This window comes from Pseudarthrobacter sp. 902506025, from assembly GCF_040702325.1.
Classification (GTDB): Bacteria; Actinomycetota; Actinomycetes; order Actinomycetales; family Micrococcaceae; genus Arthrobacter.
On sequence record NZ_JBFBKW010000009.1, the window covers coordinates 112826 to 168296 of the forward strand.

A 55471-nucleotide genomic window follows, 5' to 3' on the forward strand; every position below is an offset into this window, starting at 1 on the left:
TACCTGGGGGACGGTGAGCAAACCAGCGGCAAAGAGCCGGAGGCCATAAGGGTCGACGGCGGATTGGTGGCCGGGGGAGCGGTGCTGGGTTACGGGACGCCCGGCGGCGGCCGGATGAAGGAGAACACCGGCCACGCCTCCGACGGCGGGGGAACCGGGGGAGGGAACGTTCCGCGGGCGCCGGCGGAGTACGTGCAGGACACCCGGGCCGGCGGCGCAGGGGACGCGCTGTCGGTCATCGACGAAGGCCGGCTGCGGACCATTGCCTCCCAGCTGGGCGTGCCCTACGTCCACCGTGCTGCCGGCGATCCGATGGCGGCCATGATGGAACAGGCGCACCCCGGCAGGGCCGAACGTTCAGACCAGGACGGTTCGCTGGCCGCGGCCACTGAGCTTTACTGGATCTTCGCCGCCGGAGCTTTCCTGCTGGCCTTGCCGGAAGCGGTGGGCATCCTGCGGCAGCTTCGCGGGCTTCGGCCTTCTCCCGGCGAAAGGGGGGTACGGTGAACGCCACGGTCCGCAGGCGCCGGCTGCTGCTGTGGTCCGTGCTGCCGGTGCTCCTCATACTGTGCTTCGCCGCCAAGCTGCTCAGCCTGGGTATCCTCGCCCGTCAGGCCACCGCCGGTTTCGAGGCCGGAAGCGCGTCCACTGTGGGCACGGCGGCCAGCGCCCTGGGAATAGCCAACCTGGTGGAGCCGCACAAGGCGCCGTTCGCCGCGGGGGACGCTGCCGTGCTGGCCGGTGATGACGGGACTGCCAGAGCGCTGTTTGAACAGTCACTGCAGATGGTCCCGGCAGGCTCGGGCGACGAATGCCTGGTTCGGGTGAACCTGGTCCTGGTGATTGAACGGCTTGGTAACAAGCGCCTCCAGGCCGGCGACCCGGCGTCGGCCGTTCCCCTCTTCAAGCAGGCGCTGGACATTGCCGGGCAGGCGCCGGAAAGCTGCCGGTCCAACGACGCGGAGGACGGAGCGGGCAGCCGGTTGTCGGACGCTGAGGGGCGGCTGGAAGACAAACTGGGGGCTGCCGGACAAAAAGCGGCGCAGGACCCTGCGCAAGCCGGGGAGCCGTCTCCGGATCCATCCGGTGACACGCGGCAGAGCCAACTGGGCCAGCTTCAGGACAGTGCACGGCAGGCCGAGCGCGAGCGGAACAGCGGGCGCGAACGGGAGGAGTACCTGGACAGCAACGGCGGGACCGCGCCGGAGCGGCCCTGGTAGGAACGGTTGTGGGCGAAGAAAATTCTGTTGGCGGAAGAAACAACCTGTAAAACTGCGTCTTAATTCGGTGCCGACTTGTCCCCGGACCGCCTGCCCCCTAGAGTCGTAGACAAGTTACCGCGGTAACGTGTCAGCGATCCTCCGCTCCGGAGGGTGTGGGTGCCCCCATGTGGGCCTGACATTTGCTCACGGACTACTTCATTCCAGGCGTGCAGTCGCGGCTGCGTCCTCGTGGAGTCCCTCCGTGTTCCCAAACTCAAATTCATTGCCGGTTGTCCGCCCCCTTCAGGCAGGCATCCCCAATGGCCCAAAAGCCAAGGACGCAAATGTCACCACCAAGCCTTATTGACGCACATCCCCAGTTGCCCGAGACCGCCCCGGTGGCGCTCTCCTATGAACTGTTCCCGCCGCGTTCGCCCGCGGCGGCGGAAACCCTCTGGACCACGATCCGCGAGTTGGAGACCACCGAGCCCGACTACGTCTCCGTGACGTACGGCGCCAGCGGATCAAACCGGGACACCGCCCTCGAGCTCATCAACCGGCTCCTGGTCGAAACCACCCTGCGGCCCCTGGCCCACCTGACCTGTGTGGGCAACACCCCCCAGGAACTTGCGGCGATCATCGGCGACCTGCTGGACATCGGGGTGCGCGGCATTCTCGCCTTGCGCGGCGACCTCCCCCAGGACAGTGCCCAGCCGGCGGCCGGGTCCCTGCGGTACGCCCAGCACCTGATCGACCTCATCCGCCGCGTGGAGCAGCGCCGTTCGGCCCTGCTCTGTGCCGGAAAGATCGCTGTTGGCGTGGCCGCCTATCCCACCCGCCACCCGGAGTCACCCAGCGAGGACCACGACGTCGAAGTGCTTCTCGCCAAGCAGCGTTCCGGCGCCGATTTCGCCATCACCCAGGTGTTTTTCGAAGCCGCGCAGTATGAGGACCTGCTCACGCGGGCCCGCCGTGCCGGCGTGACCATTCCCATCATCCCCGGCGTCATGCCGTTCACCAGCCTCCGCCGCCTCAAGCGGCTGGGGGAGTTGGCAGGAGTGGAACCGGCGCCCAGGCTGATGGAACGCCTCGCGGCTGCGGACAACGACATTGATAGGCTCCACATCGGCGTAGACGCCACCGTCGACCTCGCCAACGCCGCCCTCGATGCCGGCGCCCCCGGAATCCACCTCTACACCTTCAACGAGCACCAGAGTGCCCTGGAAGTGCTGGACAAGCTGGCCCTGCCGCGCCACCACCGCAGCAGCCACGCCCGGGCTGCCGTTGCCCGGCCCCAGCTGGCCAGCTGAACGCCGTCCCGGCACCGCTCCATCGAGGCCGCCCGTTCCCGCATGGAGGTTGTCCACGACCTTGAGGCCACGCGGCTTTGGCCGCGGCGTCTACGACATCCACTCCCCGCGCGTTCCCGGCGAGCAGGAAGTCACTGAGCTGATCAGCACCGCCGTCCGGCATGTACCGTCCCGCCAGCTCTGGGTCAACCCTGACTGCGGCCTGAAGACCCGCGGCCACGCCGAAACTGAGGAATCCCTGCGGAACCTGGTCAAGGCCACGCAAGCCGTCCGGGCAGGACTGCTGGAAACGGCACGCTGACCGAGACGGGCCGCACGCCGGCAGGTCACCCCATGTGGCCTGCCGGCGCCGCCTCTTTCATCCTCAGGGCGCTCACCAGCAGCCACACGGTCCATGCGAGGATCGCCACGATGCCCACCAAGGTGGGCAGCGTGTTTGCCGCCGAAAATCCTGATACCCCGATGATCCAGCCCTGGGCCAGGTATGCCAGCCCGGACAGTGCCATGAGGTAGCCGATCATGCGGGAAACGTCGCGGGCCGCTGCGACAACAACACCCAGAAGCACCAGCGCGGTGCCCAGCAGGAAGTTCTGGTAGCTGCGCATTCCCCATTCCAGCCACCGGATGCCCTCTGCCGTGGCGAACCGTGCCGGTTTCTCCGGCTCGGGCGCGGCGGCCCAGGCATCCACCGCCTGCTTCAGTGCCACGCCGTCCACCGCCTGCAGGGCTGCATAGAGCGCCAGGGCGGCAGCTGCGGAGAGGACACCGAAGCGGGCAGTCCAGGACACGGCGTGCCGCTGGATGTCGACGGCGGGCCAGAGGGCAACCAGGCCGGCGCACACCAAGGCCATGCCTATGAACTGGCCCAGATGGACAGCGGTCCACACGCCGCTTTCGGCGTAGGCGGTGAATGAGGCAACGTGGTCGTTCGCGTCGTGGGATTCGGCGTGGAACACGCCGGCAAGAATCGAGGCCGCCACGCCGGCGAGAAGGAGGGACGCAGCCAGCCGCCAGGTCCTGCGCCTGCCCTGGATCCCATCCATGGACGCCCACCATCCTCTGCGCGGGGGGTTTCGTGGAGCCCTGTTTCAGGACTCCCAGACGATTTCGTCGTCCACCACGCCGTCCTGGTCCGCGGACGCCACCAGCACCTCATCGGTGAAGTGCTCCCCGAGGGTGAAATCAAGAACGAAGTAGCGCTCCGGCTGGCCGGGGTAAATGGCCACGTGCCCCAGTTTCAGGGCCTTGAGGAATACCTCGTTGGTGAGCTGGCTCCGGTCCTGGACGCCGAAGACCTTGTGCAGCTGTTCTTCCTTGAGCGCGTTGCAGTGGAAGTGCAGGTACTCCTGCGGGCTGGTGCCCTCCTGCTCCAGTTCCTCCGCAATCATTTCCCGGACCTCGTCCACCAGTTCGGGCAGGAACCGCAGCCGGTACTCGACTTTGCGCAGCGCGGCTTCATCGAAGTGGTCGTGGGCGTTGATGTTCAGGTCGAGTTCCAGCGGATGGCCGCGCAGCTCATGTTTGGCGGCGAAGAGGTGATCCATGCCGTGGTTGAGCTCAATCTCCCCAAAGTGCTGGCTCGCTACCTTGTTCATATTCTCAACATAGACCCGAAGGGCAGACCATTCCAGCGTTCCGGGCTAATTCACCGCGGTGCGCATCCCCGCGAGCGTTTCGGCCAGCAGGTCAACGAAAAGCTGCACCCGGGCCGTTTTCCGGTCATTGATCAGCAGCGCAAAGACGTTCCGTGCCAGCCGGATTTCGGGGACGTCCAGCACCACCACGCCTGCGGGCTTGTTCCGCAGCGCCAGTTCCGGAACCAGGGCAGCGCCCAGGCCGGCAGCCGCCATCTCCAGGCTGGCATGGAAGTCATCGCTGTGCGCCACCACCCGCGGGTGCAGGTTGCAGCCGGCGAAGAGGCGCTCAATGACCATGGCGTCACTGGTGCCGGGATGGTGCATGATCCAGGGCATCTCGGAGAGGTGGTCGGCCGCGACCTTCGCATCGGCCCGGAAGCCCCAGCCGGCGGGAAGCACCACCCGGAAATCATCGTCGCCGATCCACTGCCGGTTGATCGTGTTGGGCCACGCGAAGCCGGTCTGGCCCACCTGGAACACCACGGCCAGGTCCAGGTCGCCTCCGGTGCGCAGCCCCTGGATGGTCTGGCCCGGTTCTGCGACGGATACCCGCAGGTCGATTCCCAGCTTCTTCCACGCGGGATTCTTGAGGATCCGCGGCAGGACGTACGTTGCCAGGCTGGGAAAGATCCCCAGCCGCAGTTCCTGGCTGCCGGTGTCCTGCGTCCGTGAGGCGGCGGCCATCAGTGCTTCGATGTCCGTGAGCACTTTGGCGGCGTGCCGGGTCATGACGACGGCGGCTTCCGTAGGGATCACGGCGCGCGCCGACCGCTGGAAGAGGGTGACTCCCGTTTCCCGCTCCAATGCTGACATCTGCTGCGAGACTGCGGAGGCCGTGTAGCCGAGTGTTGCGGCTGCCGCAGCGAACGATCCCAGCCGCGTGACCTCCAGTAAGGTCTTCAGGTTTACGGGGTTTACCACCATTTCACAGTACTGCACCCATCCGCCGCCGCGACCGCGCCGAATAGCCGTCTGTATAACCAGCACAGCGGCAATGTTCAGCAGAGGAGCCTGAAGTGTCACTTGACCCAGCAGTAAGTGCAGGCGGCCGGCGGCGCGTAGCCGTGATCGGCAGCGGGGTGGCCGGATTGACCGCCGCCTACGTACTGAACAGGCAGGACGACGTCACCCTGTTTGAGGCCGATTCGCGGCTGGGCGGCCATGCCCACACCCACGACATGCCCCAGGCCGACGGAAGCGTCATCGGCGTGGACACCGGGTTCATCGTGCACAACGAACGGACCTATCCCACCCTGCTCCGGCTCTTCGCGGAACTTGGCGTCGAAACCCAGGACTCCGAGATGAGCATGTCCATCCGCTGCGACGGCTGCGGACTGGAATACGCCGGCGCCCGCGACGGCGCGCGCGGAATCATCGCCAAGCCCTCCAGCCTGCTGCGCGGCCGTTACCTGCTGATGCTGCTGGAGGTCACCCGCTTTTACCGGAAGGCGAGGGCACTGCTCAGGACGGCGCCGCCGTCGGCCGTCAGCGACGAAGTCGACGTGCCCGAACTGACGCTGGGGGAATTCCTGGCGCGGGAAAAGTTCAGCAGCTACTTCATTTCCCACTTCATGACCCCGGTGGTCAGCGCCGTCTGGTCCTGCGATCCCACCACCGCCCTGGCCTATCCGGCGCGGTACCTCTTCACGTTCCTTGGCCACCACGGCATGCTGGGAGTCAAGGGCTCGCCTCAGTGGCGCACCGTGACCGGCGGCTCGGCACGGTACGTCGAAAAGCTTGCCGCCACGCTCCCCGACGTGCGCCTCAACACTCCCGTGACCGCCATCCGGCGCCTGCCCGAGGGCGTGGAGCTGGCAACGGCCGGCGGGCTGGAAGGCTTTGACGCCGTCGTGATCGCCACCCATCCCGCCCAGGCACTCGGCTTCCTGGCCGACGCCACGCCGGAGGAAAAGGAGGCGCTCGCCGGCATGCCCTATTCCGTGAACCACACCGTGTTCCACCAGGACCCGGCGGTCCTGCCCGCGGCGGACAACGCCAAGGCGTCCTGGAACTACCGGCTCCCGGCCTGCGACGCCCGGCCGGACAAGGTGCTGGTGAGCTACGACCTCACCCGGCTGCAGCGGCTTGAGCCCGCGGACGGCCGCCCCTACCTGGTGAGCCTGGGCGAGTCGGAGCTGATCTCCGACGACGCCGTGCTGGAACGGATGGTGTACGAACACCCGCAGTACACTCCGGAATCCCTGAAAGCCCAGCAGGCCATCGCGGCGCTGGGCGACGGCAGGATCGCTTACGCCGGGGCGTACCTTGGCTGGGGCTTCCACGAGGACGGAGCCCTCTCCGGGGTACGCGCCGCGGAGAAGCTGGGCCGCACCTGGCCGGTGGCCCGGGCCGACGATTCCACGGACTCCACCGGCGAGGGGGAGCGGGAACTGCTGTCCGCAGAACCTGTATGACCATGGAGGCCTCGATCTACCGCACGTCCATTTCCCATGTGCGGCGCACCCCGTTGCAGAATGCTTTCACCTACCGGAGCTACAGCTGGTTCGTGGACGTCGACAACCTTCCCCGCCTGCCCGGGCTGCTCCGGCCACTCGCGGTGTTCCGCGCCGGAGACCACCTGGGCGATCCGGACGCGGACATCCGCTCCAACGTGGAGCGGTACCTGCGCACCCAGGGAATAGAGCCCGACGGCGGCGCTATCCACATGCTGACCAGTGCCAGGGTTTTTGGCTACGTCTTCAATCCGCTCACGCTGTTCTGGTGCTACCGCTCCACCGGGGAACTGCAGTGCGTGGTGGCCGAGGTCCACAACACCTATGGCGAGCGGCATTGCTACCTGCTGCACACCGATCCCGGCGGCCGTGCCTCGGTGCCGAAAGCGTTCTACGTTTCACCTTTCAACGACGTCGACGGGCAGTACCGGATGAAACTCCCTGCCCCCGGGGACAGGCTTGCGGTGTCCATCGTCCTTGAGCGCGAAGGGCACCGCCCCTTCGTGGCCACCATGGACGGCCGCCGCAGGCCAGCCACCATTTCCAACATCCTCGCGGCGGCTTTGACGGTGCCTGCCGCGCCGCTGCTGGTATCCGCCCTGATCCGGGTCCAGGGCATTAAACTCTGGGCAAGACGCCTGCCCGTCGTTGCCAGACCACATCACCCCTCACAGGAGGCAGTTCAATGACAATGACTGACGACAACGGAACTGCTTCAGCTTCCGTCCACAACAAGACCCACGGGCCGGCCGCCACCCACCCGCCCGCAGCCTGGACCGCCGGCGGGGTCCCGGCTGCGCCCGCCACCATCGATCCCGCCCTGTGGCCCGGTGTTGCCCAGCCGCCGTCGGGCCTCAAGGCCGATGTTGCAGGGAAGGCCGCGGGCCTGATGTTCAGGGGTGCAGTCAAGCGGCTTCCGCTGCGCGTTGAATACCCTGACGGTTCGGTCCTGGGGATGGGCGGACCGGACGCCCCCGTGATGACCATGCTGCGGCCCGCAGCATTCGAGGCGCGGATCGGCGACAACGGGCTGATCGGGCTGGGCGAATCCTTCATGGCCGGTGATTGGGAGGCATCCGACCTGGCCGCGGTGCTCGAAGTCTTCGCGGCCTCGGTGGACACGCTGATCCCCATGCCGCTGCAGAAGCTGCGCTCGCTGTACCTGCCGCGGACGCCGCGCCAGGAACGCAACGCCGAACAAAACACCCGCAGCAACATTTCGCGGCACTACGACCTGTCCAACGACCTGTTCTCCAACTTCCTGGACACCACCATGAGCTACTCGTCGGCGCTGTTTCCCGGCGGGGCCGGGCCGCTGTCCTCGGTGGCGTGGGATTCCCTGGCGGAGGCCCAGCAGGCCAAGATCGACCGGCTGCTGGACAAGGCCGGCGTAGGCGAGGGTACCCGCTTGCTGGAAATCGGCACCGGCTGGGGTGAGCTTGCCCTGCGTGCCGCTGCCCGCGGCGCCACCGTCTACAGCGTCACGCTGTCCAGTGAGCAGCAGGCGCTGGCGCAGGAACGCATTTCGGAGGCTGGCTTCGCGGACCGCGTGACGGTGGCCCTGCAGGACTACCGCGCCGTGGAAGGGGAGTACGACGCCGTGGTGTCCGTCGAGATGATCGAGGCCGTGGGGTATGAGTACTGGCCCATTTATTTCCAGACGATCGACCGCGTCCTGGCCCCGGGTGGAAAGGTGGCCATCCAGGCGATCACCATGCCGCACGGGCGCATGCTGGCCACCCGCAACGCCTACACCTGGGTGCACAAGTACATCTTCCCCGGCGGCTTCCTGCCGTCCGTCCGGGCCATCGAGGGCGTGACGCAGCAGCACACCACCCTGCGGGTTCGGGAGCGGATGGGCATGGGCGACCACTACGCTGCCACCCTGCGGCTGTGGGAGGAACGGTTCCTTGCCCGTTCCCGCGAGGTAGGGGACCTGGGCTTCGACGCCGTGTTCCAGCGGATGTGGCTGTTCTACCTCTGCTACTCGCGCGCCGGGTTCCAGTCCGGGTACCTTGACGTGCAGCAGATTGTGCTGGACCGCCGGGAGGCACAGCTGTAGGTTTCACCGTGTACCCAGCGGGGACAGGAGGACGCATGAAACTGAAGACGCTCGCGTGGACCACCGCGGCAACGGTGGCCACCGCCGCCGCGGGCGGTGTTGCGACGGACCCCCGGAGCAGTTGGTACCTTAAGCTGCGCAAGCCGGACTGGCAGCCGCCCGCGATTGCCTTTCCCGTGGTGTGGACGGCCCTGTATGCGGACCTTGCCGTGACGTCCGCCGCCGCACTCGACAACGCGGTGGAGCTGGACAGGGCTGCCGACACTCCGGGTCCGGTCAGGAAGGACCACAGCCGGGAACTGCGCGCCTACAGGGGTGCACTGGCCGCCAACCTGGTACTCAACGCTTCGTGGAGCTGGTTCTTCTGGCGCTCCCGCCGGCCGTGGCTGGCCGCTGCCGAGGCGGCGGTACTGGCGGCCAGCAGCGCAGACCTGGTGCGCAGGACGTACCGGCTGAACCGGGTTGCCGGAGCATCGCTGGCTCCGTATGCGGCATGGTGCGGCTTCGCCACTGTGTTGTCCACCGCCATCGCCCGGCTCAATCCAGCCAGGCCTTAGGCGGAAGGGCTGCCGGTTCAGCGTCCTCCGGGGGTGCTGCAGGTCCCAAGGGTCCCTGACCACTACATGTAGTGGTCAGGGACCCTTTTCCTTGTGGCCGGACGGCCGGGCGACACGCCGGGAATCACGACACGCGGACTGTGCATATGTGTTCAACCCCATCCACAGGGTGTGGACCCAGACCGCAAAAATCCCGGGATCCCGGGCATTTTTCCAGTCCCTGCCTGTGGATTAACGGTGCATTAAATGACATACTTGTAATACATCATCTTGGGGTTCCAAAGAGGCGTCTGCACTACATGTAGTATCTACATACAGCTGGACGGGGACACCGACCCAGCAGAAGAGTTCAACTAAGGGGACAGGGACAATGACCGTAACGGTTTACACGAAGCCTGCTTGTGTTCAGTGCAACGCCACTTACCGCGCGCTCGACAAGAAGGGCATCACCTACCAGAGCGTTGACATCTCCCAGGACGCCGAGGCACTCGAGCGCCTGAAGGCACTGGGCTACATGCAGGCTCCCGTTGTGGTCACCGACCAGGACCACTGGTCCGGCTTCCGCCCGGACAAGATCGAGGAACTCGCGCTGTCAGCCGTTTCCTCCGTGGCCTAGGAGCCACAGCTTTTCCTGCCGGCAACCATCAACCAGCTGAGGTGACTCCCATGGCAGCACCAACAGCACAGCGAAGCGCTTCGCAACACCACGCGGCTCAGCGCGTGGAGGTGTCCCCGCCGGCCACTTCGCACCACCAACCGGAGCAGGTCGTCACGGACAGCCCGCTCATCTACTTTTCCTCGGCATCCGAGAACACCAGCCGCTTCGTCGCGAAGCTTGGCCGGAAGGTGGCCCGGATCCCGTTGTATGCAAAGGACGCACCCCTCCTCGCCACCCGGCCCTTCGTGCTGGTTGTGCCAACCTACGGCGGCACCGGGGGAGAGGGGTCCGTTCCCAAGCAGGTCATCCGGTTCCTGAACAACCCGCAGAACAGGCAACTGATCCGCGGCGTCATCGGCGCCGGCAACACAAACTTCGGGGAAAACTACTGCATGGCCGCGGACATCATTGCCGCCAAATGCCAGGTACCCCACCTTTATCGATTCGAACTTATGGGAACGCCGGAAGACGTCACCCGGGTCAACCAAGGATTGGACACGTTTTGGACACGACTGTCGCAGACACAGAAGTAACCAGGGCCCAGAAGCCTGAGATGCCCGCCGCCTACAAGGGCTTGGGTTATCACGAGCTGAACGCCATGCTGAACCTCTACGGCCCGAACGGCGAAATCCAGTTCGACGCCGACCGCGAGGCCGCCCACCAGTACTTCCTGCAGCACGTGAACAACAACACCGTGTTCTTCCACGACCTGGAGGAGAAGCTCGACTACCTGGTGAAGAACCAGTACTACGAGCGCGAGACGCTGGACCAGTACACGATGAACTTCATCCGTGACCTGTTCAACCGTGCCTACAAGAAGAAGTTCCGCTTCGAGACCTTCCTGGGCGCCTTCAAGTTCTACACCTCGTACACGCTGAAGACGTTCGACGGCAAGCGCTTCCTGGAGCGCTACGAAGACCGCGTCTGCATGGTGGCCCTGCACCTGGCGCGCGGCAACGAGCAGCTCGCCCTGCAGATGGTGGATGAGATCATCGACGGCCGCTTCCAGCCGGCCACCCCCACCTTCCTCAACGCAGGCAAGAAGCAGCGCGGCGAGCTGGTCTCCTGCTTCCTGCTCCGCATCGAAGACAACATGGAGTCGATCGGCCGCTCCATCAATTCCGCACTGCAGCTGTCCAAGCGCGGTGGCGGCGTGGCGTTCGCACTGACCAACATCCGCGAGGTGGGTGCGCCCATCAAGCAGATCGAGAACCAGTCCTCCGGCGTCATCCCCGTGATGAAGCTCCTCGAAGACAGCTTCTCCTACGCCAACCAGCTCGGTGCCCGCCAGGGTGCCGGCGCCGTGTACCTGCACGCGCACCACCCGGACATCTACCGCTTCCTGGACACCAAGCGCGAGAACGCGGACGAGAAGATCCGCATCAAGACCCTCTCGCTGGGCGTCGTCATCCCGGACATCACGTTCGAGCTGGCCAAGAAGGACGAGGACATGTACCTGTTCTCGCCCTACGACGTGGAGCGCGTCTACGGCATGCCCTTCTCCGACGTCTCGGTCACCGAGAAGTACTACGAGATGGTGGACGATTCCCGGATCAAGAAGACCAAGATCAAGGCGCGGGAGTTCTTCCAGACCCTCGCCGAGATCCAGTTCGAATCCGGCTACCCGTACATCATGTTCGAGGACACCGTGAACCGGGCCAACCCGATCGACGGCAAGATCATCATGTCCAATCTGTGCTCGGAAATCCTCCAGGTTTCCCAGCCCACCACGTACAACGATGACCTGTCCTACGATGACACCGGCAAGGACATTTCCTGCAACCTCGGTTCGCTGAACATTGCCAAGACCATGGACTCGCCGGACTTCGGCCTGACCATCGAGACGGCCATCCGGTCCCTGTCCGCAGTGTCCGACATGTCCAACATCACCTCGGTTCCGTCCATCGCCAAGGGCAACGACCAGAGCCACGCCATTGGCCTGGGCCAGATGAACCTGCACGGCTACCTGGCCCGTGAGCGGGTCCACTACGGTTCCGAAGAGGGCCTGGACTTCACCAACATCTACTTCTACTCGGTGGTGTACCACGCCGTCCGCGCCTCCAACCTGCTGGCCGTCGAAACCGGCCAGACGTTCGGCGGCTTCGAGAAGTCCAAGTACGCCTCCGGCGAGTTCTTCGACAAGTACACGGAGCAGGAGTGGGTGCCGCAGACCGAGAAGGTCCGCGACCTCTTCAAGAACGTGCACATTCCCACGCAGGATGACTGGCGTGCGCTGAAGGCTTCCGTCATGGAGCACGGCATCTACAACCAGAACCTGCAGGCTGTGCCGCCGACAGGGTCGATCTCTTACATCAACAACTCCACCTCATCGATCCACCCGGTGGCGTCCAAGATCGAGATCCGCAAGGAAGGCAAGCTGGGCCGCGTGTACTACCCGGCGCCGTACCTGACGAACGACAACCTGGAGTACTACCAGGATGCGTACGAGATCGGCTATGAGAAGGTCATCGACACCTACGCTGCCGCCACCCAGCACGTGGACCAGGGCCTGTCGCTGACGCTGTTCTTCAAGGACACGGCCACCACCCGCGACATCAACAAGGCCCAGATCTACGCCTGGAAGAAGGGCATCAAGACCATCTACTACATCCGTCTCCGCCAGCTTGCGCTGGAAGGGACCGAGGTCGAGGGCTGCGTCTCCTGCATGCTGTAGCCCCGCTGGTCGAGCCTGGCGAGACCAAAGGTTGAGTACGACGGCGGGTGCCCGCCCGCCGTCGTACGCTTTAACTTAGAGAAACCCACCCAACGCTTAGGGGATGACATGACCGAGAAGGTCAAGCTGCTTAGCCACGTCGAGGCCATCAACTGGAACCGGATCCAGGACGACAAGGACGTGGATGTCTGGAACCGTCTGGTGAACAACTTCTGGCTGCCGGAGAAAGTGCCGCTGTCCAACGACGTCCAGTCGTGGAACACGCTGACCCCGGTCGAGCAGCAGCTCACCATGCGCGTGTTCACCGGCCTCACCCTGCTGGACACCATCCAGGGCACCGTGGGCGCCGTTTCCCTGATCCCGGATGCGCTGACCCCGCACGAAGAGGCCGTCTACACGAACATCGCGTTCATGGAGTCCGTGCACGCCAAGAGCTACTCCTCGATCTTTTCCACGCTGGCCTCCACCAAGGAGATCGACGAGGCGTTCCGCTGGTCCACCGAGAACGAGAACCTTCAGAAGAAGGCGCAGATCGTCATGGATTACTACCAGGGCGACGACCCCCTGAAACGGAAGGTGGCCTCCACCCTGCTGGAGAGCTTCCTGTTCTACTCGGGCTTCTACCTGCCCATGTACTGGTCCTCGCGCGCCAAACTCACGAACACGGCCGACCTCATCCGCCTGATCATCCGTGACGAGGCCGTGCACGGCTACTACATCGGCTACAAGTTCCAGCGCGCGCTGGAGACCGTGTCCGAGGAGCGCCGCCAGGAAATCAAGGACTACACGTTCGAGCTGCTCTTCGAGCTGTACGAGAACGAGGTCCAGTACACCCACGACCTGTACGACGGTGTGGGCTTGGCCGAGGACGTCAAGAAGTTCCTGCACTACAACGCCAACAAGGCCCTGATGAACCTGGGCTACGAAGCGATGTTCCCGGCGTCCGTTACGGACGTGAACCCGGCCATCCTTTCGGCCCTGTCCCCGAACGCCGACGAGAACCACGACTTCTTCTCCGGCTCCGGGTCTTCCTACGTGATCGGCAAGGCCGTGAACACCGAAGACGAGGACTGGGACTTCTAACTGGTTGTGAGAGGTAGACCTAAGTAGAAGAACCAGTTCCTATTTGGAAGTTTGGGGGCGCGTAGTTGGAAGTCTTCCAACTACGTTGGTGTGAGATCGGAACCTAGTTGGCGATTCCGCGACTAGTTGGCGATTTCGTCCTATGTACCTGGCGAAAAACTGGCCTAGTTGGCGATTAGCCTAACGATTCAAACGCAGGTATCTTCCTTCTCCACTGCTGGCCAGATGGTTATGTGTCCCTTGGCCAGCAGTGGATCAGGTGGGGGTAGTGCGCCGGGCGCCTGCGGTGACCCTCCAGTTCTGGGCGCAAACGGACTGCCATGCTTCCTCCCCAATTTCTGACGCATTTTTCTTGTATTGCCGTTTCGACGCGCCTGGAGCGGAAGTGCGAGTCTCCGACCTGCCTGAGCAACTTCGCTGTATTTCAGCAAAAACAGCCTCGTATCTGAGCATATTCAGTTCCTGCCTAAGTAGACGTACGAGTAGCCGTAGGTTAGTTGGCGCTTGTCACCCTATTCGGCGGATCGGCTCAAAGTTGATGCTGGCGGGTCAGTATTTATGAAAACCGGGCGCTTGGGCCTAGTTGCTGTACTCGGACAAAGGGCGGCCGGCCTTTGGCTCCGATCGCTGCTGGGCCATATCTGTTCACTTCTCGCTCGAACTGCCGTTGATCGGATGAAGCTACGTCCTACTCGAAACGGCCCATCAACTCATTCACTACTGCTTACGAGGAGTCTTAGCATGGCTCGCCTGTTCTCCTATTTCATCGGATTGATAGTTTCGACAATCTGGATGTTAAATTCCGACCCGGACAAAGCATTCTTTGCCGTTCCAAGCGGCCTCGCGATCGGCTTCGTAATACCGTTGCTGGACACCACCATTACTAATTTACGATTCCTGAAGGTCGCTTGCTACGCGCTCCGTACCTGGAAAGACCGTGTCCGTATTTCCGCGTCCTACCTCTATCGGATCAACGTTGATGGCGACTACCTACTCGTAAAGGGACATAGGTTCGATCAGTATCAACCCGTCGGGGGCGTCTACAAGACCCATCCGTCTTCGTCAGGCAAACTACGGGACCTGAGCGTCCTGAACGACAAATTGTTGGTCCCAGACGCCGTCAGTGAGGGCGACCTGCGGGTACGCGTCCCGGGCAAACATCTAGTTTCATTCGTACGGTGGTTCGAAGGAGAACGCGGACGTGAGACCGACTGCTGGCGCGAGTTCCATGAGGAACTCGTTGCTACTGGAATTCTCCCTCAAGAGCTATTTCGGCTCATCAAATACGACCGAGTCGAACGTCTCTATCGCCCTATGAAGTACAGCCCGTGGGCAAATAGCCAGGAACTGCTGATCGCCGACGTTGTCGAGCTTCTCCCAACGCCTGACCAGCTGGCTGCACTGCGTCAGCTCAAGACCACTTCCGACTCTAGGATTCTTTGGGCCAAAGAAGACCAGATCCGCCGCAGGGGAGCAGCAGACGGCGCAGCCAGTCAAATCACCCAAATAGCGCAGACGGCAGAGTGGACAGTAGATGCCACGGTCTGAAATCACCGTGCGGCGCTTTGCGGTTAGCCCTCTGAATTTCTGAAGAAAGATAAAATATGAGTCAGTCCAGTGATTTCAAGGCGTTTCTCAGGGACAAGGTCAATTTAAACCAAAGCAGGTTGAACTTGCTTTCTAAACGCGTGGCCGCTATTGAGAACTTCCTGTCGCACGATGAGGTCTTTGGCGAGTATGTAACCGAAGTGATCCCGCAAGGTTCATACGGGCACGGAACCATCATCAAACCTGTCGGTAACAGAGACTTTGACGCAGACGTATTAGTGCCGATGGATGCGGTTGAAGGGTGGAATCCGAGCGACTACGTGCAGAAGTTGTACGAGGCATTTGGGCGCAGTGCGTTTTACAAGTCGATGCGTTCGCGCAAAAAGCGCTGCGTGACAATTGACTACGTGGGCGACTTTCATGTCGACGTGGTCCCGTTTGTGAACCGATACGGCACTGAATACGTCGCCAATAGGAACACCGACCAGTTCGAACCGGCTGCTCCGGACGAATTCACCGAGTGGTTAGAGGGAAAGAACAGAATTACGAACGGAAACCTTGTCAAGGTCGTCCGGCTCCTTAAGTACCTACGCGACCACAAAACCCGCTTTGCGATCCCGTCGGTCACGCTAACCGCCGCGCTTGCTCACCAAGTCAGTGAGACTGCCAGAATCATTGACCCGGATGCGTACAGGGACGTGCCTAATACGCTTCGTACACTTTCAGCGGCTTTGTCTGCCCAACTCGCCGGGTACCCCAACGCCGCCCCTCGTATCATCGACCCCGGCACTGGTCGGAACTTGGCTGACCGTTGGCAAAGCCATAATTACCAGACCTTCCGCGCTCGATTTGATTCATATGCTAGAAAAGTCGCCCAAGCCTGCGATGATCCAGATTACGGCAAGGCAGTGAAAATCTGGCAAGACTTGTTTGGGCCAAACTTCGGCGTTGTCGATCGGTCCACCAGCCTTACGGCGGCCGCCCCGACTAAGTCGCTAGTGCCGCCCTCTGAACATTTTCTGGACCGAGATTTCAACATCCCTGAAGCCCTCGACCCGGGCTATCACTTCGAAACCGTCGGCTATATTGTCCCCGGCAAGGGCTTCCGGGACGGCCCCTTGCCACGGCGAGGTGACAGGGTCGGCAAGCACCGGTCCTTAAGGTTCAGGATTGAAAAATCGAACATACCTGAGCCATATGACCTGTACTGGAAGGTTCGCAACTACGGAGAGGAAGCAGAAAGGGCCGATTCTTTGAGAGGTGAGATCCGGAAGGACGGCGGTGCGCGTAGTTGGTCCGAGACGACTTCCTACACGGGGTACCACTATGTCGAGGCAATGATTGTCAAGGACGGCACTTGCGTAGCAAGAAGTCGCCAGAATGTCATTGTCTCCTAAGCGTGCGCTGCCAGTCCTGGCAGCACCAAGATCTTGTGCTGTGAAAAATGACGCAGGCTTTAGGCGTGCTGCGCGTTTAGCGGTTGCCGTGGCACCGTCTCCTGGCTCTCGCGACCAAGGGGCAAGCCAAGCTGCCGCTCTCCGCCTCCCATGGGCCCTCGTCTTCGGTGTGGCTCCGTTGGTCCTGCACCGGCAACTCTTCTGCTGCCACATATAGCGTCGTGATGTTGATGGTCTTGTCTCTATTGCTTTATCTGCCTTACTTCAACCTTGCCTGTCACATAGTTCGGAGTAGGCGGTTGTCCAGAGTGGCGCAAAATTAACAATTCTGGGAATACATTTTCCAGACCTTAACAATTGTTAGTTTGTGCACTGTGGGCCGCGAAGACCTCAGGCCTCCGGCTTTGGAGAAGTATGCGGCGCTCTCGAAGATCTTGGGTAGGGCTTCCGGTTGGTACTCGACACCGCGGGAAGACCGACACTTGAAGGGGAGGCGCCCTAAGCCTCGCCCTTCAGATCTCACCAACCCCAGGGCTTCGAGACGTTCGGGAGTGTATCGGTTAGGGCACCCCTGATTCTGTTGATCGAAGCAACACCCAATCCAGGGAGTTCCTTCGATGTATCAACAGTTCGATTCGCCCACCGGCGTCAGGTTTCTTGCTCTCATCAAGGAGGGCAAGAGTTTCAGAGAATCATTACGGGCGCCAGGTCATCTCGTAACCAAGGGTGTGGTCAGCGATTCGGCCAGTAGGCTTCGAGCCTTCCTGGTCTCCGTTCAAGCAGCTCTGGAAGGCTTCAAGCAGCACATGCATCTATCACGCCAGAAGCGTAGGCTTCAAAATCATTCGTGGGACGGTTGTGCAGGAAGCACCTTCTTAAAGGGGGACGCATGGGTGCCATACTTTTCGGTTTCATACTGCTGATAGCTGGCATAGTCGGCGTACTGACGGCACGCAGATCGCTAGAAAAGGGCACCGAAAGAATCAACTCGCTCGCACCCAATTCGGATCATCGAACAGCCCTGCGAGTTGGATCCACAATTCGATGGATCTTCGTTGTCATCTGCTTAATGGTCGGAATCGGAATGATCTTGGCCGGTGCCCTAGGTGCTCTGAAGTGAGGCACGATGCGAAATGACCTATAACGACTTTTCGTCCATAGTGCTTGCCCTGGTCGGGGTTGCATTGATCGTTTTCAGACGTCCTCTGTCCCGGCTCCAGCTCACGGCACTGGTGACCTTTGAGCGATTTAGGAAGAACCCTCACGCAATTTGGGTCAACGAGTGGACCTGGTGAATTGTCTGTGACAGAGCATGGGGGATCCCTCAACGGACACCATCCAGTCCTGCCTTTGCCGCCCTAACCGCAACGCTCCGGATTGTCTCGTAAGGCTTAGGAAACGAGACGTCTCGCCAATGGGGCGTGGGCTCTATCTATCCGAGGCGCAGCCGGGTGGAGGCCAAGCGGCCGGTTGGAGAGTGGGTGCAGTCCGGAAGAGGTCAATCGGTGCGGTTATTGCGGCCGCCCGGCGTCGGCTTCGCGGCGGATGATGGAGAGCCCTTCCCGGTAGGGGGTCACCGTGAATTCAGGGAAGCGTGTGGCGAACTTTGTGGAGTCGAAGCGGTTGTCGTACTTATAGCGCGGCAGCAGCTCCCTGAGCTCGCGCACCTGCCTGGAGAAGAATCCGGCGGCATTCAGGACCCACCATGGCACGACGGTGTAGCCGGAGCCCCGGCCGAAAGCGTCGCCGGCCATGGCAGTAAATTCGCGATAGTTCGGCCAGTCCCCTGGGACAGGAAGGTGCCACGTCTGCCCGAAGGCGTCCGGGGTGTTGCCTAAAAGCGCCAGCGCCCGGCTCGCGTCAGGTGTCCAGATCAGCGACCGCATCCGGTCATCCCGCACCGGAACAAGGGGTTTCCTGCCGGTCTTGAGGCGGTCGATGATCAGGGCGTTCGTAAAGCTCTGGGTCCGGGCCGGCCCGTAGAACTCGGGGGCCCGGGCGATGATTGCGGGGATGTCTCCGGGGGGGTGATCTCATCAAGCACCAGTGACGCCATCGCCGCACGGACCCTGCCCTTCCGCCCTGCGGGGGCGAACGGGGTCTCTTCTGTCTGGACGCGGTCGTCCTGGGGGTACATGTACGTGTTGTCGAAGTACACGAAACTGGCACCAACCGACCGTGAAGCCCCCAGCGCGTTTCTGAGCATCGTAGGGAACTGCGCCTCCCACAGTTCCGTGTTTGCCGGAAGCCCTGCGGTGAAGTAGACGGTGTCACTGCCTTCAACCGCGGCAGCCGTTTGGCCAGCATCGAGCAGGTCGGCCCGTACCAAGGCATCGGTCTCGTTGACCTTGCGCGGATTGCGGCTCACAAGTCGCAGATTGGTGGTGTACTTGCGGTTCAACTCACGGGCGAGTTCCACGGCAATTTGGCCGTTCGCACCCAGTATCGTCTGCATTTTCAACCTCGGCTTCCTGCCCGCACGACTTCATCCCGCGGCTCCAACTATTGGGTGACATGCGTTCCCCCATGCGGTATGTTTGCACTGCTTACATAGCGTAGGAGGCAAAGTTAGCAGTGTCAACATCGGAAAAGAGCTACCACCACCACGACCTTCGTGCAGCCTTGCTTACCGCTGCGATCGAGAGCCTTGAGGCCGGCGAGTCATTCTCCTTGCGGGCTGTCGCGCGTCGCGCAGGGGTGTCTCCTACCGCGCCCTACCGGCATTTCGCGGATCGGGACGCGCTCGACAGCGCGGTCGCGGTCGAGGGATTCAAGGATCTCCGCGCGGACCTCCGGGCCGCGCTGGGCGACGTCGCGGAGCCTGCTGGGGCGGAGGAGGCGGTCAGCGCGCTGGGAGTGGCATATGTCGCGTTCGCACTGCGACGACCGGCGGTGTTTCGGCTGATGTTCGGCAACCAATGCGATGAGGCGAACAGCGAACGCGTCCAAGCCTCGGAGCAACTCCATGACGTGCTGAACCGGGCAATTGAGTCCCTTTTCCCGGGTGCGAACATTTCGAGCCTGTCGACCGCGCTGTGGAGCATGGCCCATGGCCTGGCCTTCCTGCATCTCGACGGCAAGTTGCGGCCCACGCCCGCCGACGAAGTTGCAGCCCGCGTCCAGTCGGCGGTTGCGGCGGTCTTCGCCCTGCACGGCACGTCCTCTGACACCTCCCTCCCTTAGGGAGCCCCGATCCGTCCACCACACTCAGGAGAACGACCCATGACCAGACGCATCCTCCACGTCGTCAGCAACGTCGGCCACTACGACGACCCGTCCCACCCCACCGGCCTCTGGCTTTCCGAACTCGCTCACGCATGGGATGTGTTCGGGGCGCACGGCTTCGAACAAACCATAGTCAGCCCCCAAGGCGGCCCTTCCCCCTTGGAGCCTCGATCGCTGAAATTCCCAAGCTACGACAAGGCAGCCAAGTCCTGGCACGCCGACCCAGCGCGGATGGCCCTTCTTCGAAACACCGCCAGCCCGGAAGGGATCAACTCGGCCGACTTCGACGCCATCTACTTCACCGGCGGCCACGCCGTCATGTACGACTTCCCCGACAGCGAAGGCCTGCAAAAGATCACCCGCGAAATCTGGGAGCGGGGTGGCGTCGTCTCCTCCGTCTGCCACGGATACTGCGGGCTGCTCAACACCAGGCTCTCCGACGGAAGCCTCCTCGTGGACGGGCGCAAGGTCACCGGCTTCGCGTGGCAGGAAGAGGTCCTTGCCCGGGTCGACAAGCTCGTGCCGTACAACGCCGAAGAGGAAATGAAGAGCCGCGGCGCACTCTACGAGAAAGCCCGGCTGCCGTATATCTCCTATGCGATCGCTGACTTCAATCTCGTCACCGGGCAGAACCCCGGATCCGCCAAGGCAACCGCACGGAAGGTCGCCGCCCTCCTCGAGCAATCCTCCGGGCAGTAACCGGCCACAGTCGTACAACCCCAGGAAACGAGACGTAGCATCGGACGAGCATTGATTGACGTTGATTCTTTGGAACTGGGACCTTTTGGCGGGCACAGCACGGCTAGGGATCAGCGGTCGATCGAGGCCATGTTCGCGTCGTCGTGCCGGGCCCCTGCTGCGGGTTGGAGTGAGTTCAGGCGTTCGAGCTGGTTCGTAGTGAGCTCGATGGAATCAGATGTTGTGTTTTCCTCCACACGGGAGACGCGGCGGGTGCCTGGGATCGGGGCGATGTCTTCGCCCCGGGTCAGGAGCCACGCCAACGCGGTCTGGGCTGGGGTGGCGCCAATTTCCGCGCCGATGCTCTGGACTTCGTCGACGATGCGCAGGTTCCGGACGAAGTTTTCGCCCGTAAAGCGCGGGTTGGTTTTGCGCCAGTCATCATCGGCGAAATCCTCCACCTTCCTGATCTGCCCGGTGAGCAGACCATGCCCGAGGGGTGAGTAGGGGACGAATCCGATGCCCAGTTCACGCAGCAGCGGCAGAATTTCGTCTTCGACGTCCCGGGTCCACAGGGAGTACTCGGTCTGCAGGGCCGTGACGGGCTGCACGGCATGTGCCCGGCGGATGGTGCCCGGGGAGGCTTCGGATAGGCCGAAGTGCAGCACCTTGCCTTCTGTGATCAGGTCCGTGACGGCCCCGGCGGTCTCTTCGATTGGGGTATTCGGGTCGACCCGGTGCTGGTAGTAGAGGTCGATATAGTCGGTGCCCAGACGCTTCAAGGATCCCTCGACAGCCGTACGGATGTTCGCGGCGCTGCTGTCCGTGACACCTGCGCCGGCACCGGAATGGGAGACCAGGCCGAACTTGGTGGCGATCTTCACTTCGTCACGGCGTCCCTTGATCGCCTGGCCGACAATTTCTTCGCTCAGGAACGGCCCGTAGATCTCCGCTGTGTCGATGTGGGTGACTCCGAGTTCGAGCGCACGGTGGATCGTGCGGATCGATTCGGTGTTATCCAGGGCGCCTTCGCTTGTGTAGGTGCCGGCCATGGTCATGGCGCCGAGGCCGATGCGGGAGACTTCCAAGTCTCCGAGGCGTGCGTTTTTCATACTGTTCTCTTTCGGTAGGGTTCTCAGGCTTGGGAGCTGGGCATCGCCCACAGTTCGGCGATAGAGGATCGGCGGTGGCGGGTCACCATGTACGCGATGCTCTCGGCGATGTCCTCCGGCTGCAGCTTCTCGGGGATGTTCTTCGCGTCGGAGACGGCGAGATCGCTCTTGATGGTGTCATTGTTGTGTGAGATCAGTTCTGTTTCGACCGCGCCGGGTTCGAGTACCCCGACCCGGACGTGCTTCTTCGTGATCTCCTGGCGGAGGGCTTCGGTGAAGCCGTTCACGCCGAACTTCGTCATGTTGTACGCGGCGAAGTTGCCCACGCCTGCCGGCCGGCGAGGAGGAGATGTTGATGATGTCCGCGACGACGCGCAGTTCGTCTTCCGCTGCAGCCAGAAGGTGTGGGAGTGCCGCCTTCGTTATGTAGAGCAGGCCGTTCTGGTTGACCGCGATCATCCGTTCCCATTCGTCGATGTCCTGATCGACGACCGGTCCGAGGAGCATGAGTCCGGCGTTGTTGATGAGGATGTCGAGGCGGCCGAAGTGGTTTACAACCTCTGCTACGGCTTGTTCAGCCTGGGTTCGGTGGTGATGTCGGCAGGAACGGCGTAGGCGGTGCCGCCGGCAGCCCCGATCTCGGCCACGAGTGTGTCGAGGCGGTCCTCGCGTCGGGCGACGACGGCGACGGACGCACCCTGCTCGGCGAGGGCACGGGCGGTGGCGTCACCGATCCCGCTGCTGGCCCCGGTTACCAGGGCAACAGATCCGATGAGTTTTTGTGTCATTGGTTGTTCTCTTTCATAGGGTTTGGCTGAATTTGGGCAGCCGTCAGCAACGTCCGTTCAACGGAGACTGTTAGCGGCTTGCCCGAATGGCTCGTTAAGTGGTTGCTACTGCGGTGAAGGCGAGGTCTTGTCAGTTACGTCGTTGTTCTGTCTTCCCCGGGCGTGGTTGGAGGGGCTGCGCCTGGGAACGGGCAGTTATGGCCGTTTCGTCTTCTGCGTCCTTGGTGGTGGAAGGCGCCGCCGCCCAGCTGGCGAGGAACGCCAGCGCGGTTGCGGAGGCCGAGCAGGGCTCGGCGGTGAAGGTGAACAGGGTCTGGCCTTCGTCGCCGGGCAGGTGCAGGGTCTCGAACTGCAGCGACAGGTCTCCGGCCACCGGGTGATGGAATCGCTTGGTTCCCGTGGTGTGGATCCGGACGTCGTGCCCGGCCCAGAGCGCGGCGAACTGTCCGCTGCGGGTGGTGAGCTCCCCGATCAGTTCGTTCAGTGCCCGGTCGTGCGGGTTCCGGCCAGCTTCCAGGCGCAACATGGCTACCGTGGTGGCGGCCACCGCGTTCCAGTCCGGGTACAGGTCCCCGGCGCCCGGGTCTAGAAAAAGGTAGCGTGCCTGGTTCGGCAGCCTGCCCGAAAGGTCCGGGCCGAAGGACGAAGTTGAGTTGAAAACGTCCGCATACAGTGCCCGGCCCAGCAGGTTGGCTGCGAGCACGTCCGAGCGGCCGTTCTGCACCAGGGCTGCCACCCCTGTCATCCCGTCCAGCAACCGCAGGACCCCGGGGCGGACCCGCCGCTGGGATGGCTTCCTGGGCGTTCGGCGTGCCGGTGTGTTGGCGGTCCGGGCCAGGTCCATCAAATGGGCCCGCTCGGCCTCATCCAGCTGGAGGGCCGAAGCCACTGCTTTAAGGACCGAGTCGGAGACACCGCGAAGGCTGCCGCGTTCCAGCCGGGTGTAATAATCGGTGCTCACGCCGGCCAGTTGTGCCACCTCCTCACGCCGCAGGCCCGGCACCCGGCGCAGTTCCCCGTAGCTGGGGATACCGGCCCGCTCCGGACTGATCTTCGCCCGGCGCGAGATCAGGAACTCACGGATGTCATCTCTTCTGTCCACATCCCTCACGCTACGCACCATGACCTGGCAGTGGCAGTGTCTGTTGGACACCCCCAGTGGCCTCAGGGCCTCCGACATGGGGCACCGCCAAACTGTTTCTGCTTCTCGGTTCAACGGATCGCGTATGCCCACCGCTTTTGGCCGCTATTGAGAAGCCGCGAGCGGTCCTGAAAGTTGATGAAAGGCGGCAGTCTCGTAACCCATTGTTTTCTGAGACAGAAGTGCGTTGGTTTCTTGATACCGGTTCTCGTCAGCTGGCTTCTGCCCTAACGGTGTTGGTGATGCTGCCGACTCCTTCGACGGCCACGGTGATGGCGTCGCCGTCCTTGAGGAATATTTGGGGGTCCCGGCGGTATCCGACTCCGGCTGGTGTACCGGTGAGGATGACGTCCCCTGGTTCCAGGGTGGTGAATTCGGAGATGGTGGCGATGAGTGTGGGGATGCTGAAGATCAGGTGGGAGAGGTCGGATTTCTGTACCACTTCCCCGTTCAGGGTGGTGCTGATGCCAGCTTTGCTGACGTCGGTGTCTGCCGGCGCGACGATGTGCGGGCCGAGCGGGGTGGTGTTGTCCCAGATCTTGCCCTGCAGCCATTGGTGGGACTTGTTCTGGAAGTCGCGCATGGTGACGTCATTGGAGACGCAGTAGCCAAGGATGTGCTCCATTGCGTTGTGTTCGGCGATGCGGCGGCCTGTCTTGCCGATGATGACGGCGAGTTCGCCCTCGAAGTCGACCTGGGTGGATTCCGGGGGAAGGATGATGTCGTCGGCCGGTCCTATGAGGGTGGACGTGTACTTGGGGAAAAGGACGGGAAAGGTGGCCGTGCTGGTGTCATCGGCATGGTCTTTGTAGTTCAGGCCCACGCAGAGGATCTTGCCAGCCCTCGGTGACGCCGCGCGCAGGGTGACTTCGGATAGGGGAACCCGGGATTCGGTCAGACGGGCGGCACTGGCAAGGAGATCGGCGGAGGTTTCCGGTCCGATGTCGGTGAGCCCGGCTAGCGGGATGAGGTAATCGCCGTGAACTTCGCCGAGGTAGTTGTGACCCTTATACCGGTAGTTTGCGTAAGCCATTCGTTCTCTCTTGATGGTTGTGTTTGCTGATGAGGCTGCTGGGGTCGGACGTGCGAAGGGCATGGTTGTTCGCCTTGGCCGCCTCATGCAGGCGTCCGCGTCGGGAGCGGGCGTTAGTGTGCCGGGTGCACGCCAAAGGCGACGGCGAGTTTCATGATCTTCTCAGCGCGGCCCAGGCGGGGCAGGTCGGAGCCGTCACGGATGACGCGGCCGTCGGCTTCGAAATCGTTCATGAAGTCGGTGGCCCACGCGACATCGGACGGCGTGGGGCTGATGACCTCATTGATCACGGGGGTCTGGTCGATGGCCAGGCACAGCTTGCCGGTCATGCCCATCATCACCGTGATGCCGGTCTGCTCGCGCAGGATGGGGTGGCTGGTGCCGACCGTGGGGCCATCAATGGGGCCCGGCAGGTTGCCCACCCGGCTGGCAACCACCAGCTTGGCCCGCGGGTAGGCCATAGCTTCCGGAGTGGCGGCCATGCCCGTATCGCGGCGGAAATCACCGGAGCCGAAGGCCAGCCGGAACGCGCCCTGCGCCTTGGCGATATGGTTGGCTTCCTCGATGCCGAGTGCGGATTCCACCAACGGAATCACGGGGGTCTTGCCGTCCATGCGGTGGAAGCTCTCGGTGACCTGGTCCGCGGATTCGGTCTTGGCCAGCATCACGCCCAGCAGCCCCGGCGTGCCGCGCAGCCCGGCGAGGTCATCGGCCCAGAACGGGCTGGTGGCGTCGTTGATCCGGACCCAGGCCTTGCCGCCGGCGGTCAGCCAGTCGATGACGTTGTTCCGGGCCTGGTCCTTCTGCGAGGGGTCCACGGCATCTTCAATATCCAGGATGATCGAATCGGCGCGGGACACGGCCGACTGGTCAAACAGTTCCGTTTTCATGGCATTGACCAGCAGCCAGGAACGGGCGATCTCTGCGGGGATATTGCGTTCAAGGACGACGCCCGGGAGCACGTTCCTTAGGACCGGGCTGGAGTAGGAGGTGTCTTCGGTGCTTTGGGGCATGTAGGTGGGCTGCGTCATGGGTCTCCGTGCTAGATCAGTTCTGTGATGGTGCTGTCGATGTCGTCCCGTAGCAGATCCCGTGTTCGGCCTCTTCCGGGTGGGCCCACACTTCGATCCCGTGTGCGGCCTCGTACATGGTGCGTGGTTGGGCGGCGTCGCCTGCGATCCAGAGCGCTGTGGAGTCTGCCATGGCGTCATCCACGGTTCCGGTGCGGATTATCTGGCCGTGCTGGCGGATCTGGACGTTCTCTCCTATGAGCCGGCGCCAGTGGAGGTGCTGGCGGAGCATGATCCGCTCTCCGACGGCGGGTGTGCGCCCGTTGCTGCGGCCAGTCGAGGGGGTCATGATGTCGTCAGGGCCGATGCCACGGCTTCGCCCAGTTGCTCTGTGGTGGCATTGCCGCCCATGTCCGGTGTGAGTGCTTGCTGTCCGTTGGCGAGCACGGTTTCCATGGCGGTGGTGATGGCGGCGGCGGCTTTGGGTTCTCCCAGGTGGTCCAGCATCATCGCGGCGCACCAGATCTGGCCGATGGGGTTGGCGATGCCTTTGCCGGCGATGTCCGGCGCGGAGCCGTGGACGGGTTCGAAGAGGCTGGGGAATTTGCGTTCGGGGTTGATGTTTCCGCTGGGTGCGATGCCGATGGTTCCGGTGCATGCCGGACCGAGGTCGGAGAGGATGTCGCCGAAGAGGTTGCTGGCGACGACGACGTCGAACCAGTCGGGGTGCATGACGAAGTTCGCGGCCAGGATGTCGATGTGGTACTTGTCGACCTTCAGGTCCGTGAAGCCCTTGGCCATGGCTTCCACGCGTTCGTCCCAGTAGGGCATGGTGATGGAGATGCCGTTGCTCTTCGTGGCGGAGGTCAGGTGCTTCTTGGGCCGGCTCTGGGCGAGGTCGAAGGCGTACTTGAGGATCCGGTCCACGCCGGTGCGGGTCATGACGGTTTCCTGGACCACTGTTTCGCGGTCGGTGCCTTCGAAGATTTTCCCACCGATGCTGGAGTATTCGCCTTCGGTGTTTTCGCGCACGACGTAGAAGTCCACGTCGCCGGGGACCCGGCCGGTCAGGGGGCTGGTCACCCCGGGCAGGAGTTTGACCGGGCGCAGGCTGACGTACTGGTCGAAGTGGCGGCGGAACTGCAGCAGGCTTCCCCACAGCGAAACGTGGTCGGGGACGACGTCGGGCCAGCCGACGGCGCCGAAGAAGATGGAGTCGAACTGGTTTAGCTCCTCGAACCACCCGTCGGGCAGCATTTTCCCGTGCCGGGTGTAGTAGTCAGCCGAGGCGTAGTCGAAGTGTTCGTATTTGAGGTTGAGGTCGAAGGCGGCGGCTGCGGCGTCCAGGACGCGCAGTCCTTCGGGTACGACTTCGGTGCCGATTCCGTCGCCGGGGATGACTGCGATGCGGTGGGGTTTCGACATCAGGATCCTTCTTCGTCTTTGTTGGGTGTGGGGTTAGCGGTCGACCGGGTGGGCCGGTTCGCGGTTTTCGAGGACGTCGATGACGGCGTGTGCGGCAGCCAGGCCTGCCCGCTCCCGGGCCTGGGCTGTCTGACCGGCGAGGTGGGAGGTGATGAGTACGTTGTCCAAGCCTCTGAGGGGGCTGTTTCCGGGCAGTGGTTCGCTCTCGAGGACGTCCAGGGCGGCGCCGCCGATGGTGCCGTCGCACAGGGCCTCGGCCAGTGCCTCTTCATCTACGAGGGAGCCGCGGGCGGTGTTAATGAGGACGGCGGTCGATTTCATCGCTTCCAGCCGGTCCGCGTCGATAAGTTTGCGGGTACCGTGGCCGGCGCGGGTGTGCAGGGAGAGGTAGTCTGCGTCGGCGATGACGGTGTCGAGATCGGTGAACCGGACTGCAGTGGTTTCCTGGTCAGGGTGGGTGGTGCTGACCAGGACGTTCATGCCGAGAGCTGCGCCCAGGTTCGCGGTGGCGCGTCCGCTGGGACCGTAGCCTACGATGCCGAGGGTTGAGCCACGCAGTTCGTGGCCGGCTTCCCGGGGCCAGCCGCCTTGGCGGACGGCGGTGGTGACCTCCAGGAGACGGCGGGCTGACATGATGATCAGTCCGATGGCCAGTTCGGCGACCGAGTGGTGGTTGGTTCCTGGGGCGTGGCAGACCCTGATTCCTTGTGCGGCCGCGGCCGGGACGTCGATGGAGTCGTATCCCACGCCGCTGCGGGCGAGGACTTTCAGGGATGCGGCGGCGGAGAGCATGTCGGCGGTGACCGGTTCGCTGGCGAGGATGGCTCCGGAGATGCCGTCGAACAGTGAGCGGCGTTCCTCCAGTGTCCGTGAGCCTCTGGACGGTGCGTAGACGGGTTCCAGGCCATGGTCGCGGAGGAGGTCGTAGACGGCATCTCCGGCGTGCAGGTAGTCGGTTGTGATAAGTATGCGCCGAGCCATGGTGTGGTGTTCCTCGTCGGTATAGCGGTGGGCTGGTGCTGGGTGAAGTGCACACTGGGCAGGGCCGCCCCCGGGGAGAGGCGGCCCTGACAGGGTTTAGTGGGCGTCGACCGTCTCGATCTCGACGTGGTCGGCCGTCCTTGCCGGAAGTTCGTTTTTCTTTCGACCCGATGCGTGTATCACGTTGCGGGCCTGTTCCAGGTCGAAGTCTTTCTCCCATTTGCCGACGACGACTGTTGCCAGCACGTTGCCGATGACGTTGATGAAGACGCGGCCTTCGTTCAGGAGGCGGTCAACGCCGACGATGAGGGCGAGGGCGGCGGTCGGGATCGCGCTGACGGCTCCCAGGGAGCCGGCGAGCACAATGAAGGCTCCGCCGGCGACGCCTGCTGTTCCCTTGCTGGAAATCATCATGATCCCCACCATGGCCAGCTGCTGTTCCCAGGAGAGGTGGATCCCGACGGCCTGGGCCAGGAAGACGGAGGCCATGGTGAGGTAGATCGCGGATCCGTCGAGGTTGAAGGAGAACGCGGACGGGATGACGATGCCGACGGTCGGCTTGCCGACGCCCATATTTTCGAGCTTCTTCATGACCTGCGGGAGCACGGCCTCGCTGGAGCATGTTGCCAAGGCGATCAGGAGCTCGTCTTTGAAATAGCGCATGACCGTGAAGATGTTCAGGCCGCAGGTCCGGGCGATGATGCCGAGGACGACCAGGACGTAAACGATGCAGGTGGCGGTGAAGAGCAGGATGAGGAAGCCGAGCTGCTGAAGGCTGGTGGCCCCGTACTTGGCCACGGTAGCGGCGAGGGCGCCGAAGGTTCCGATGGGTGCCAAGCGCATGAGCCAGCCAACGATGCGGAAGATCACGGTGGATAGGGCGCGGATGCCGCCGGTGAGCAGGACACCGGATTCTCCCGAGAGGTTCAGTGCTGCGCCGAAGACGATGGAAACCAGAAGTGCGGCCGGGATGGCGCTGCTGGTGAGGGCGCCGAAGAATGATGCGGGGATCAGGCTGTTGACAAACTCGAGGCCATCAAAGCTCTTGCCAGCGCCGGGGATCTTGTCGGCGTTCAGCTTGGACACGTCGATGTTCATGCCGTCGCCGGGGTGGAAGATGTTGGCGACGAGCAGGCCGATGAGCATCGAGATGAGGGAGAGGACAATGAAGTAACCGAGGGCTTTAAGGCCGATTCTCCCTGCCTTGCGCAGGCTGTCCATGGACGCAACGCCGAGGGTGACGACGCAGAAGACGACCGGGATGATGATCATCTTGACCAGGGCGATGAACCAGTCGCTGAGCGGGGTCAGCTGCGAGCCGACCTGCGGGATGAACATACCTACGAGGATGCCGAGGACTCCACCGAGGAGCACCTGGAACCAGAGTTCACGGATCAGACGCCCGAACCGGGACGACTGTTTGGGCGGGTGTGGGGAATGCTGGTGGTCCTGCACAGTGTGGGAAGACATCTTGGGTGCTCCTTTGCACGTCAGACGGAAGAGTTGGGGGTGGTTGCCTGGTCCCGGGCAGTTCTGCTGCCAGGGACCAGGCAGGTGTGGGTGGTTTACTCGTGCAGGCCGCGCAGGACCTTGTAGAACTCGGCCTTGCCTTCCAGCCCAATGCCGGGCAGGTCGCCGGGGGCTACGCGGCTGTTGACGACGACTGCGTCGTCGGTGAAGCCGCCGGTGGGCTGGAATTCGCCGGGGTAGGACTCGTTGCCGCCCAGCTTGAGGGCTGCGGCGATGTGCAGGGAGAACTGGTGTCCGCCGTGTGGGATGCAGCGGCGGGAGGACCAGCCGTGCTGGGCCAGCATGTCCTGGATCCGGCGGTATTCGGTGAGGCCGTAGCTCAGGGCCGGGTCGACCTGGATGAAGTCCCGGTCCGGGCGCATGCCGCCGTAGCGGACCAGGTTCCGTGCGTCCTGGAGGGAGAACAGGTTCTCTCCCGTGGCGATGGGGTTCCTGTAGTGCTCGGAAAGGGTGGCGTTCAGGGCGTAGTCTAGCGGGTCGCCGACTTCTTCGTACCAGAACAGGCCGTACTTATCGATGGCTTTGCCATATTCCAGGGCGGTGTCCAGGTCGAACTTGCCGTTGACGTCCACCATCAGGCGGGACGCATCGCCGTCGAGGACCTCGATCACGGCCTCGATGCGGCGGAGGTCCTCTGCCAGGTCGGCGCCGCCGATCTTCATCTTGACAATGTTGTAGCCCTGGTCAAGGAAGCCGCGCATTTCGTTCTGCAGGTCTTCCAAGGTCTTGCCGGGGGCGTAGTAGCCGCCGGCGGCATAAACGAAGACGTCCTTGTCCGGATTGCCGTCACCGTAGTGGTCCGAGATCCAGCGGTACAAGGGGACACCGGCGATCTTTGCGGCGAGGTCGTGGAGGGCCATGTCGGCCACGCCGACGGCGACCGACCGTTCGCCGTGGCCACCGGGCTTTTCGTTGGACATCATGATGTCCCATGCCTTCTCCGGTGACAGTTCGCCGTTCTCATCCATGAGATCCTCGGCAGGAGCATCCAGCAGGCGCGGCAGGATGCGGTCCTGCAGGATGCCCGTAGCGTTGTAGCGGCCGTTGGAGTTGAACCCGTAGCCGACCAGGGGTTTGCCGTCGACAAACACATCGGAGACGAGCGCGATGATCGTGCAGTCCATCTTGGTGAAGTCAATGAACGCGTTCCGAATCGAGGAACTGATCGGGATGGTGCCTACGTGGGCTGAAACGATTTTCATCTTTGAATCTCTCTTGGTTGGATCGATCTTATTTCTTATAAGATTGATGCTCGCGCCATGGCACTGGCTGCGCATCCGGTGGGCGGGCTGCTCAAATATCTTATAAGACGTTGAATCGAGGTTAGCGGGCCGTGACCCGGAGCACAAGCCCGGCCACGAGATTTCTTATAAGATGTTGGTTCGAGGGCTACACTTAGCGTGACGGGGCAACGTTCCCACGGATTTGGAGCGGCAGATGAGTACCAACGTCTTTTCGAGCAAGGGCAGCTTGGCGTACAGCGAATTGCGTCAGATGATCCTCTCCGGCGCCTTAGCCCCCGGCTCGCGCATCTCCCAGTACGAGTTGGCCGAGAACATGCAGATGAGCATCACCCCCCTCCGTGAAGCTATCCGCCGGCTCTCGAGCGAGGGCCTGATCACTATGGACACCCACCGCGACTCCAAGGTGGCTGACATGAGCGCCGCCGAAGCCCGCGAACTGCTGGAAGTCCGCCTCTCCCTGGAGCCGTCCGCAACGGAACTGGCGGCCTACCGCCGGACCGACGCTGACATTGCCATCATCCGGGCGGCCGCCGAAAAACTACTCCCCGTCACGCGCGTGTGGGGCGAAGACGCCATCATCGCTCACCGCGACTTCCACCGCGCCGTCTACACGGCTTCTCACAACGCAACCCTGATCAAGCTCCTGGATGACCTCTGGGACAAGTCCGACCGCTACCGGCGCATCGGCCTGGAGCTGCCTTCCGGTGACGAGCCCCGCACCATCGACCTGAACCAGCACCACCAAATCCTTGAACTCGTCACCGCGGGAGACGGGCCCGGCGCGGCAGAACTCGCTCGCACCCATATCGCAAACAGCCTCACAGCATCGGTGACAGGTGCCTTGGAGGAGCGGGAGAACGAATCCCCGTCCGACCTGGAGAGAACCGCCTAAAACCGCGCCGGCTTTTGGGGTCCGAGCTTCCTCATTCGCGGCGTCATCTGGTGCGACATTTAGTGTCGTGAAAATGCCGCCATATAGCGCCGCGAGTCACACACCTCCCCTGCAGGTCACAGATTTTCGGTGGAATCGCGGACGCCGCCGCCAAGTGCAATTCTCGTAACTCTATTTCGCAACCTTGGGTTGGAATCGGGGTCTTCGTTGATAGTTACGAGACAGGTGAACGGCACGTGAAGGATCTCCTGAGTGCGTCCAGGTCAACGACGCGCTCCGTGCCCTCGACGCAGGAGACCCAGGCTCCGCCATCGGCCGCTACGAGGAGAACATCCGCCGCAAGGAAGCCACAGTCCGCGGCCAGCAGGAACTCGCCGCCTCATCCCTGGACGGCCAGTTCGCCTCCCTCCAAGACCTCGGAGAGCAGACCGAATTGGAGGCACGGCTCGCCGCTCTCAAGTCCATGGACCGGAAGGCCATCGACCACTGGGACGCTCTACAGGGGGCCTGGACCCGGTAGGGGAGAGGGGTGAAGTTCGGCAGCAGGAGCCGCAGCAGGTTCGCCTGGAATATCTTAAGTGCCGAATTTTCCATCAAAGCTCGCGAAATCCCTTGCCGTGCGCGCTTCGTAGGACTTGGATCGCTTCATGAGGACACCGCCGGTGAAACAGTTGCAAGTGGGCAGTGTGACCATCGAAGCCGCCAAGATCCGCAGGGTGAATATGAACTCTATTCTCGACTTGGGATTCGCGTGATGATAAGGTCCCATGTCCCGGGTCCCTCAGACTCCGAGTTCGCAGCTGATCATTCCTTCGTCAGGACGCTATCGCCAGGGATTTTTGCCTTTCAGGTTCTCGGACCCGGCCATCGTGACCTGGTGCCGGAGGACGCCTGGCACATCTTTCCCCTCGCCGAGGGCAAAAGGATGGTCATCTCCCGCACCCCGAACGCTTGGTGGGGGCGCCGCGAGGGCTTCCCCGACACTGGCTTCGATGCCCTACGAGAGGCAAACAAGGACCTGTTGGGTAAATGGGCCGGGCCGGTCGCAGGACCCGGCCCTGCATGACGGCCAGGAAGCAGTGAAAAGCGAGTAAGAAGGATGGCGCAGAGGTGCCAGGGCTGATCGATTGCCTCGAGGACTAGTGCCTTTCCCAAAGGCGCTGGGAAGTCTGCAAAATTCGACCATAGGATGAACCGGGTGAGTGAACAACCGATACCGCCTCGTTTCATGACGCCAACCCAGGCTGGGGAAGAGTTGAACGTGAACCCGAGCCAGATCCACGCCATGATCAAGGCCGGGGAGCTTCGGGCAATTCAGGTTGGGGGCCGCGGCCTTTGGCGCATCGGCCGCCAAGACCTTGAGGACTACATCGCCGAAGCCTACCGACGGATCTCTGAACGCATTGCCGCCGGCGAGCTCGAGGATGCCGGGTCAGTGGATGACGAGCCGTAGCGGCGGACCTCGGCGGGAGGTTGCTTATTCAGAATGTATTCAGAATTTTAGAGATATGTCTGCTCCCGCGATTTCCCACAGCGCTCAGTCGTTGAGGTCCCGGTAGTAGCTTGCTGGCAGCGTGTTGCTAACCCGCGAAATGGAATTCGATTGCGGTAGACCGGCGCCTATCTCCCGTGGGCGCGCATACTGAAGTTATGCCGTGCACGCGGCTTTGGTAGTCCTCCGGTGTCCCACGTCAAAGGGTGTTGTTTGGGCGCTAGAGGAATGAGGCCACCATGGCCGACGGAACAAGCTCGCTGCCCGCCGAGATCGTCATTGATCACCTTCAGAATCTTGTTCTGGGTACCGAGGACGTGAAGGAAATGCTCGACGAGTTGGCAGACTTCACCGCACGGGCACTTTCTGACTCAGCAGTCGCCTTCAGCAGCATCACTCTGATGCGTCAGAAAAAGCCCCTTACGGTTGCGTATAGTGAACAGGGTGCACTGACGCTGGACGAGGTTCAGTACCGTGGCGGTGACGGGCCTTGCCTGGCCGCGATCCGTGAACAGGCCGTCATTCACGTCCCGGACCTTGGCCGCGAACGCCGCTGGCCCGACTACACCGCCGCCGCCCGGCGCGAGGGTGTCGGGTCGTGTTTATCGGTCCCGCTGAACCTTCAAGGCGAAGCAGAAGCAGGCTTGAACATCTATTCCACCCGCACCTACGGGTTCAAAGGCGACGACATTGAAAGGGCACAATCCTATGCCCAAGAGGCCTCCAAGGCTTTACGCCTGGCCGTCCAGGTCAGCCAGCTGACTGAGGCGAAAGCACACCTCACAGCCGCCCTGGAATCTCGAACCGTCATAGACCTCGCAGCAGGTGCCATCATGGGCCAGAACCGGTGCAGCCAGGAATCAGCGATGAGAATCCTGAAGATAGCCTCCAACACACGCAACGTGAAACTCCGTGATGTAGCAGCTTCAGTGATCGCATCGCTGACGGGCGGGACAGAAGTGCATACCCACTTCGATGTGTGATTCGGAGGCGGACGGCGGCCCGGGTTACCCGGCCATCAGAGCCGTCGACTTCTTGACGGCTCGTCCGGAGCCCCGAGCCCCATAAGAGGCCCGGGGACTGCAGGAGAGCTAGCGCAACGGCGCTGCAACTCCGGTCACTGGCAGTCCTGGTTCAAGGATGCGCCACAATCTACTCTGTGCCCAGAGAGTGCAACACGCGCCCCAACACCAGGTATCCCAATGACCTGGCAGGTGAGCAGGCCTGCATCAGAGGTCACCGCCGTGGGCCGCTACCAACGATTGGGGAACCGACCCGTGGACGCCCTGATGAAGGTCGCTATTTCGGCGCGGTTTCTGCCCAAGGCTTTACCCGCGTAGAGGGCTTGGGCCTGTGGAGGGGTGCGTCACGGCGTCAGGGACTCAGGACCGGGCCAGGTTGCGATCCACGCCAGGCGATGACAAGTTCTATGGCCTCGCCGGGGTGGGTTTGGGATGCAATTGCTCTGCTTCTTGCTGCGGACTCGGCCGGAGCACCGGCGCAAACAAGCAAGAAGACCCCCGATGGCTCAATTCGATGCTGGTAATTGCGCTGCCCGGGCCGGCGTGTCCCCGACACGCGCTGTCCGAATGAGGCGCCGTTATGTTGTGGCGGATCTGTCCTCCCCATGCTTATAGTGCTCTCTTGCCCAATTCCAGGAGAGGATTGCAATGGCCGCCCAGGACTACTTCGTTCACCGCCACCGCGATACCGTGATTCCCGAAGACCACCTTGACGTGTGGCGCCCGATCCACACCTCAGATGCTGCGATCCAGATCAACCAAGCGGACGGAATCACAGCTTCGGTGTCGTACCAGACCGAACATGCTCCTGCATTGGCGCGGGCCATCCTGGAGGCCGTCGGCCTGGATCCTCGGACCGTTTTCCTTGGCGACCTGCCGGATCTGACCACCCCGAATATGTCGGCCTAGGGCCCGCTTTCCTGCTCCGCCGCCCTACCCTGCCGCCAGCCGGGGATGATGTGGTTCAGCTGCGCTTCTCTGTCTGTGGTGACGCTCTGCCTGGCCTTCTGCCCGCAGGCTCTCGTTGCCGGTGGCTGCGCCGGCAGCTTTCTTGACCTTGCCGCCAGCGCTTTCGGCGGCGCTGCGAATTTTATCTCCCGCTCCCATTGTTCTACCTCCTAGGGTGTTGCCGCCGGTCTGCGCGGCTACTCCTCCAGTAGGCATGCTGCCGGTGCAGTATTCAAGACCCGTTCGGCATAAGCGAAGGATGCGACCCCCGCACCGGCCAGGCGTCAGGACCAGAAGTCGGCAGCCTTGGAGGTATCCTCCGACATTTCAATGCCCTCCGTCACCTTCCCGTCGGAGACGCTAAAAACGATTACTTGCCGCTCGTCCAGGGTCTTGCCATCGCGCTCTGCCCGCGTGAGTTGAATGCCGACGGTGTACCGGTCACCCACCGTGACGTCTTCCACAGTGACCTTCATCGAACCGTTGGACCGGGAGCCAAGTTCACCGAAATAGGCGAGGATTTCGTCCCGGCCCTGCTTGACCCCGGATATGGGCCCGTTTCCAGCGGCATGCCACTTGGCATCCTCAGTGAAAATGTCCCGGAGCGTATCCATGTCGCCAGCGCTGAACGCTTCATAGCCCCGCCTCACCAGGGCGGCGCTTTCCTCTGATCCCATCTCAAACACCTCTTCACCTTTGTTGGGATCTTGCGAGGAAAGGTTATGTCCGGGCAGTTCACCCGTCGAGGGGGAGTGCCCCCCTATATCCCCCCTTTTTCTGGACCTGATTCAACAATCCAGAGTGGTGCGATCAATCCCCGGTGTAGGCGTGGACACTGCCCATAAATTTTCGTCTGGTTCGGTCGCGTCGCCGGCGCGCACTTTACTGGTGCTGGACCTCAGCCCCGTGATGCATCGGGACCGTCCGGGGGAGCTCCTGGATGGGCTCACCTTAGGCGGGGACGACATGGCCTTCGAACGCATGCTTTCGCAGGAGCCCTCTGGCCCGGGAAGCCTTGAGTGCGTGCGTAGGTGCCTTATCATGGTCGCTCCGCGGGCGTATCTTAATGGTGTAGGAAATCGGGTCTCGGCCCGTGGACTCAAATGCCTCACGGCCGGGCTGGAGAGAGAAGAAGGTGGCCGAGATGGCCAACATTATGCGCTGGGGCGGCGCTGACATTACCGAACCTTTCCGCCGGTTCCTTGAAGGGGACATGGCTTCCTGGCTTCGGGTGGAGGAATACCGTGACGCCGGCTCCATGGTGGTCAAGGCCGAGGTCCCGGGTATCGATCCCGAAAAGGACGTGGACATTGAACTGGTCGGCAACGACCTGCGAATTCAGGTGCGGCATGAGGAGAAGTCCGAACACAGGGACAAGGAAGGATACCGGTCCGAGTTCCGGTACGGGACCTTCTCCCGCAGCGTGAGCCTGCCAGGGCCGGCCACCGAAAGTGACATCCGGGCGACCTACGATAACGGTGTCCTTGAAATTCGCATCCCGCTCCCGGACGAGACCGGGAGGGCCTCACGGAAAATCCCGGTAAGCCGAGCAGGTGCAGCCTCCGGAGGCGGCACCGCCCCTGACGACAACCCAGGTGGAACACCGCAGAGCCCGGCATAGGACTGCCGGCGGGCTGGACACTGAAACGTCTAGGCCATCTACACCGGAGGGCTGACGCTGAGACCAACGGCGGTAGCTCCCGGACACCATGCCAGCAGCCCGGCCAATAAACGGGCCGATGCCTTCTGAAAGACAAGGCCCAGCCCTAATACGGGATGCAGCGACCTCCCTGTCCCACAGAATTCCTGCCGGAGCGGGAGGGGGCCAGGGTGAAGGAAGCCGCCGGGGCCGTCCTGATGGTCAGCGCGCAAACGAGCTCCTGCCTGCCGAAGGGTCCGTGGCGGCCAGGAATGCCGGGGCCCCCGCTGAAAGACGACGCTGCAACCTTGGTGCTGTGTTCCTGCCGTCGTCTCGCGGGAACATCGCGCACATTTTGAGAGTTATCCACATGCAAAGGAGTTTCTGCACAGGAGGTTGGAAAGTGAGCGCGGGTGGCTCCGGGTTGACCGGCCGTCGTGTTCCTGCCACCGTATGCTCCGGCGGTGACCGGTTAGAGGAGGAGGCCCGGCACTCTTGGCGGCGGTACGTCGCTCTAGGGGATTCATTCACCGAAGGAGTCGGGGACCCTGACCCGCGAAACCCCGGCAAACTACGGGGATGGGCGGACCGCGTAGCCGAAGAACTGGCCGTTGGGCACGAGGACTTTGCCTACGCGAACCTCGCAGTACGCGGACGGTTGCTGGAACAAATCCTGAATCAGCAGATCGCCCCGGCGCTGGCCCTAAAGCCGGACCTGATCACATTGTCCGCCGGCGGCAACGACATGGTGTTCCACGGCACGGACCCGGACAAGCTGGCCGGCAGACTTGAGGCCGGCGTGGAACTGCTGAGCCAAACAGGTGCCACCCTGGTGCTGTTTACCGGGCCGGACTGGGGATCCACTCCAGTGCTGGGCCGTAACCGGGCAAAAGTCGCGGTTTTCAATGAGAACGTGCACGCAATCGCCGCCCGGTATGACGCGGTGATTGCTGACCTGTGGGCGTTGCGGCAGCTAAAGGACCCGCGGATGTGGGATCTGGACCGGCTGCATCTCTCCCCGCTCGGGCACCACACCGTTGCGATGCTGGTGCTCGATACCCTTGGCGTCCAGCACACGCTCCAGCCGATGGAACCCAAGGACCATGGGGAAACCAGCTGGGGTCAGGCCCGGGCCTCGGACCTCCTCTGGGCCAGGAACTACCTTGTCCCTTGGGCGGCAGGCCATCTCCGGCATCGCGCAGTCCACAGGGACCTTCGGGCGAAACGGCCGGATGCGACCCCGGTATTCTCCAACGCGGAGCTCTAGCCGAAGGATGATCAGACCGGGAGTGGCCCGCCAGGCCGAAAGGGTACGGGACTGTACCGCGGCAGTACGTTGTCCGAACCCTCCGGGGCATCCACGTCCAGCCGCAAACGTCGGGCTTCGTGAAGAGGGGAACCCCGCTGCACGACTGCCAATCTCCCGAAAGCGTGAGGACAGTTACCGTGACTCCTCTGCCCTTACCGGTTTTGCTGGGCCAGGCAGGATCAGCACAGGCTGAAGGAACACAACCATAACGGGGCGCAAGCCCTGAAGTTCACCCGATGCGCTTGGCTGTGCAACAGGACGCACACGGTGCGTCCTTCGGCCTCAGGGCCAGCCCGCTGGTCCTTCATCGAAGAGCGCGGCTTGTACTCAGGGTGGGGGGAGTGCAGCTTCTCAGCCGCCAGTTGCTTGACCCAGTCAGGGGTTTGTTTGCCCAGGCGCCGATCCGTGACGAGCCGGAGCTGCGCGGCGGCGATCTGCATGGCCCCGCGCGTCCTGGTCGACGGATGTCTGGCATTCAGCTCAGGAAGACCCCCAAGGATCTTGGCGCCCGGGGGTGGGATGCCGCAGTCATCGCGGTCCACCTTCTGGCGAATCTCGCGGGTGTCTTCATTGTGCGTGGCCAGCCGCACCGTCCATCGGCGTCTGCCGCCCAGAGAAGCCATTTCTGGGCTGCGGCTGGCCTGTGAGGGGACGCATCTTCTGCTTTGCTCGTCTAGGCACTTCCTCCTCGGCTGTTCCCTCCCCGCCGCACCCGGCCGTGCCGCCAGCCGGGGATGACGTCATCCAGCTGCTTCTCCTTGGCCGCGGTGAGCTTCCCGGCCCGGTAGTCGATGCGTTGGGTGTGCAGCCAGACGCCCAGGGTTCGTTCCGCCTGGTCCTCGGTCTTGTTGTGCCGGGGCCAGTCGTGCCCGGCGGCCAGCCAGGCGGCGACCTCGGCCAGACGCTGCTGCCAGCGGGCCGCGTCCGCATCCCGCTTCGTGGGGTAGTCCCGCCACCCTGGAATGGTGTCCAGGGCATGGGCGTAGGCAGGGGAGAGGGCGCCATAGGCTGCCTGCTGCCGCCGGCGGGTCAACCACCCCGCCAGGGCGGACTCCTGGGGTGACCGGCCATTGACCGGCAGCCGGCCCTCGGCGTGATGAAACGCCAGGACGGATGCCAGGTTCCGTCGGCCCGCATCGGTCACTCGTGGCGGCGGGACGGGCATGGCCGCCTGGTGCTCCTGGCGCAGGCCTGGGTCCTGCTTGGCGGCGATGGCGAGGTGGTAGCGGACGACGGATGCGGCAACGCCGGCGCCGGCGGCGATCTTGGGCGCCGGGATGCCTTTCCGGTACATCAGAACCCACTCCGGGTGCGGGGCGGGACGCTTGGTCTGGGTCATCAGCCGGATGCCCTGCTCACGGTTGCGGTCCATGGGCCTTCGCGGCCCGCTTCAGTTCGGCGATCCGCAGCCGCAGGAAGATGATGACCAGCACCAGGGCGTAGACCGTCAGGACCGCCATGATGATCGTGAAGATGGCGTACAGGACGCCGAGAATGCCGAAAGCTGGACTCAAACTCATTTGCTACCCCCAGATAGTCTTTGTCCCTAGGTTACGCGAGGGCCTTGCGGTGCGGGTTGGCCACCATGGGCTACGGTCGAGACTGGATTGGCTCGATAGACAGGGACGGCATGGACAAGGTGGACATCAAAGGCAAAGGCTCGATGGAGTTGTCCGGCGGGGTCCTTCGCCTGCGGTGGAAGCGAGGGGTGAACATCGGCATCGACGTAGCCCACGCCGCCCTTGACGCCATTACCACCTTGGGCCAGGGCGCCAGGCTGCCGATGCTGGTCGAAATACAGGGCGTGACGCACTCTGCGGCCGCCCGGAAAGTGTTCCCGGACCCGTCCCTCATCTCGCGCATGGCGCTACTGGGTTCCTCGCCCGTTGACCGGGTGATCGCGATGTTCCGCCTACCCCTGGTGCCGGCGGGGTTCCCGATCAAATACTTCACTTCGGAGGAGCAGGCAATGACCTGGCTGCTTGAGGCAGCGGGTGAGTGACCCACGTAGCTGTCCTGCTCAACACTATGAAGGCATAGGAAAGGCGCGCCCCGTTCGCTGAGCACGCCTTTCGCTTTCCCATTCCCCAAGCCGATCCCCTTCGACTAAGACAATCATAAGCAGGCTGATAGTTAGGTAGTCAAGGCGATTGCGCATTCGTATTGCCGCAAATATGTCATTCCGCGCCGTCCTTTAACGGTTCCCTGGCCATCCGACGTCATCAGGCAGACTCCACCGAATTTCTCTTCACATTCGGTGAGAACTTGGAAGAGCAATTCTGCGCCCCGGCTGTGCAGCTCCATATACCCGAGCTCATCGATGCAAAGCAGACCAACTCTGACGTGGCGTGCGGATTTTGTCGCCGATGCAGCGATTCTCATCCTGGGATTCCCAGTCGTTGATCCGATCGTTGAGCTCCTCCAGGCACTGCTACAGGGATTGCGTGAGCCGGCTCCGGCGGAACCATCCCACCTCTCCCTCGGCCCCGCCCTTTTCGTGGGCGCCGGCGATACCAGCTGGCAGTAGAAGGCATCACACCCGTAATGGGACCGGTGCAACACCCACCGGTCTTTCTCCTGGTCGTGAGAGGAGGAGGCGCGGCTGTCTCATGCCGGGCGAATTCAAGAGGGGCGTGCAGCCAGGGTATCTTCGCTCGAAGTTGCTATATGCGTTAGTCCTCGCTAACGTATCTCTGGTGTTGGACGCGTTGGAGGTAGCTGCGGAGCCGAGTCGACGACGCCTGCTGCATCTTCTCGCCGGCCGCGAGCAGACGGTCGGGGATCTGGCCGCTCATTTCACTGTGAGCCGGTCGGCGGTGTCCCAGCACCTGCTGTTGCTGGAACAGGCCGGCCTGGTGTCTGCCCGCAAAGAGGGGCGCAATAGGTATTACAGGCTGGACGCCTCAGGTATGTCCCGGCTTCGTGAGCTTGTAGAGCAGTTTTGGACCTATGAACTGGATTTGCTGGCTTCGGATGCGGCCGCACTTGCCGCCCAGCGGCACGGCGCCCCGCAACATCACACAACTAATTCAGATATTCCGCCTCAAGACGAAGGACCACTGTCATGACGTTCGATAAGACCATCCATTTGCCTGTCGGCGCCGACGAGGCCTTTGCACTCATCACGGAGCCGGAGCGTTTGCGCCGCTGGCAGACGGTGGCGTCCCGGGTTGACCTTCGGATTGGCGGAGAATACCGCTGGACCGTCACTCCCGGCCATCACGCGGCCGGAACGTTCCAGGAAATCGACCCGGGCAAGCGCATCGTTTTCACCTGGGGCTGGGAAGCCGGAATGGACCTGGCGCCAGGCGCTTCCACCGTGACGATCACGCTCGAGCCGGACGCCGAGGGCACCACACTGCGCCTGGTCCACGAAGGACTCAACGCCGAACAGGCGGCAGCACATGCCGAGGGCTGGAACCACTACCTGGACCGCCTCATCGCCGAAGCTTCCTCACCGGACGGCGCCGGCCCTGACGAGTGGTCAGCGGCCCCGGATCCGATCGATCACATCAGTTCTGCGGAGGCGTCGCTGGCCGTGCTTCTGGGTGTGCTGCGCAAGCTGACTCCGGCGGATAGGGAGAAGGCCACTCCCTGCGAGGCCTTTACCACCCACGAATTGCTGGAGCACTTGGTCGGTTCATTGAAGCAGATCGGTAGCGCACTGGGTGCGGACGTGAGCGATGACGCCGGGAGAAACCCTGAAGCGCGCGTCGCCGCACTCGCACAACCCACTTTGGAGGCATTCGCCCGCCGCGGTTTGGACGGCACTATCGACATGGGATTCGCTGAACTGCCCGCCACCGTCGTGGCCGGCATCGTCAATCTGGAGTTGCTTGTACACGCCTGGGACTTCGCGAAAACGATCGGCCAGGAACTCGTCGTCTCCGACGTCGTCACCGATCATGTTGAGGCCTTGGCCGTGCTGACCATCTCTGACCAGGTTCGCGCGAGCGGCAGCTTCGCTGCTGCCCAGCCGGTCGCGGAGACCGCTGGCAGCCTGGAGCGCCTGATTGCGTTCACCGGTCGAACCCTGACTGTCTAAAGCCTTTCACTCCATTAGCCGCCAAAGGCACCACAGAAAGCAGAAACATTATGTCCAAGTTCGTTTTCATCTACCACGCCCCGATGACACCCGCAGAGGCAGCGCCGCCCGCACCCGAGGACATGGCAGCCGTCATGGAACTGTGGAACGTCTGGGCCGGTAAGGTCGGCAACGGCCTGGTCGACTTCGGAACACCCTTGGCCAACGGTGTCCGCGTTTCCGCCGGCGGAAGCACGGCACCGAGCCAGCGCGAGGTCGCCGGATACACCATCATCGAGGCCGAGAATCTTGAGGAAGCCGTGGAACTAGCCAAGGTCCACCCGCATCTGGACATGCCAGGTGGCTGCGAAATCGAGGTCCACGAGGCCCAGCAAATTCCCGGGATGTAGCAGTGGACCAAACTGATCAGCAAGTGAGTTCATAAGGACCGCCGCGGACACAGCGCAGTGTCACATGATCTGGAGCCCCAAAGCCAGTCAGCGATGATGGGACCGCTACAACACGTGCCGTACAAGCCGTTAGTTATCAGGCACTGTGGGCGCGGAGGGTTTATTGGGCCCAGTTCGAGACTGTTGACTTTGGCAAGTCTGACGGCTGACTATCCCCCAATGGCTGGTGCCCCTACGCTACGGCAACCATCGGTATACCTCGAACTACAAGAAGGGCGCGCTCCGTTCGCGGAGGGCGCCCTTCTTGTGGTCGGGATGATGTGTCAGGCGGCGCCCCGTGCCGGGTAGTCGTGCTCCTGGGCGTAGCGGACTCCGGCGATCACGTCATCCAGGGACGACCGGCCGAAGGGCATGGTGGCCGTACTGGACCAGAACAGCGTTTCGTCCTCATCGAGGATGAAGATGCCTGGTTCGTTGAAGAGGTCCGGCTCGCCGTCCTTGATGGCGCGGGAGAGATTCAGGCCCCAGGCGCGGGCGGCTTCCTCATCGAGCCCGTAAGCCACGGGAAGGGAACCCAGGCGCCATTGGTCCACGACCTGGGCGCTTCGTTCTGCCGTTTCCATGCTCACGGCGACCACCCGGCCGATGCCAGCGGCTTTCAGGTCCTCGATCCGCTTGTCGATCTCGGCGACCTGCTTGCGGCAGATGGGGCAGTGCAGGCCGCGGAAAAAGACGACCAGGCTGAACCGGCCATCCGCGCCGGTGCCCAGCTGCGGTCATCGGTATTGCCGCCGCCGACCAGGAGCAGGCCAAGCTCGGGTGCTGTCTGTGTGGGAAGCAGTGACATCGTTGCCCTCCAGGTGTAGGAAAGTGATGGGTCGGGGGTCAAGCGGTGGGTTCGAGTTCCCAGTCTTTGACATCGGCGACGGGCGCGAACACGCTGCCGTCCAGCTCGTCGAGGTCCTCATTGTTGCGTGCCCGCCGGGGCCAGTCGCGGGTGGCAAGAGCGGCTTTACCGAGGGCGATGATGTCGGCCTGCCCGGCAGCGATCAGGGAGGCGGCCGCTTCCGGGTCATCGAGGCTGCCGTTGGCGATCACGGGCAGCCCGGTGTGCTGCTTCGCCAGGGCGGCGAGGGACTCGCCCTCCTCACCAAATGCGGGGGCGTCGGCGCGGTACTCGGTGGTGTGGATGTAGTCGATCCCGGTTCCGGCGAGGGCGGTGAAGATCGCCTTCGCTTCCTCGGCACCGCCGCCCCATTTGTGGGTGTGGTCGCTGACCTTGCCCTGGGAAATCCGTATGCCAACGCCGATGTCGGGCCCGACGGCGTCGCGGACGGCGCGGCTCACCTCGACGGCGAACCGAACGCGGTTTTCGGGGGTGCCGCCGTACTGATCGGTGCGCTGGTTCAGGTAGTCCGTGAGGAACTGGTCCAGCAGGTAGCCGTTCGCACCGTGGATTTCCACGCCGTCAAAGCCGGCAGCCTTGGCGTTCAACGCCGCGTTCACGAAGCCACCGCGCACCTCGTCCAGCTGGGCGGGCGTGGCTTCCTGCGGTTCGCGGTAGGGTCCTTCGCCGCGGTAGAAGCCCAGCTGCTCTCCCTTGGGGGCGACGTCGGAGGGGCCGAGGGTGGAGTCAACGAACCGGTTGCCCTGGGACTGGGCGCCGGCGTGCATCAGCTGGGCGAAGATCCGTGACCCGCGGGCATGGACCGCGTCGACGACCCTGGCCCAGGACTCGGCCTGTTCCGGGGTGGCCAGGCCCGGCTGGAACAGGTAGCCCTGACTGTGGGCGGTGTCGGTGTAGATGCCTTCGGTAATGAGCAAGCCGAAGCCGCCGGCCGCGAACCGGGAGTAATAGGAAGCCATCCGCTCGGTTGCGTGGCCGTCCTCGGTGGCACTGATACGGGTCATCGGCGCCAGCGCGACACGGTTGGGCAGCTCGGTGGACCCGATAAGAAAAGGGGTCCAGAGGGGATCGAGATTGGGCATGGAAGTGTCCTTGAAAGTCTCGGGGATTGTTCCTGGCATGGGCGTTTGGAGAAAGGCCCGTCTTAGCGGCAAGACCAGGGTGCGGTTTTAAATTCCCGACCCTGCCGGTCTTCCTGCTGGTGGTGGGCGTTCTTTTAGGCGTTGGCGGCCAGTACCGGCGCCAGCTCGGTCAGGGCGGAAACCGTGAACTCTGGGGCCTCGAAATAGACCGGATACGCGTCCCCGGTCCTGTTCAACCACGCGGTTCGGAGCCCAGCCCGAGCCGCGCCGTGGATGTCCCAGGGATGCACGGCGACAAGAAGCATGCTGCCCGGGTCAGTTCCGGTACTGGCGGCGGCGTATTGGTAGGAGCTGCGGGCGGGCTTCCACGCAGGCGCGTCTTCAACCGACAACAGGGACTCAAATTCATCCCTGATACCGGCACCGCTGAACAACTTCCCTGCGATCTGGGCCGAGCCGTTGCTGAGCGTCACCAGCCGGAACCCTGCGGCGGTAAGGGCTCTGATCCCGTCCGGGACATCAGGGTGAACTTCCAGGTCCTTCATACCGCCCATGACATGCTCGACGGCCTCGTCAAGGGGCTGGTCGAGCTCCACGCCGCTCAACAGTCCCCGGAGAACGTCCGCGCCTATGGCGGCAAACGAACTGTTGTCTCCGCTGGCGGCCAGCGCGAAGCCGTCACGCAAGACGGTCGCGAACCAGAGCTTCGACATCTCCGGCGGTGCGCCCACCTCGAGGAAGCGCTCACCCATGGGGGACATATCCGACAGTGTTTCATTCACGTCAAAGACAATGACGGAGATTGCTCGGGGCATCGTTTCTCCTTGTATATGAGACGAGTCAGCAGCTGTTTGTGCCGGCATTCGCGAGCCGCGGGGCTACCCGAGGAAGCAAGGTCACAAGGAACCAGCCGCGGGAACAAAACCAGGAAGCAGCCTCTGCCCTGGATACAGAAAAGGCGCGCCCCGCTGCTGGAGCGCGCCCATTCCGCGATCCCTGTCAGTCCTTGAAGGCGTCCTTGACCTTTTCGCCGGCCTGCTTCACGTCGCCCTTGGCCTGGTCGGCCTGGCCTTCGGCCTTCAGGCTGTCATCGCCGGTGGCGCTGCCGGCCGCTTCCTTGCCCTTGCCGCCAGCCTTCTCGGCGGCGTTCTCAATCTTGTCGCCCAATCCCATGGTGTTTCCTCCTCTGGTTGGTAGCCGTTCGTATTCGGCCGCCCTATAGTAAGCATGCTTAGGATCTGGTTGGCAAGTTGGAAGAACAGAAGCCTTGAGCGCTGAAGGCTTGCGACCGGGCTATTTGACTGGGACGGCGGACGGGTCGAACCGGGACGTGACTGGCTGCTACGTTCATACGCAAGGACTCTAGAGGGTCGCCGGTGCGACGGCTATGTGAGGGGCTGCTACCACGACCTCCTCGGTGCTGAGGACCCGAAAGCTTCTTCAGCGTTCCTGGGTAGCAGGTGAGGCCGCGGAGCTGTGACTGTGCCTGGTCAGCGATCGTCCGTTGCCACGTTCAGGTGCGCTTCGAGGACATCGCGGACCGAGGTCCACTTGTGCGGGCCGTAGCGGTCGTTGTTGATGTGGTGGAGCTCGGCCTCGCCGCTGAACATGCTGACGAAGTATTGCATACCCTGCCACGCGGGGAAAGCCTGGTCGTTGTCCTTAGAAACGCGCGCGCCGATCCTGCTCACGGCCCCTAAAAGACTAGTGGTCCCGGCCCATTGCAGGGAAAAGGGTGTCCTCGTGAGTTCGGTCATAATCCGGGCGATATTCCGTGCCGTGACGCGGTCGCCGGCTATCTCGACGACGCGGGGTGCGTCTTCGTCGAGGGCGACGAGTGCGACGATGTGTGCGACGTCGTCCTTGGCCGTGAAGTCGAGGATCTGGTCGGGTGAGGACCAGAACAGGACCCGGTGACGCTTGAATAAGATCATGGGCGCCTGTCCGGTGAGCATGTCCGCGAACGCCCCATTCAGCACTGAAGTCACGCGGATGGGTGCGGCGTCGAGTTCGGCGGCGAACTCGCGACGGAGCTCGAAGTTGCGGTTGCTGCCGGGGGTGATTCGACGATAATCCGCAGAGTAGTCCGACGGGATGAACCGTGTCACCCCTGCTTCTACGGCGGCCGCGAGGAGCGCCCGCTGCGCGTCAACGATGACCGGACGCGCGCCACTGACGGCCGAAATGACGGTGCTGACGCCGGATAGTGCTGAGACGACGCCGGCCCGGTCCGTGTAGGCGGCCTGGTGAATCTCCACGCGTTCTTCCCCGCCGTAGAGGGCATCGCCTGTCCCGCTACCGGGGCGGGTCAAAACCCTGACCAGGGTGTCCCCGCGGAGGAGTTCGCGAACGATGCGCTGGCCAAGGTCACCGGTGGCTCCGGCGACGACGACGGTGTTGGAAGTGATGGTGTGCTCATTTCGGTAGGGGAAGGTCGGTATAGCGGCGGAAGAGTCCGAAAACTCAGGTCAGCCGCCCAGGTCGAAGTCCAGGTCCAGGTCTTCGGGGGAGTGCAGCTCCCGCCACGTTTCGGTGACCCGGGCGCTGGGCAGGGCCGTGGCGATCGGCGTCCGGTCCACGGCCACCAGCTGGGGCAGGTCCAGTCCGGTGAGGGCAGCGATGTCCCGGATGGGGGCCTGGAAGGTCCGGAAGGGCCCGAGTGGTGGGGCTTCGTCGGTGACTCCGGGCCGGGGGACGTCCGGGAGGTCAGCGAGTGAAGGTGTCTGGTCTACGACGTAGCCCGTGGCTGCCAGCGCCCCTTGATGAAGGAAGACTGCGACCTTGAAGAAACGCAGTGGAATGTCCACGCCCCGGTATACCGGGTCGGTGGGACCGAAGATCGGCCCGGTGAACACGACGATGCGCCGGCTGTTGTCGGCGGCGTTCTCCTGCAGGTAGGACTCCAGACCGAGCCAGAGTTGCATGCCTTGGTTGAACTTGGCCGCCTGTGGGGCTGCGTTCGTGTAGTGGAAGGTGTCCTCATTTGCCTGGGCGGCTTCGGTCCGGGTGTCGCCCCACACGGCGGATGCACGGCGGACCAAGTGTCCCCGGTCGATGTCGTTGTGCGCGTAGACCCGCTCCCCGGTCTGCTGGTCCTCCGGCAGGCGCGGATCCAGCCGCCACTGGATCCCGGCCCGGGCCAAGTCCATCAGTTTCTTCCCGTCCATGCCCAGGGCCGTCACCGCTGCCAGCCGTTTGTCCGGGCGCATCAGGACCGAGAAGTGGGTGTAGGGGAGCAGGACGGTCTTCACGCCTGGCAGTGCGGGGATCGGGACGGGCACCCCCAGGAACCCGGGGTTGTAACCGGGTCGGCCCGCCAGCTCTCTGGCAGCTGCAGCCAGGGCCCGGTCGGTCATCAGTGCATCCATGCCCGGACCCTACCAGCCGCACATGACAGTGGGATGAACGGCCCGACTGGGTTTGACGCTCTGACGACGCAGGCTCAAGAAATCCTGCCCGTCACGGCGCAATGGCCGGGCCGTAACGGGAGGTCAGCCATATTGGTGCCAGAATACCGGCAACTGAGATGGCAATCATGGGTGCAATGTCAGGTAAGGGCATGTTCCACCATCCGGGCCGTTACCTGGAACCTTGATTCCGCATCCTGACCGCTTCGCGGGCTCCGGGGATGCACCGATCTGCTCCCAGCGCAGGCCTGCCAGCAAGGCTGTTTGGAAATAACGGCATCTGGGGCGGCGTTTTATTCGGTGACTGTTATCGGGGCAAGGAGGTGCCCGTGACCAGGATCCAGGTCATTATGGGAACAACCAGGACGGGCCGCTTCGGTGAACGCGTAGCCCCCTGGGTGCTGCAGCGGTTGATGGAGCACGGCTTCGACGTTGAGTTGCTGGATCTCCGCGACTATCCGTTGCCGTTCTTCGACCAGAAGCCGCCCTCCGTCACCGGGCGCAACTACCCGACAGAAGACATCGCCCGTTTGGGCCGCAAGCTCGATGAAGCGGACGGGTTCGTCATCCTGACGGGGGAATACAATCACGGCTACCCGGCCGTGTTGAAGAACGCCATCGACCACACATTCGTCGAGTGGCAGCGCAAGCCCGTGGCCTTCGTCGGCTGGGGCGGCGTAGGTGGTGCGCGTGTGATCGAACAACTCCGGCTGGTGGCCGTAGAACTGGAAATGGCACCGATCCGGCAGGCCGTGCATATCCTGCCCGAAGTCATCCGCCCAGCACTAAGGTCCAGGGACCCTGCTGACTTCAGCGTCTTCGACCCCATCGAACCTCGGCTCAATGCTCTCGCCGAAGGGCTTAAATGGTGGGCAGGCACCCTCGCCAACGGCCGCGCCGGCGAGTAGCAAGATGCTTCGCAGCCGGACCGCCGAGCCTAAGACGAGGACTTCCAGACTCCGACCCGGTCCACGGCTTACGATTCTGGGAAGCGCGTCGGACGAGGATCGAGCCGGTCCACCCGGAAGCCGGGGTTTGGCGGCGTCGTGTCCTGGTGACATGTGAAAGGGTGCGCCCCGTTCGCTGAGCGCACCCTTTTCGTTTCCCATTCCCCAAGCCGATCCCCTTCGGCTGACAACATACTAAGCACCCTTAGTACATGGCGCAAGTATGGCAGTCCAGGCGACAGGGTTCAGCTACCGCCCGTGTCGCTCAATGAGCCAGGACGGGTCCAAATCCGGTTCCGGCCGCCGGCGGAGCCTCTTGAACAGGGCGATGAACGGCAGCAGAAGCAGTTCCAGTAGGCCGCCGGCGATCAGCAGGGCGACGAGCAAGACGATCACCGGCAGGTAGAGGAGGAATACCCCTCCCATGGCTGCGATGTAGCCGGCGGCGTAGCCGAGGATCGTCCCGGTATCCATGCTTGCTCCCTTGTAAGTGGTAGGGGATTTAGTGGCGGACTCTGCGCAGCCGCAGCCTGCGCCGCGGCAAGGGGCCTTGGCCTGTTACGGAAGGAGCCCGGCGCCACGGCCTGTGCGGTCGGGAGCTGGTGGGGTCCGGGGGAGGCGGAGCCGTGGCAACCACCGAGGACCCCTTTCTGCGGCGGCGCAGCGTCAGGAGCACAAGGACGGTCAGGCCGATCCACACGAAGGCGGCAACGAAAATCAGCGCTACGGTCTGGGCCGTGCTCATGACAGGAGTCGCCGGAAAGGCGCGAGGTGCCGCAACGGCAGCTTGGGGGACGAGTGATGGTCAGCGTTGGACATGGTGCCCCGGCTCTTGAAGGCTACCGTTGGGCTGGCTGCATAACTCGGTGAATCAAGTGTCCGCTGGTCAAGGCGCGGAAGCAAGGGGAGTTTCGCGTCCTCAAGCTCCTGGCCGTCCAAACTTACAACGTGTCTCCTAAAGCTGCTAGCCAGATGCTGACCGCCCTGAGAACGGCTTGCCCCAACCGCCTCAAGGTTCGGGAGTCACCTCCTAGCGGCGTTCGAAGGTTCCCGTCAGTCTGGCCCGGCCCAAGGTGTGGGTGGAGAGCGCGGAATGGAGGGCGGCCGGGGTGTCATCGGTGCGAAGGTCCAGCCGCTCAACATCCAAGGCGTGGACCACCAGCAAATACCGGTGCTGACCGTGCCCGGGAGGCGGGGCAGCTCCCACGAAACCGGCAAATCCGGCATCGTTTTTCAATTGCACTGCACCAGAGGGTAACCGGGAGTTGTCTCGGGAACCTGCACCGGCCGGGAGGGAGGTGACGTCTGCCGGGATGTTCACCACAGCCCAATGCCAGTAGCCCCCGCCCGGGGCATCGGGGTCGAAGACGGTGACTGCGTAGCTCCTGGTTCCCTCGGGGGCGCCCGACCAGGTGAGCTGGGGCGATTCGTCCCGCCCGCCGGCTCCCAGGACGGCGCTACGTTGAGCTTCCGGAAGGGTCTGGCCATCCTCGAAGGATTCGCTGATGACTTCGAAGGATTCGATCTCGGATGTTGGTGCAAATGGATCATGCATTTTCATGGCTGTCTTTCAGTTGCTGTCACGCTCCGCACCTGTCAGTTCGACGGCAGAAGCGTCCTCTGCGGCGGTTTCAATGCAGTGGAGTCGGGACAACCGCTCAGGGTCTGGGAGGCACGCCCTAGCCGGTGACAGTATCGGCGTGCCGGTGTGCGACCTTCCACTGTCCGTCCTCGCGGCGGTATACCTGGGTAACGCGGAGGGTAGGCGACGTGGGTGCGCCGTTCATCAAAACTGAAGAACGCTCGATGCCGGCGGTGTACGCCATGTCGCCGATGACATCGCAGACCTGAAGGTCGAACTCCCAAAAGGTGCAGTTGGAGAACGTCTGCCCGAGGAAGACGAAGGCCTCTTCGAGCTGCTGCTGTCCGACGGAGTTGCGCAGTGCGCCAAAAACACTGACAGGCTCCTTGCGGGTCCAGACGGCACGCCGGGGATCCAGGTCGCCGTTGAGCATGGCGACTTCGGCGTCGTGCAGGGTTGTGTTGACCCAGTTGAGGAAATCGTCCCGATCACTCATGCCTCAGTATGCTCCCGGCACCAGTAATGGTGGAAGATGGGCATCGGCGGTTATGCGGCCTGCGTTGACAGCGTCATTGCGAAGACACCGGGCTCAGGGTTTCCTTTGGACAGTTACGGGGGCAATCCACAGGACGAGCCAGCATCAGGACTCCAGCTTCGCGAGGCGTTCGGCGATGCGGCTGCCTGCCCGGCGCGACTTCGGGGTGCTGTCCAGCCACCTGCTGAGCACGGCGATCTCCTCGGCCTTCTGGCCGAGCTTGCGGTGAACGATGGCTGCCTGCTCCGTGTACCAGGGAGCGGGCTCCCGGCCGTCCCGGTCACGCTCGGCGGCCTCGATGGCCTTGTAGCAGAGGACCAGGGCTTCGTTGAGCCTGCCGTCGCGCTTCAGCTGCTTGATCGGCTCCACGAGCTCCAGGTAGTGGACCCCGTCCACCATGCCGCGCCTGAACTGCTGCGCCCTGGCCCCGCCCTCCTGGAGCGCCTCCCGCACCATGGTCGTCTTCTGGATATGGGAGTCGTTGATCCGCTCTTTCGATGTCAGCGCGGGGGGGATTCTCCCGGGTATGGGGCCATTCCGGGTGGGCTTCACCCAGCCAAACGTACGCCTTGGCCAACAGCTTGTTCCCCGCCGCGACGTGCAACTGATAGGGGACAGGATGGCTCGCCCCAACCGACAAGGGAAAGTCCTTTGCTGCATAGGCCGGCAGACACCCGACTTTCTCGCCATCGACCAGCACGTCCACCGCCTTCGGGTCCACCGGATTCCCTGGGTCGCGCTGCAGCTGCGCCTGCCCCTCGAAGAAGCCCCGATCGCCCAGGCCTTTCCGGTCCGCCAGGGCGGTGACGGCGTCCGCGGCGAAAGTGCCGGTGCCAGCCACTTCGACACAAGGGCTGAAGCTAGTTGAGATATTCAAGGTTGGCCGAGCTGAAGCAGGCGATGCCGCCTCGGCCGGCGTGGCCTTCGTTCCACCAATGGCTTCGCGAAGCCACGAACCAATCCCCACCGGAGTCCCCCTCTGCGTTCTGGCGGTGCCGAGCCGCTGCGGCTCGACTCTACCAATGAAGTCCGGCTTAATCGCCGCTTTCAGGGGGGATCGGCAGCTGTCGCCGCTTCACTTCGAACGGCAGGAACATGCCTCCCATGGGTCGGTCGCCGCCGGGAACCCGGTTGAGTAGAAAGTCCTGCGGAAGGTCATCGACCAGGAGCTGCTCCATCTGCTGCCGACGGGTGGTTTCGCTGCACAGACCGTGATTGAACTGATTGATGACGTCGACGGATCCGAGGCGACTGAAACTGTCTACTTTGGGTTAGACGGCGCCGACTACGTCATCGACCTTGCAGGAAAAAACGCCGACGAGCTACGCGGGCTTTTGGTCCGCTTTGTAGACGCTGGCCGCAAAACGGCTGCCAGCAAGGAGGCCTCTTCTGTCCGTCGTCCCCGGCCGATGGCCGAGACGAAGGCTGTCCGCGCTTGGGCGGCAGAGAAAGGCATCGAGGTGAACGCACGCGGACGCATGAAGGATGACGTTGTGCAGCGCTACCTGAGCAGCCTGAGGTAACTGCCCTTATCACCGGCCATGATCGCACATGACCCAGCGTCTGACCCTGATACCTCCGACAGCGTCCTACATATAAGTGATTGTTTGTTGTGCCCTCCTGCTCGCAATCCGCGACATCGATTCTTCACAAAATCTTCCGCATGCCATGTCATGTGGGCTCGAACCGCGATTAAGCAATTGGGACAACCACTGTGGCCATCTCAAACCTGACCGCTGCCCCATATTCTATTCAACTCCTGGGACTTGTTTTTGATCTTCTCGGTGCAATAAAACCGGGGAAAGTCCCGGGCGGTCTCGCCCCAATCTAGGGCCTTTCCTGATCGCGGGTGCGGCACTGGCGCTTGTGCACGAACCGACGGTCACTTATGAATAAGAGCATGCATGACACACAACCAGGCCCTAAGCCCCTGCAAGAAGTGGCTTTCGTCCATGGCGGGATCTCGTATGGTCGAAAATCGCTACTCCTCTTCTTCGATGGAATTGCTAGCCTCGAGACTCGCCGGGAATCGCGGCTTTCCCCCGATTCTCTGCTTCAGTCGTTAGCCGAATTGGGGATGTTGCACACTTTTGAGGCTGAATCACTCGTTGACGAGTCAGTAGCCCTAGAGCTGTCCCGGCTGATCGACGAGGCCATCGAGGTCGGCGTACTCAAGCCCATATCGGAAGGGGAGATATACGGTGCCCTAGTCGATCGACAGCGTGTGGGCCACCTTCTTGCGCCTGACATCGCGGAGTCGATCGTCAATAATCTCAGCTCCCATGGCCTGGCAAAATTGCTCCGTGGTGGGTCTCGTGAAGAACTCGAAATGGAAGAATTCGCAGCCAACGGGCACACCAAGGACTTTATACACACGGCACTCACGCAACTCGTCCGAAGACCCGCTGAGGCACGAGGGCTGTTTCTGCAGCCTGCTGAATGGTCGCGGGATCCTGACCAATGTCAGTTTGGGCGTCTTTTGTGCGACACGCAGTATCCCAGTGTTGGGCAGATTGTGTCATTCGACCTCGCACAGGTGACCCTTGACCTTGAGGACATCCCTTTGGATGAGGTGCTCGACTTCAAGCGTCAATACGGTGCTGCACATCGGCGTTACGCGAAAGATCTTCGACAGTTTGCCCTTGAGCTGTCGCTGACGCCACAAGCCCAACTGGATAGGGCCCTGACGGAACGCCGTCAGCAGTTAGCTGATGCCGCAGATGACCTGAGGAGTTTTGCTCGAAAATCTTGGCAGAGACCCCTTACTTCATTTGGGCTGGGAATGAGTGCTGCAGCCATAGCGTGGAGCCAAGGCAATCAATTGGGTGCCGGTATCTCGGCACTCGGGGGGATACTCGGGCTAAAGCGCCAAGCTGAGCCCGGAAGTGCATTCACGTACTTATTCCACGCCCAAAGGCAACTCGGTCGATGAGGATTCGAGTTGCACTTTATGCACGACTTCTAGTCAAGAATTATGGCAAGCAAGAAACTTCTGCTCGAAAGCAGCGCTTTTCGAAACATGCCGGTAAGTCTAACTGATTGTTGGCTCCGAGTTTCCGGCCGGGCTTGGATGGGTCGCCAGTGCAACTGAAAATAAGATTGGTGGCTTTATCCGGGATCCACCCCTGGCTTCCGGGCCCACCCGGTCCTTATCCGGTTGGTACGACACGTAAGCCCCAAGCAAGTAGTTCATCTAGTGGTCCACCTAGCAGCGGGAGCTGTATTTACAGAACTTAGTCGCCGTTGCCGCTAACCCCTCCAGTAGGCCCACAGACTTTTGTTCGAGCTCCCCGCCCCCCTTAAATGCGGTTTCCGCCTCCGCAGTCAACTGGGCATGGGGTGGTATCGGGGTCGCGGTCTCAGCAGCTCTTTGTGCCGCGGTTTTCCAAGACTGCGCGCACGTCACTGATGATTTCGTCATACTCAGACCTTCCTTGAGCAGTTCGGCTGGGTCGTATTGTGAGGAAAGGACTTTTGGAACCTTCACTGAAGCGTCATAGGCAGCTTTGCTGCAATCCCAGATGGCTTGGCGAACGGGTGAACCGGAAGTCACGTATGTTCTAGCAGCGGCGACCGCTTTCTTTTCCACCTGCTTCAGAGCGAAACTCTGCAGAGTCCAGGCAAGGCTGAGATCAGGATCAATGACCCATTCGAATGTACTTGGCGGGGAATTAACACTTATTGTCTCCGTTGGTGCCATGAAGCTGTATGAGTACATCCTTGTGGCAACGGCCATTTCGTGGAATGTCTTGACTTCAGGCGTCGCCTTTTCTGGAGAAGGGATCACAGGAGGGTTCGATTGAAACACCCAAACCATGTCGCTGTTATTAGTCAGTGACAGTGACCCCGCTGAGTCGTTCACGCAGGCAATAATGAGATCGACGTATTTAAGTTCCCCTGCAGTTTGGGCATTTGGGCGCACCCTACGCGGCCACTTGGCATCGCAGCCGGTGTCAGGTAGCACCGCCGCAGCCGTGGTTACAGGTGGCGGAGGGACATATGGCGCTGGCGCGGGAGCGCTGTCACGCGACACGCTACCGCTGTAGTCCCGGGGCGCCTGCTGCCCACTGCCATTGCCACTGCCACTGCCAGTGCCACCGCCACTGGCACCGCCATTACATGCACTGAGCTGTGCGGCGAGGATCAAGACGACGCAGGCCGCTAGTAGGCGCCCTGCTATCCCGTCGCGAAGATATTTCTCCGCCCGATGTCTCCCCAGCTCGTGAAGGATGCTGTCCATATCGCTACCCCAATGGAGACTAGTTATAGGAGAAAATTAGGCTAGCCGAAGTGCTGTGTTCAAGGGGGCCTTGCCCCCTATCAGCATTGGGGTATCCCCAAAGCATGCGTGGATGTCCCGGGGATTTCGCCTGAACCTTGGATATACCCCCTGCTGGTGCAGGGGGTATATCGTAGGCGACGGAATGTTTGTGAGGCGTACGGCATGCACCGCTAGCTGGGGACTGGGCTGTCCACGCTATCCGCACGAGGAAGAATAGGGGTCCTATTTGTTGAGCGGCCCAGGGA

General features: G+C 62.7%; 58 protein-coding genes and 5 pseudogenes (1 of these 63 only partly in view). 31 read left to right on the forward strand and 32 right to left on the reverse strand.

The window, feature by feature from the left end:
* The 4 genes and pseudogenes from AB0280_RS16105 to AB0280_RS16120 form a co-directional block, all read left to right on the forward strand.
* A protein-coding gene (locus AB0280_RS16105; RefSeq protein WP_366367779.1) for a VWA domain-containing protein crosses the window boundary here: on the forward strand, window positions 1-507 show its 3' end. It extends 1479 nt beyond the left edge of the window; the window shows 507 of its 1986 coding nt (coding positions 1480-1986); its start codon lies off the left edge, out of view; the stop codon is at window positions 505-507.
* Entirely contained in the window at window positions 504-1220 is a 717-nt protein-coding gene (locus tag AB0280_RS16110; RefSeq protein WP_275180232.1) for a hypothetical protein, read from the forward strand. The genes AB0280_RS16105 and AB0280_RS16110 overlap by 4 nt, the downstream gene beginning before the upstream one ends.
* A gap of 326 nt (window positions 1221-1546) precedes the next feature.
* Window positions 1547-2512: a methylenetetrahydrofolate reductase gene (locus tag AB0280_RS16115; protein WP_275180231.1), complete on the forward strand. Its 966-nt coding sequence runs from the start codon at window positions 1547-1549 to the stop codon at window positions 2510-2512.
* 18 nt (window positions 2513-2530) lie between these two features.
* Window positions 2531-2813, forward strand: a pseudogene (locus tag AB0280_RS16120) (5-methyltetrahydropteroyltriglutamate--homocysteine S-methyltransferase); the annotation flags it as partial.
* Window positions 2814-2838: 25 nt separating this feature from the next.
* Here AB0280_RS16120 and AB0280_RS16125 read toward each other — a convergent pair.
* Genes AB0280_RS16125 through AB0280_RS16135 form a run of 3 tightly spaced genes read right to left on the reverse strand, consistent with a single transcriptional unit; the run spans window position 2839 to window position 5070 of the window.
* Window positions 2839-3555 carry a DUF4386 family protein gene (locus AB0280_RS16125; RefSeq protein ID WP_224026282.1) on the reverse strand — a complete coding sequence of 239 codons (717 nt, stop codon included), beginning with the start codon at window positions 3553-3555 and terminating at the stop codon, window positions 2839-2841.
* A gap of 45 nt (window positions 3556-3600) precedes the next feature.
* Window positions 3601-4107 carry a DUF2004 domain-containing protein gene (locus AB0280_RS16130; RefSeq protein WP_224026281.1) on the reverse strand — a complete coding sequence of 169 codons (507 nt, stop codon included), beginning with the start codon at window positions 4105-4107 and terminating at the stop codon, window positions 3601-3603.
* 45 nt (window positions 4108-4152) lie between these two features.
* Complete coding sequence (locus tag AB0280_RS16135; protein ID WP_366367877.1) at window positions 4153-5070, reverse strand: LysR family transcriptional regulator; 918 nt, start codon at window positions 5068-5070, stop codon at window positions 4153-4155.
* 95 nt (window positions 5071-5165) lie between these two features.
* Between AB0280_RS16135 and AB0280_RS16140 the strand changes: the two genes are divergently transcribed.
* The 10 genes from AB0280_RS16140 to AB0280_RS16185 all read left to right on the forward strand — a co-directional run bounded on the left by AB0280_RS16140 (window position 5166) and on the right by AB0280_RS16185 (window position 16581).
* Window positions 5166-6563: an NAD(P)/FAD-dependent oxidoreductase gene (locus AB0280_RS16140; RefSeq protein WP_224026279.1), complete on the forward strand. Its 1398-nt coding sequence runs from the start codon at window positions 5166-5168 to the stop codon at window positions 6561-6563.
* Window positions 6560-7291 (forward strand): DUF1365 domain-containing protein, encoded by a 732-nt coding sequence (locus tag AB0280_RS16145; protein ID WP_366367782.1) that lies wholly within the window; start codon window positions 6560-6562, stop codon window positions 7289-7291. Before AB0280_RS16140 ends, AB0280_RS16145 begins: the two co-directional genes overlap by 4 nt.
* Window positions 7288-8664, forward strand: coding sequence for a class I SAM-dependent methyltransferase (locus AB0280_RS16150; protein ID WP_224026277.1), 1377 nt, complete (start codon window positions 7288-7290; stop codon window positions 8662-8664). Before AB0280_RS16145 ends, AB0280_RS16150 begins: the two co-directional genes overlap by 4 nt.
* Window positions 8665-8699: 35 nt before the next feature.
* On the forward strand, window positions 8700-9221 hold the full coding sequence (locus AB0280_RS16155) for a TspO/MBR family protein (RefSeq protein WP_224026276.1): 522 nt from the start codon (window positions 8700-8702) through the stop codon (window positions 9219-9221).
* A 370-nt stretch (window positions 9222-9591) separates the two neighbouring features.
* A complete protein-coding gene (gene nrdH, locus AB0280_RS16160; protein WP_013601222.1) occupies window positions 9592-9837 on the forward strand; it encodes a glutaredoxin-like protein NrdH in 246 nt (81 codons plus the stop codon).
* A gap of 104 nt (window positions 9838-9941) precedes the next feature.
* Complete coding sequence (nrdI, locus tag AB0280_RS16165) at window positions 9942-10412, forward strand: class Ib ribonucleoside-diphosphate reductase assembly flavoprotein NrdI (protein ID WP_159635436.1); 471 nt, start codon at window positions 9942-9944, stop codon at window positions 10410-10412.
* A 20-nt stretch (window positions 10413-10432) separates the two neighbouring features.
* Window positions 10433-12553, forward strand: a complete 2121-nt coding sequence (gene nrdE / locus AB0280_RS16170; protein WP_366367878.1) for a class 1b ribonucleoside-diphosphate reductase subunit alpha — start codon at window positions 10433-10435, stop codon at window positions 12551-12553.
* A gap of 108 nt (window positions 12554-12661) precedes the next feature.
* Window positions 12662-13636, forward strand: coding sequence for a class 1b ribonucleoside-diphosphate reductase subunit beta (nrdF, locus tag AB0280_RS16175; RefSeq protein WP_015937302.1), 975 nt, complete (start codon window positions 12662-12664; stop codon window positions 13634-13636).
* A 741-nt stretch (window positions 13637-14377) separates the two neighbouring features.
* Window positions 14378-15184: a hypothetical protein gene (locus tag AB0280_RS16180; protein ID WP_366367783.1), complete on the forward strand. Its 807-nt coding sequence runs from the start codon at window positions 14378-14380 to the stop codon at window positions 15182-15184.
* Between the two features lie 56 nt (window positions 15185-15240).
* Entirely contained in the window at window positions 15241-16581 is a 1341-nt protein-coding gene (locus tag AB0280_RS16185) for an SMODS domain-containing nucleotidyltransferase (protein WP_366367784.1), read from the forward strand.
* A 1511-nt stretch (window positions 16582-18092) separates the two neighbouring features.
* On the opposite strand, the gene AB0280_RS16190 is transcribed toward AB0280_RS16185, so the two are convergent.
* Both AB0280_RS16190 and AB0280_RS16195 read right to left on the reverse strand, forming a co-directional pair.
* A complete protein-coding gene (locus AB0280_RS16190) occupies window positions 18093-18467 on the reverse strand; it encodes a hypothetical protein (RefSeq protein ID WP_366367785.1) in 375 nt (124 codons plus the stop codon).
* A gap of 56 nt (window positions 18468-18523) precedes the next feature.
* Window positions 18524-19036, reverse strand: coding sequence for an NAD(P)H-binding protein (locus tag AB0280_RS16195; RefSeq protein ID WP_366367787.1), 513 nt, complete (start codon window positions 19034-19036; stop codon window positions 18524-18526).
* A 119-nt stretch (window positions 19037-19155) separates the two neighbouring features.
* Here AB0280_RS16195 and AB0280_RS16200 point away from each other — a divergent pair, with 119 nt between their 5' ends.
* Both AB0280_RS16200 and AB0280_RS16205 read left to right on the forward strand, forming a co-directional pair.
* Window positions 19156-19764 (forward strand): TetR/AcrR family transcriptional regulator, encoded by a 609-nt coding sequence (locus AB0280_RS16200; RefSeq protein ID WP_366367788.1) that lies wholly within the window; start codon window positions 19156-19158, stop codon window positions 19762-19764.
* Window positions 19765-19803: 39 nt separating this feature from the next.
* Window positions 19804-20505: a type 1 glutamine amidotransferase domain-containing protein gene (locus AB0280_RS16205; protein WP_366367790.1), complete on the forward strand. Its 702-nt coding sequence runs from the start codon at window positions 19804-19806 to the stop codon at window positions 20503-20505.
* 110 nt (window positions 20506-20615) lie between these two features.
* On the opposite strand, the gene AB0280_RS16210 is transcribed toward AB0280_RS16205, so the two are convergent.
* From AB0280_RS16210 to AB0280_RS16260, 10 genes and pseudogenes are all read right to left on the reverse strand, one after another.
* A complete protein-coding gene (locus AB0280_RS16210; RefSeq protein ID WP_366367792.1) occupies window positions 20616-21596 on the reverse strand; it encodes an aldo/keto reductase in 981 nt (326 codons plus the stop codon).
* A gap of 23 nt (window positions 21597-21619) precedes the next feature.
* Window positions 21620-22384: pseudogene (locus tag AB0280_RS21540) on the reverse strand (SDR family NAD(P)-dependent oxidoreductase).
* 130 nt (window positions 22385-22514) lie between these two features.
* Entirely contained in the window at window positions 22515-23486 is a 972-nt protein-coding gene (locus tag AB0280_RS16225) for a helix-turn-helix transcriptional regulator (protein WP_366367795.1), read from the reverse strand.
* A 250-nt stretch (window positions 23487-23736) separates the two neighbouring features.
* Complete coding sequence (locus AB0280_RS16230; RefSeq protein ID WP_366367797.1) at window positions 23737-24558, reverse strand: fumarylacetoacetate hydrolase family protein; 822 nt, start codon at window positions 24556-24558, stop codon at window positions 23737-23739.
* A gap of 113 nt (window positions 24559-24671) precedes the next feature.
* Complete coding sequence (locus AB0280_RS16235; protein WP_366367798.1) at window positions 24672-25589, reverse strand: HpcH/HpaI aldolase/citrate lyase family protein; 918 nt, start codon at window positions 25587-25589, stop codon at window positions 24672-24674.
* A 16-nt stretch (window positions 25590-25605) separates the two neighbouring features.
* Window positions 25606-25917, reverse strand: a complete 312-nt coding sequence (locus AB0280_RS16240) for a hypothetical protein (protein WP_366367799.1) — start codon at window positions 25915-25917, stop codon at window positions 25606-25608.
* Complete coding sequence (locus tag AB0280_RS16245) at window positions 25914-26993, reverse strand: tartrate dehydrogenase (protein WP_366367801.1); 1080 nt, start codon at window positions 26991-26993, stop codon at window positions 25914-25916. Before AB0280_RS16245 ends, AB0280_RS16240 begins: the two co-directional genes overlap by 4 nt.
* A gap of 33 nt (window positions 26994-27026) precedes the next feature.
* Entirely contained in the window at window positions 27027-27974 is a 948-nt protein-coding gene (locus AB0280_RS16250) for a phosphoglycerate dehydrogenase (protein ID WP_366367802.1), read from the reverse strand.
* Window positions 27975-28070: 96 nt separating this feature from the next.
* On the reverse strand, window positions 28071-29444 hold the full coding sequence (locus AB0280_RS16255; RefSeq protein WP_366367803.1) for a cation:dicarboxylate symporter family transporter: 1374 nt from the start codon (window positions 29442-29444) through the stop codon (window positions 28071-28073).
* Between the two features lie 95 nt (window positions 29445-29539).
* Window positions 29540-30706: a mandelate racemase/muconate lactonizing enzyme family protein gene (locus AB0280_RS16260; RefSeq protein ID WP_366367805.1), complete on the reverse strand. Its 1167-nt coding sequence runs from the start codon at window positions 30704-30706 to the stop codon at window positions 29540-29542.
* Between the two features lie 235 nt (window positions 30707-30941).
* Here AB0280_RS16260 and AB0280_RS16265 point away from each other — a divergent pair, with 235 nt between their 5' ends.
* The 5 genes and pseudogenes from AB0280_RS16265 (at window position 30942) to AB0280_RS16285 (ending at window position 35063) form a co-directional block, all read left to right on the forward strand.
* Window positions 30942-31640 (forward strand): GntR family transcriptional regulator, encoded by a 699-nt coding sequence (locus AB0280_RS16265; RefSeq protein ID WP_366367806.1) that lies wholly within the window; start codon window positions 30942-30944, stop codon window positions 31638-31640.
* A 259-nt stretch (window positions 31641-31899) separates the two neighbouring features.
* A pseudogene (locus tag AB0280_RS16270) lies at window positions 31900-32160 on the forward strand (PspA/IM30 family protein); the annotation flags it as partial.
* A 708-nt stretch (window positions 32161-32868) separates the two neighbouring features.
* Entirely contained in the window at window positions 32869-33093 is a 225-nt protein-coding gene (locus AB0280_RS16275; protein WP_366367807.1) for a helix-turn-helix domain-containing protein, read from the forward strand.
* Window positions 33094-33371: 278 nt separating this feature from the next.
* On the forward strand, window positions 33372-34115 hold the full coding sequence (locus AB0280_RS16280) for a GAF and ANTAR domain-containing protein (protein WP_366367808.1): 744 nt from the start codon (window positions 33372-33374) through the stop codon (window positions 34113-34115).
* Window positions 34116-34802: 687 nt separating this feature from the next.
* A complete protein-coding gene (locus tag AB0280_RS16285; protein ID WP_366367809.1) occupies window positions 34803-35063 on the forward strand; it encodes a hypothetical protein in 261 nt (86 codons plus the stop codon).
* 323 nt (window positions 35064-35386) lie between these two features.
* On the opposite strand, the gene AB0280_RS16295 is transcribed toward AB0280_RS16285, so the two are convergent.
* The gene (locus AB0280_RS16295; protein ID WP_366367811.1) at window positions 35387-35779 is read right to left on the reverse strand and encodes a nuclear transport factor 2 family protein; all 393 of its coding nucleotides are present in this window, start codon (window positions 35777-35779) and stop codon (window positions 35387-35389) included.
* A 467-nt stretch (window positions 35780-36246) separates the two neighbouring features.
* Between AB0280_RS16295 and AB0280_RS16300 the strand changes: the two genes are divergently transcribed.
* Window positions 36247-36723 (forward strand): Hsp20/alpha crystallin family protein, encoded by a 477-nt coding sequence (locus AB0280_RS16300; RefSeq protein ID WP_366367812.1) that lies wholly within the window; start codon window positions 36247-36249, stop codon window positions 36721-36723.
* A 421-nt stretch (window positions 36724-37144) separates the two neighbouring features.
* On the forward strand, window positions 37145-38008 hold the full coding sequence (locus AB0280_RS16305; RefSeq protein WP_366367813.1) for an SGNH/GDSL hydrolase family protein: 864 nt from the start codon (window positions 37145-37147) through the stop codon (window positions 38006-38008).
* A gap of 221 nt (window positions 38009-38229) precedes the next feature.
* On the opposite strand, the gene AB0280_RS16310 is transcribed toward AB0280_RS16305, so the two are convergent.
* The 3 genes from AB0280_RS16310 to AB0280_RS16320 are packed head-to-tail and all read right to left on the reverse strand — an operon-like array spanning window position 38230 to window position 39570.
* Window positions 38230-38673, reverse strand: coding sequence for a hypothetical protein (locus AB0280_RS16310; protein WP_366367815.1), 444 nt, complete (start codon window positions 38671-38673; stop codon window positions 38230-38232).
* Window positions 38674-38723: 50 nt separating this feature from the next.
* Complete coding sequence (locus AB0280_RS16315; protein ID WP_366367816.1) at window positions 38724-39422, reverse strand: helicase associated domain-containing protein; 699 nt, start codon at window positions 39420-39422, stop codon at window positions 38724-38726.
* A complete protein-coding gene (locus tag AB0280_RS16320; RefSeq protein ID WP_366367818.1) occupies window positions 39406-39570 on the reverse strand; it encodes a hypothetical protein in 165 nt (54 codons plus the stop codon). The genes AB0280_RS16315 and AB0280_RS16320 overlap by 17 nt, the downstream gene beginning before the upstream one ends.
* A 65-nt stretch (window positions 39571-39635) precedes the next feature.
* On the opposite strand from AB0280_RS16320, the gene AB0280_RS16325 reads away from it, so the two are divergent.
* Window positions 39636-40052, forward strand: coding sequence for an STAS/SEC14 domain-containing protein (locus AB0280_RS16325; RefSeq protein WP_366367819.1), 417 nt, complete (start codon window positions 39636-39638; stop codon window positions 40050-40052).
* 239 nt (window positions 40053-40291) lie between these two features.
* Here AB0280_RS16325 and AB0280_RS16330 read toward each other — a convergent pair.
* Window positions 40292-40402, reverse strand: a pseudogene (locus AB0280_RS16330) (ATP-binding protein); the annotation flags it as partial.
* Window positions 40377-40627: pseudogene (locus AB0280_RS16335) on the reverse strand (IS21 family transposase); the annotation flags it as partial. The pseudogenes AB0280_RS16335 and AB0280_RS16330, both read right to left, overlap by 26 nt.
* A 32-nt stretch (window positions 40628-40659) precedes the next feature.
* Here AB0280_RS16335 and AB0280_RS16340 point away from each other — a divergent pair.
* Genes AB0280_RS16340 through AB0280_RS16350 form a run of 3 tightly spaced genes read left to right on the forward strand, consistent with a single transcriptional unit; the run spans window position 40660 to window position 42484 of the window.
* Entirely contained in the window at window positions 40660-41118 is a 459-nt protein-coding gene (locus AB0280_RS16340) for an ArsR/SmtB family transcription factor (protein WP_366367821.1), read from the forward strand.
* Window positions 41115-42095, forward strand: a complete 981-nt coding sequence (locus tag AB0280_RS16345) for a TIGR03086 family metal-binding protein (protein WP_366367822.1) — start codon at window positions 41115-41117, stop codon at window positions 42093-42095. The genes AB0280_RS16340 and AB0280_RS16345 overlap by 4 nt, the downstream gene beginning before the upstream one ends.
* Window positions 42096-42145: 50 nt before the next feature.
* Window positions 42146-42484 (forward strand): hypothetical protein, encoded by a 339-nt coding sequence (locus AB0280_RS16350; RefSeq protein ID WP_366367823.1) that lies wholly within the window; start codon window positions 42146-42148, stop codon window positions 42482-42484.
* A 323-nt stretch (window positions 42485-42807) separates the two neighbouring features.
* Here AB0280_RS16350 and AB0280_RS16355 read toward each other — a convergent pair whose 3' ends face one another.
* The 6 genes from AB0280_RS16355 to AB0280_RS16380 all read right to left on the reverse strand — a co-directional run bounded on the left by AB0280_RS16355 (window position 42808) and on the right by AB0280_RS16380 (window position 47841).
* The gene (locus AB0280_RS16355) at window positions 42808-43254 is read right to left on the reverse strand and encodes a redoxin family protein (RefSeq protein WP_366367879.1); all 447 of its coding nucleotides are present in this window, start codon (window positions 43252-43254) and stop codon (window positions 42808-42810) included.
* A 115-nt stretch (window positions 43255-43369) separates the two neighbouring features.
* A complete protein-coding gene (locus tag AB0280_RS16360) occupies window positions 43370-44473 on the reverse strand; it encodes an NADH:flavin oxidoreductase (protein ID WP_366367825.1) in 1104 nt (367 codons plus the stop codon).
* Window positions 44474-44607: 134 nt separating this feature from the next.
* Entirely contained in the window at window positions 44608-45288 is a 681-nt protein-coding gene (locus tag AB0280_RS16365) for a haloacid dehalogenase type II (RefSeq protein WP_366367826.1), read from the reverse strand.
* Window positions 45289-45472: 184 nt separating this feature from the next.
* Window positions 45473-45646, reverse strand: a complete 174-nt coding sequence (locus AB0280_RS16370) for a CsbD family protein (RefSeq protein WP_366367827.1) — start codon at window positions 45644-45646, stop codon at window positions 45473-45475.
* A gap of 317 nt (window positions 45647-45963) precedes the next feature.
* Window positions 45964-46914, reverse strand: a complete 951-nt coding sequence (locus AB0280_RS16375) for an NmrA family NAD(P)-binding protein (RefSeq protein ID WP_366367881.1) — start codon at window positions 46912-46914, stop codon at window positions 45964-45966.
* A gap of 27 nt (window positions 46915-46941) precedes the next feature.
* On the reverse strand, window positions 46942-47841 hold the full coding sequence (locus AB0280_RS16380; protein WP_366367829.1) for a DNA/RNA non-specific endonuclease: 900 nt from the start codon (window positions 47839-47841) through the stop codon (window positions 46942-46944).
* A 368-nt stretch (window positions 47842-48209) separates the two neighbouring features.
* Here AB0280_RS16380 and AB0280_RS16385 point away from each other — a divergent pair, with 368 nt between their 5' ends.
* Window positions 48210-48788, forward strand: a complete 579-nt coding sequence (locus tag AB0280_RS16385) for an NADPH-dependent FMN reductase (protein WP_366367830.1) — start codon at window positions 48210-48212, stop codon at window positions 48786-48788.
* Between the two features lie 288 nt (window positions 48789-49076).
* Here AB0280_RS16385 and AB0280_RS16390 read toward each other — a convergent pair whose 3' ends face one another.
* From AB0280_RS16390 to AB0280_RS16405, 4 genes are all read right to left on the reverse strand, one after another.
* Window positions 49077-49301 carry a hypothetical protein gene (locus AB0280_RS16390; protein ID WP_366367832.1) on the reverse strand — a complete coding sequence of 75 codons (225 nt, stop codon included), beginning with the start codon at window positions 49299-49301 and terminating at the stop codon, window positions 49077-49079.
* Between the two features lie 556 nt (window positions 49302-49857).
* Window positions 49858-50382 carry a YbhB/YbcL family Raf kinase inhibitor-like protein gene (locus AB0280_RS16395; protein ID WP_366367834.1) on the reverse strand — a complete coding sequence of 175 codons (525 nt, stop codon included), beginning with the start codon at window positions 50380-50382 and terminating at the stop codon, window positions 49858-49860.
* Window positions 50383-50506: 124 nt separating this feature from the next.
* Window positions 50507-50905 carry a nuclear transport factor 2 family protein gene (locus AB0280_RS16400; protein WP_366367836.1) on the reverse strand — a complete coding sequence of 133 codons (399 nt, stop codon included), beginning with the start codon at window positions 50903-50905 and terminating at the stop codon, window positions 50507-50509.
* 144 nt (window positions 50906-51049) lie between these two features.
* Complete coding sequence (locus AB0280_RS16405) at window positions 51050-51400, reverse strand: hypothetical protein (protein ID WP_366367837.1); 351 nt, start codon at window positions 51398-51400, stop codon at window positions 51050-51052.
* Window positions 51401-51563: 163 nt separating this feature from the next.
* Here AB0280_RS16405 and AB0280_RS16410 point away from each other — a divergent pair, with 163 nt between their 5' ends.
* The 3 genes from AB0280_RS16410 (at window position 51564) to AB0280_RS16420 (ending at window position 53876) form a co-directional block, all read left to right on the forward strand.
* Window positions 51564-51812 (forward strand): hypothetical protein, encoded by a 249-nt coding sequence (locus AB0280_RS16410; RefSeq protein ID WP_366367838.1) that lies wholly within the window; start codon window positions 51564-51566, stop codon window positions 51810-51812.
* Between the two features lie 343 nt (window positions 51813-52155).
* The gene (locus AB0280_RS16415) at window positions 52156-52467 is read left to right on the forward strand and encodes a histone-like nucleoid-structuring protein Lsr2 (protein ID WP_366367839.1); all 312 of its coding nucleotides are present in this window, start codon (window positions 52156-52158) and stop codon (window positions 52465-52467) included.
* Between the two features lie 377 nt (window positions 52468-52844).
* A complete protein-coding gene (locus AB0280_RS16420) occupies window positions 52845-53876 on the forward strand; it encodes a hypothetical protein (protein WP_366367841.1) in 1032 nt (343 codons plus the stop codon).
* A gap of 273 nt (window positions 53877-54149) precedes the next feature.
* On the opposite strand, the gene AB0280_RS16425 is transcribed toward AB0280_RS16420, so the two are convergent.
* Window positions 54150-54806, reverse strand: a complete 657-nt coding sequence (locus AB0280_RS16425) for a hypothetical protein (RefSeq protein ID WP_366367843.1) — start codon at window positions 54804-54806, stop codon at window positions 54150-54152.
* Window positions 54807-55471: the final 665 nt, after the last annotated feature.

Coding starts and splice junctions, on each gene's coding strand:
- AB0280_RS16115 (WP_275180231.1), top strand. CDS start 1,547: ATGTCACCACCAAGCCTTATTGACGCACATCCCCAGTTGCCCGAGACC.
- AB0280_RS16125 (WP_224026282.1), bottom strand. CDS start 3,555: ATGGATGGGATCCAGGGCAGGCGCAGGACCTGGCGGCTGGCTGCGTCC.
- AB0280_RS16130 (WP_224026281.1), bottom strand. CDS start 4,107: ATGAACAAGGTAGCGAGCCAGCACTTTGGGGAGATTGAGCTCAACCAC.
- AB0280_RS16145 (WP_366367782.1), top strand. CDS start 6,560: ATGACCATGGAGGCCTCGATCTACCGCACGTCCATTTCCCATGTGCGG.
- AB0280_RS16150 (WP_224026277.1), top strand. CDS start 7,288: ATGACAATGACTGACGACAACGGAACTGCTTCAGCTTCCGTCCACAAC.
- AB0280_RS16155 (WP_224026276.1), top strand. CDS start 8,700: ATGAAACTGAAGACGCTCGCGTGGACCACCGCGGCAACGGTGGCCACC.
- nrdH (WP_013601222.1), top strand. CDS start 9,592: ATGACCGTAACGGTTTACACGAAGCCTGCTTGTGTTCAGTGCAACGCC.
- nrdE (WP_366367878.1), top strand. CDS start 10,433: ATGCCCGCCGCCTACAAGGGCTTGGGTTATCACGAGCTGAACGCCATG.
- nrdF (WP_015937302.1), top strand. CDS start 12,662: ATGACCGAGAAGGTCAAGCTGCTTAGCCACGTCGAGGCCATCAACTGG.
- AB0280_RS16180 (WP_366367783.1), top strand. CDS start 14,378: ATGGCTCGCCTGTTCTCCTATTTCATCGGATTGATAGTTTCGACAATC.
- AB0280_RS16185 (WP_366367784.1), top strand. CDS start 15,241: ATGAGTCAGTCCAGTGATTTCAAGGCGTTTCTCAGGGACAAGGTCAAT.
- AB0280_RS16190 (WP_366367785.1), bottom strand. CDS start 18,467: ATGCGGTCGCTGATCTGGACACCTGACGCGAGCCGGGCGCTGGCGCTT.
- AB0280_RS16195 (WP_366367787.1), bottom strand. CDS start 19,036: ATGCAGACGATACTGGGTGCGAACGGCCAAATTGCCGTGGAACTCGCC.
- AB0280_RS16205 (WP_366367790.1), top strand. CDS start 19,804: ATGACCAGACGCATCCTCCACGTCGTCAGCAACGTCGGCCACTACGAC.
- AB0280_RS16210 (WP_366367792.1), bottom strand. CDS start 21,596: ATGAAAAACGCACGCCTCGGAGACTTGGAAGTCTCCCGCATCGGCCTC.
- AB0280_RS16230 (WP_366367797.1), bottom strand. CDS start 24,558: ATGGCTTACGCAAACTACCGGTATAAGGGTCACAACTACCTCGGCGAA.
- AB0280_RS16235 (WP_366367798.1), bottom strand. CDS start 25,589: ATGACGCAGCCCACCTACATGCCCCAAAGCACCGAAGACACCTCCTAC.
- AB0280_RS16240 (WP_366367799.1), bottom strand. CDS start 25,917: ATGACCCCCTCGACTGGCCGCAGCAACGGGCGCACACCCGCCGTCGGA.
- AB0280_RS16245 (WP_366367801.1), bottom strand. CDS start 26,993: ATGTCGAAACCCCACCGCATCGCAGTCATCCCCGGCGACGGAATCGGC.
- AB0280_RS16250 (WP_366367802.1), bottom strand. CDS start 27,974: ATGGCTCGGCGCATACTTATCACAACCGACTACCTGCACGCCGGAGAT.
- AB0280_RS16255 (WP_366367803.1), bottom strand. CDS start 29,444: ATGTCTTCCCACACTGTGCAGGACCACCAGCATTCCCCACACCCGCCC.
- AB0280_RS16260 (WP_366367805.1), bottom strand. CDS start 30,706: ATGAAAATCGTTTCAGCCCACGTAGGCACCATCCCGATCAGTTCCTCG.
- AB0280_RS16265 (WP_366367806.1), top strand. CDS start 30,942: ATGAGTACCAACGTCTTTTCGAGCAAGGGCAGCTTGGCGTACAGCGAA.
- AB0280_RS16275 (WP_366367807.1), top strand. CDS start 32,869: ATGACGCCAACCCAGGCTGGGGAAGAGTTGAACGTGAACCCGAGCCAG.
- AB0280_RS16280 (WP_366367808.1), top strand. CDS start 33,372: ATGGCCGACGGAACAAGCTCGCTGCCCGCCGAGATCGTCATTGATCAC.
- AB0280_RS16285 (WP_366367809.1), top strand. CDS start 34,803: ATGGCCGCCCAGGACTACTTCGTTCACCGCCACCGCGATACCGTGATT.
- AB0280_RS16295 (WP_366367811.1), bottom strand. CDS start 35,779: ATGGGATCAGAGGAAAGCGCCGCCCTGGTGAGGCGGGGCTATGAAGCG.
- AB0280_RS16300 (WP_366367812.1), top strand. CDS start 36,247: ATGGCCAACATTATGCGCTGGGGCGGCGCTGACATTACCGAACCTTTC.
- AB0280_RS16310 (WP_366367815.1), bottom strand. CDS start 38,673: ATGGCTTCTCTGGGCGGCAGACGCCGATGGACGGTGCGGCTGGCCACG.
- AB0280_RS16315 (WP_366367816.1), bottom strand. CDS start 39,422: ATGGACCGCAACCGTGAGCAGGGCATCCGGCTGATGACCCAGACCAAG.
- AB0280_RS16320 (WP_366367818.1), bottom strand. CDS start 39,570: ATGAGTTTGAGTCCAGCTTTCGGCATTCTCGGCGTCCTGTACGCCATC.
- AB0280_RS16325 (WP_366367819.1), top strand. CDS start 39,636: ATGGGCTACGGTCGAGACTGGATTGGCTCGATAGACAGGGACGGCATG.
- AB0280_RS16340 (WP_366367821.1), top strand. CDS start 40,660: ATGCCGGGCGAATTCAAGAGGGGCGTGCAGCCAGGGTATCTTCGCTCG.
- AB0280_RS16345 (WP_366367822.1), top strand. CDS start 41,115: ATGACGTTCGATAAGACCATCCATTTGCCTGTCGGCGCCGACGAGGCC.
- AB0280_RS16350 (WP_366367823.1), top strand. CDS start 42,146: ATGTCCAAGTTCGTTTTCATCTACCACGCCCCGATGACACCCGCAGAG.
- AB0280_RS16360 (WP_366367825.1), bottom strand. CDS start 44,473: ATGCCCAATCTCGATCCCCTCTGGACCCCTTTTCTTATCGGGTCCACC.
- AB0280_RS16365 (WP_366367826.1), bottom strand. CDS start 45,288: ATGCCCCGAGCAATCTCCGTCATTGTCTTTGACGTGAATGAAACACTG.
- AB0280_RS16370 (WP_366367827.1), bottom strand. CDS start 45,646: ATGGGATTGGGCGACAAGATTGAGAACGCCGCCGAGAAGGCTGGCGGC.
- AB0280_RS16380 (WP_366367829.1), bottom strand. CDS start 47,841: ATGGATGCACTGATGACCGACCGGGCCCTGGCTGCAGCTGCCAGAGAG.
- AB0280_RS16390 (WP_366367832.1), bottom strand. CDS start 49,301: ATGGATACCGGGACGATCCTCGGCTACGCCGCCGGCTACATCGCAGCC.
- AB0280_RS16395 (WP_366367834.1), bottom strand. CDS start 50,382: ATGCATGATCCATTTGCACCAACATCCGAGATCGAATCCTTCGAAGTC.
- AB0280_RS16400 (WP_366367836.1), bottom strand. CDS start 50,905: ATGAGTGATCGGGACGATTTCCTCAACTGGGTCAACACAACCCTGCAC.
- AB0280_RS16405 (WP_366367837.1), bottom strand. CDS start 51,400: ATGGTGCGGGAGGCGCTCCAGGAGGGCGGGGCCAGGGCGCAGCAGTTC.
- AB0280_RS16410 (WP_366367838.1), top strand. CDS start 51,564: ATGGCTCGCCCCAACCGACAAGGGAAAGTCCTTTGCTGCATAGGCCGG.
- AB0280_RS16420 (WP_366367841.1), top strand. CDS start 52,845: ATGCATGACACACAACCAGGCCCTAAGCCCCTGCAAGAAGTGGCTTTC.